A 55967-nucleotide genomic window follows, 5' to 3' on the forward strand; every position below is an offset into this window, starting at 1 on the left:
CCGGCGCTCGACCCCGGCAAGAACCTCGACCCGCATCGCCTTGATCCGATGACTTTAACGCCAGCATTAAGGTCAGACGTCGGGCACGAGGCCCCGTCTCACAAGGCGGCTCTCACCGGAGGCGTACCAATCGGGTCGATCCCGAGGCGTTCAGCGCCTTGGCACGAGCATACGCCGCGTACGATGCCGACGACGACCTTCGTGCGGCGGTGCTGTTCGGACATGGAGAGAACTTCACGCGCGGCATCGATGTCGATGCTTTCGCCGCCGCCCTGAGGACGGGCACGGCGCGCGCGCCCGATGCCGACGGCATCGATCCGTTGGGCCGACGTGCCTTACTGAGCAAGCCGCTCGTTGCGGTCGTGCATGGCGACACCTGGAACATGGGCCACGAACTCTTCCTCGTGGCCGACATCCGGATCGCGTCCACCGAGACGCGCTTCGCCCAGGACGAGAACACCCATGGACGCTTTCCAGGAGGAGGCTCGACGGTGAGGTTTCCGAGGGAGGCCGGTTGGGGCAACGCGATGCGCTACATGCTTACTGGCGACCATTGGGGAGCCGTGGAGGCGCGCCGCATGGGGCTGGTACAGGAAATTGCCCCGAACCCTCGCGCCGCCTTGGAACTGGGGTTGGGCATCGCGGCAAGGATAGCTCAATGCGGTCCACTGGGAATCAAGGCCACCCTGGCATCTGCCCGCAATGCGGTCGACCAGTGGGAGGGAAGGGCCTTCTCCAACCTCGGGGAGCAGTATCGCGCCCTCTATGGCACCGAGGACTTTCTCGAAGGCCGAGAGGCCGAGGCCGAGGGGCGGCCGCCCGTCTACCATGGCCGATAAGCTCACTTGCACCGTGACCGAGACTGCTTGGCTCGTTTCCGCCGCGGTCATACTCTGGGGTAGATATTCCGATCACGGTAAGATCGTGCCGTAGGCTATGTGTCGTGTCTGCTTATCTGCGTGCGACACCGGAAAGCGGATATTCGGAAATCCACCCTGAGCGTTCCTTCCGATAGCGACCCAACCCGGTCGGAAAGTCGGATTTTCTTCGGCCTCGAAAGCAGACATCGGCATGCCGTAGGTCACCGTCGACCTGCGGCCTCCAAGCTCGTGCGGTCAACGATCTCAACTGCGCCTCGACGAAGTTCGATTAGACCCGCCTCAGCCCATTGCGCCAGGATGCGGCTCACGACCTCGCGTACGCTGCCAACGTCGTCTGCAAGCTTCTGGTGGGTCACCGCTGCAACGCCTTGTGGATTGGCCTCGGCCAGGAGCCGTTGGGCGAGGCGCTGCTTCAACGGTGCAAACGCGACCTCGTCGATCAGCGTGAATAAGCCGGCCATCAGCCGGGTGTAATCGTCCATGACGAAGCTGCGGAAGGCGGCGCTCTCGCCCAGTAGGTGCTGGAATGTGGTCACAGGTAGGGCGGCGAGTTCGGTCCGTTCCTCCGCCACGCTCTGCGCCGGGAAAGTGCCGCCGGACAGGAGGCACTGTGTGGTCAGGGCGCAGGTCCCGCCGGGGCCGACCTTGTAGATTAGCACCTCGCGCCCGCCGTCCGACATGCGAAAGACACGCGTGCGGCCCTCCAAGCACATCAGGTAGTTGGCGCACTCGCCATCGAGTTCATAGGCGGTGGCGCCCGCCTCCAGAACCGGGAAATGCACGGTTCCCCGAGCGATCTGGAGGTGTGCCGGGCTGAGAGCTTGGAGCAACGGAAACCGGTCGATCCAACGTTCGACGTTCTGGGCATCCATCATGGCTGGCATTGTTCCCCGGGCCTCGACGACGGGTTGATCGTCCGGCTCGCGTTGCGTTTTTCTCCCGCCGCGCCGGACTTGTGTGACTTGGGTCACCGACCGGGTTCAGCGGCTCAGCATAGCATTGAGCGATAACGAACACGACAAGGGCACCTGCCACGCGCGGTGCCCCCCGGGAGTGAACCGATGCGTCGCCTCGCCCTCAGCTTCATGCTCGCAGCCCTCGCCGCCGGCCCTGCCGTGGCCGAACAGGATCTGTTGCTTGGGGCCGACATGAGCACACCCGCCATGACAAAGGCCGAGATGAGCCGCGCCGACGTCGAGGCGATGATCAACGCCGCGGACGGCAAGCCCATCGACCTGCATGACAAGGCGCTGTCGGGCCTCGATCTCTCCGGGCTGAACCTTCGTGGCGCCAACCTGCGGACCGCCCGCCTGAACAAGACCAACCTGCGCGGCGCCGACCTCAGCGGCGCGAACCTCGAACAGGCGTGGTTCCTGAAGGCTGACCTGTCCGGCGCCAAGCTCGCGGACGCCAGAATGTTCGGCATCACGGCGCGGGACGCCAACCTCAGCGGGGCCGACCTCAGCCGGTCCATGCCTATCGGAGACTTCAAGGGCGCCAACATGGCCGGCGCCACGCTGGTTGACCTCAAGGGCGGCGCCGACATCAAGAACCAGTCCATGGGCCTGATGCGCGCCGTGTTCGTTTCGGTAAACCTCTCCGGTGCGAACCTGAAGGGGGCCAACCTCGGTCGCTCGCGCTTGGAATACGCCGACCTCACCAACGCCGACCTCACCGACGTCGTGCTGATGGGGTCCGACCTATCGGGCGCCAACCTTACCGGAGCGACCGTGTCCGGGGCCGACTTCAAGAACGTCGACGTCAGCGGCGCCCGCCTCGTGTCGCTCAAGGGCCAGGACAGCGCCAAGGACTGGTCGGCACGCGTGAACGTCGACCGCGCGATCACCCAGGCCGCCAACTAAGCCCCGCCTTCACCAATCGATCACGAGGATCGCATCCATGACCACCCGTCGCTTCCTGCTCGGCGCTCTGGCCGCCGCTACCCTGCTGTTCGGCTCGGGGGCGAATGCCGCCGAGGCGGTCTTCACCCCGGACGCCTTCGAGGCGGCTCAGAAGGCGGGCAAGCCGATCCTCGTCCATGTCACCGCACCCTGGTGCACCGTCTGCGCGGCGCAGAAGCCGATCCTCGCTAAGCTGGAAGCCCAGCCCCGGTTCAAGGATCTCCAGGTATTCGATGTCGACTTCGACAGCCGCAAGGGCGTGTTGAAGCGGTTCGGCGTGACGAGGCAGAGCACCCTGATTACCTTCAAGGGCGAGAAGGAGACGGGGCGCTCAGTCGGCGACACCCAGCCGGAGTGGATCGAGGGCGCCGTCGAGAAGGCGTTGTAGGTCGGTCATGGCCACGACGTTCGGCCTCGCGTTCCTGGCCGGGATCCTCTCGGTGCTGTCCCCCTGCGTGTTGCCCTTGCTGCCGCTGGTTCTGGGCGCGGCCGCATCGGAGCACAGGTTCGGCCCCGCCGCCCTGGCTGCCGGCCTCGCGCTGTCCTTCGTAGCCATCGGGCTGTTCGTGGCGACCGTAGGGTTCGCCCTCGGCCTCGACGCCGATGTCTTCCGCACCGTCGCGGCCATTATGCTGGTCCTGATCGGGCTCGTCCTGATGGTTCCGGCCGCCCAGACCCGGCTTGCCGTCGCCGCCGGCCCGGTGAGCAACTGGACCGAGAGCCGGTTCGGTGGCTTCTCGACCGCCGGGCTCCTGGGCCAGTTCGGCGTCGGGCTGCTGCTCGGCGCGGTCTGGAGCCCTTGCGTCGGACCGACCCTCGGGGCCGCGTCTCTCCTCGCGTCGCAGGGGCGAGATCTGGGTACGGTGGCGGCGACCATGATTCTGTTCGGCCTCGGCGCTGCCCTGCCGCTCCTGCTCCTCGGCACGCTGTCCCGCGAGGTGCTAGTGCGCTGGCGCGACCGGATGATGGGGCTCGGTAAGGGCCTGAAGGTCGCCCTGGGTGCCATCCTCGTAGCCACCGGCCTGATGATAGCCACGGGCTACGACAAGGCCGCGGAGACCGTCCTAGTCAACGCCTCGCCGGCTTGGCTCACGAAGCTGACTACTCGCCTCTGATCGTCCGGATCGTTGGGAGCATGTCCGCTCGGGTGCTCGTGCGGCGCAAAAGCAGACCAGCAAAAATCCACCCCGAGCGGTCCTCCCCTCGCGAACCACGCCGGCCATACGGCTCGTCGTAGAAGCTCTACCCTGAGCAGACTTCCCTCGACCAAGCAGCTTCCTGCACCGCATTGCCTTGGACGACTTTTGGCAACAGGGGTTCACCCCTCTACGATGAGCGTGGCCGCAACCAGATCCTCTAGGGATGCGCCAACGGACTTGAACACTGTAATCTCTTCGTCGCTAAAGCGGCCAGCCTCCGCCCCGCTGCAAAGATCATGCAGGTCGCCGACGAGACGGTCCGCGGACCACATGCCATCGGCGATAGGCTGGGTAAGGTCACCGGCCTCGCGCAGGGCCCCGGCACGGGTATCGACATAGATCCGGGCGATGCGCATGAGCGCGTCGTCGCTCTCCCGCATCGTGGGCGCGAAGGCATAAACGAGGTCGACATGGGTTCCGGGACGGACGTCGCGGCCGAGCACAAGCGGCTGCGTAGAGGTCGTGGCGCAGCTTACGATGTCGGCCGCCGAAACCGTTGTCGAAAGATCAGCCGCTGGTTCGGCAGGAAGCCCTTCGTTTTGCAGCCGCGCCGCCAAAGCCTCAGCCTTCGCCGCTGAGCGGCCCCAGACTAACACGCGCTGAAGCGACCAGACGGCGGCGTGCGCGTGGGCGAGCGCGGGCGAGAGGTTGCCGGTCCCGATTAGGGCGAGCACCGTGCTGTCGCGACGAGAGAGGTAGGTTGACGCGAGTGCCGAGGCGGCGGCGGTTCGCTGGTTCGTCAGCGCCTCACCATCGATCATCGCACGGGGTGCTCCCGTCCTGCCGTCGAACAGGACGTACACTGCATGCACGGCGCCAAGGCCGCGCTCGGCGTTACGGGGAAACACGTTCACCAGCTTGACGCCCAGCATGTCGCCCCGACGCCAAGCAGGCATGGCCAGCAGGCGGCCGGGCACTTCCTTCGTTCCGACTTCGTGAGCCGTCCGGATTGGGGCTTCGATGATGGAGGTGGCGAATGCGTCGCGCAGGGCTTCGATCAGGCGCGCATGGTGGAGGGCGGCATGGACCGCATCACGGTCGAAGAACGGGATCACAGGATCACCCTCGGATTCGCTTCGACCGCTGCGGCGCCGAGCGCAGCCGTTAGGGGACGTTCGGTGGATGATAGGTGAAGGTCGCCATCAGCACAGCCGTTCGGACCTCACGGCTTCAGATGTCGTCACTGCGTCGGCCTCCGTGCCGATCCCCGCCGGAACCAACCGTACCGCTCTCAACCCTGAACGGTCCTACGGCTTGCGACCCAACCCGGTCGCTCTGGCGAGAGCGCGAGCGCCTTAAAAGCAGACAGATCGCAATCCGCGTCTCGTGTCCGGTCGAATTTGGGGCCACCCCACAGGATCCTAGGCCGCCTGTAGCTTTGGCTCCGCGTTGAGTTGGTCAATTAGCGCCGCCCGCATCGCCATGAGCCCTGCCATCCGGATCAGCGCTGCCGGTATCGAGATAAACTCCGGAGGGGAGTAGTACCCCATGAACACCCGCCCCACGTCGTAGGCGAGCAGGCAAGTGAGGCCACCGAAAACCATCGTCGCTACGATGCTGACGACGGGGCGCTCCTTCCTCCACGCAAAGATCGAGGTTTGCGCGTTGTAGCGTCTGAGGCAGAACCACGTGATCGTCAGCGCCAAGGGCGCCAAAGCTACCGTGCCGATGATTCCTTGGAAGATCGGAATGGCTATGGCGTCACCATCGTGGGGGAGCGCTCCCGACTTCAGAACCGCGGTCCAGAAGAGGAAATCCGTGACCGGGCCGACCATGATCGCCAGCCATGTGAGCAGCCACAACGGCTTCGCGGTGGATGGCATCCGGTCCCTTCAGTCTCGCGACGTCCGCTCTTATGCCTCTCCCGCTTGGAAGCAGATAGGCAGAAACCCACCCCAAGCCGCCATTCGGCTTGCGACCCATGCCAGACGCCGATGAGGCGTTCAGTGCACCTTAAAAGCGGACGTTTTTGATTGGCGGCATCTATCTCAGTGCTATCTCCATAGATACCTCCGACGTTGAGACGACACGAGAATCTTGAGATGTTGCCTGCCAGGGCATTCCCAGCCATGAAGGCTCAGCCTCGTGCGTAAGACATATCCTTCATCGTGATAGACACCGACCTCACAGCGCGCCGGCAGGCTGCGCTGGCTCGCTACGCGATCCTCGACACCGAGGCAGAAGCCGAGTTCGACGCCATCGTCCAAGCGGCCTCCGCCGCCTGTGGGGTGCCTGTCGCACTGATCTCGCTCCTCGACGCCGGCCGGCAATGGTTCAAGGCGGAGACGGGCTTCGGAGCGCGCGAAACCCCCATCGCCTCCTCGATCTGCGCGTACACCGCCGAGCAGCGCGACGTGCTCGTAATCCCCGATACGACCCGCGATCCGCGCACCGCCTACAACCCGCTGGTGACCGGCTCGCCGCACGTGCGCTTCTATGCCGGCGCGCCGTTGGTGACCGCCGACGGCCTTGGGATCGGGGCGTTGTGCGTCCTCGACACCAAGCCCAATCAGTTGAACGCCACGCAGACGCTGATCCTACGCACGCTGGCGAGCCAAGCGATGGCGATGCTCGAACTGCGCCGTGCCTTGAAGGACCGGCGCGAGAGCGACCGCCGGAATACCGCGATCCTCGACAGCGCTATCGACTACGCCATCGTTTCGATGGATTTGAAGGGTCAGGTCACCAGCTGGAACACCGGTGCCGAGAGCATCCTTGGATGGTCCTCGGCCGAGATGTGCGGGCAGACCGCGCACGTGTTCTTCACCGAACTCGACGTGCAGGACGGCATCCCCGAGACCGAGATGGGCTCGGCGCTCGCGCATGGGCGCGGCACCGACGAACGCTGGCACCTGCGCAAGGACGGTAGCCAGTTCTGGGCCAACGGCGAGATGATGCCGCTGCTCGATGAGCACGGTACGCCCGAGGGCTTTCTGAAGATCCTGCGCGACCGCACGGTCCAGCGCCAAGCCGCCGAGCTACAACGGGCGAATGCCGAGTTCATGCGCGGCGTCCTCGCCTCCTCGGCCGATTGCATCAAGGTCCTCGACCTCGACGGCGGGCTCACCTTCATGAACGAAGGCGGTCTCCAAGTGATGGAGATCAGCGACTTCAACGCGGTCAAAGGATGCCCGTGGCCCGACTTCTGGCAAGGCCCAGGACAGGGGGATGCCCTCGCCGCGCTTGACGCCGCGCGAGCCGGCGGGATCGGTCACTTCCAAGGGCCGGCCGTGACCTATGCCGGCACGCCGAAGTGGTGGGACGTGCAAGTGACGGCGATCCCAGGCGCGGACGGCCGTCCGGAACGGTTGCTCTCCGTCTCACGCGACATCACCGCCCAGAAAGCGATCGAAGGAAATCTAGCCCGCAGCGAAGCGCGCTGGCGTGGCCTGTTCGAGGGCATGCAGGAGGGCTTCTTCCTCGGCGAATTGATCCGCGACGCGGACGGGCGCGTGATCGACTACCGGTTCTTGGAGATCAACCCGGCCTTCGCCCAGCAATCCGGCCTACCCGCCGACAGCATCGGTCGGACGATCAAGGGCCTCGTGCCCGATATCGATCAGTGGCTGCTTGATACCTATGCCGGCGTCGTCGAGACGGGCGAGCCGACCATGTTCGAGATCACCGTGCCGAGCTTGAAGCGCACCTTCGAAGTCCGCGCCAATCGTGAGCACGAGGAGCGGTTCAGTTGTCTGTTCCTCGACATTACGTCGCGCCGGAACGCCGATAGGCGCCGGGCGGCGATGGCCAAGCTCAGCGACCGGTTGCGCGATGAGACCGACAAGGCCGCCATCGCCCAGATCGCTGCCGACGTCATAGGCAAGACCCTCGGTCTCAGCCATGCCGGTTACGGTCACATCGACCTGGAGCGGGAAACCATCGATGTCACCCAGGAATGGTCGGCCGCCGGTCTACAGAGCATCGCCGGGCTGCACCATTTTCGCGATTACGGATCGTATATCGAGGAGCTCAAGGCCGGGTACGATGTGATCATCCCGGACACGACAGGGGATCTGCGCACGGTCGCTGACGCGGCCGCCCTCGCCGAGATCGACGTCGCTGCCATCCTCAATCTGCCAGTGATGGAGCGGGGTCGGTTCGTCTCGCTGTTCTACGCTCTGCACGCGACGCCCCACATCTGGCTCGACGAGGAGATTGCATTCGTGCGCAACGTCGCCGACCGCACGCGCGCGGCGATTGCTCGTATTGAGGCCGAGGAACAGCAACAGGTTCTCAACCAGGAACTCAGCCATCGGCTGAAAAACACCCTGACCCTGGTGCAGTCGATCGCCTCGCAGACCTTACGGAACGCCGAGAACGTCGACGAGGCCCGTGAGGCCCTGGCCGCGCGCCTGATCGCGCTCGGCAAGGCGCACGACATTCTGCTGAGCGGACGCAGCGACAGCGCGCCGATCTCAGCCGTGATCGAGGGGGCCTTGTCCCTGCATCAGGACCGGGCGGGCCGCTTCCGGCCCTCCGGTCCGGAACTCAGTATCGGTCCCTCGGCCGCCCTGTCACTCGGCCTGATGCTGCACGAACTGGCGACCAACGCGACCAAGTACGGCGCACTCGCCAAGCCGCAGGGACACGTCGATCTCGTCTGGACGGTGCACGGTGCGGAGGCCAACGCCGAGTTCAAGCTGATCTGGACCGAGCACGGCGGTCCGCCGGTGACGCCGCCACGCCGACGGGGGTTCGGCTCACGCCTGATCCAGCGTGGGCTTGCCGGCGGGGCCGTGGACGTCCGCTATCCCCCCGAGGGGGTGGTCTGCACGCTGACAACCTCGGTCGCCGATCTCATGGCGGGCGGCTGAACCCCGCGTCGATCCGACAGGACCTTTCGCACAGGCCGGACATTGAGGGGCATGACCCCAGATCTCTCAGATGCCCAGCCCTGTGCTCTCGTCGTCGATGACGACAGTATGATCCGCATGGATGCGGTCGACATCCTGGAAGATGCGGGGTTCATGACCTTTGAGGCCGCGTCCGGGGACAAGGCTCTGCTCGTGCTGGAGGAACATCACGCGTGCATGACGCTGCTGTTCACCGACGTGCAGATGCCGGGCACGCACGATGGTTTTGCACTCGCCCGCAAGGTCGCCAGCGCCTATCCGCACATCTCAATCGTCGTCGCATCGGGGCTGACCAAGCCGGGACCCGACGATCTCCCGGACGGCGCGCATTTCATCGCCAAACCGTTCAGCGCGAAGATCGTGCATCACCATCTGCACGAAGTTCTGCCGGATGAGCGGAAGCCGGATCCACTGCGCAAAAAGAACCCCGCTTGAGCGGTATGGGTATGTCTGCCCCAGCTCGGACGCGGGCACACGGGCGTCCGCTTCGGTGCATTTGCTCCCGATAGCGGACGGGCTGAAATCCAGCCGACCCCGCCGTTCAGAGGTGCCAGTTGGCGTGTCTGTGAATGGCCGAAAGTGGCCGGTCCGCTTCGGCGATGACCGGCTAGAAAAGCGGACGGCCTCCGATCGACCCAGCACAGCCATTCATACGCGGCCGTTCGGATCCCGAAAACGGATGTATCTTCCGCCGCGTTCGGGATCACAAAGTGACTGCTCCGGCGGATCGTCCCGGTTGGCCTCTACACCGGCTGGGTCGGCTGGGAGGGCATCCGCCACGGCCACCAGGACCAGGCTGCCAGCGCCGACGTGAACGTACGCGGTTGAGGGACTACCCGGGCCATTGACCTTCCAACGATGGGAAACCCCATCTCGTCGTGACGGTCATCCGAAGGAGAGTGTCATGATCCGCTTGAAGGTCGAGAAGATGGGGTGCGGCGGCTGCGCCAAGTCCGTGACCCGTGCCGTGCAGGCCATCGAGCCTGATGCCCGGGTCGAGGTCGATCTCGCATCGAAGGTCGTGACGGTATCGGGCACCGCGGTTCCGGCGGACCGGATCGTCCAGGCCATTACCACCGCAGGATATCCCACGGAGGCCATGCTCGCTGCGGCTTGAGCCCCCTCGACGGCAACCAAAATTGCATTCGGGCATTCCCGTCCCACCGGCGGACATGGTCCCGCCGCTTGAAAGGGTGTAAGCCAGGGCCATGAGCCTCGACCGGCAAATCGTGCGCCTGATGGCGGCGATGATCCTCGCGATCATCGCCTACGTCGCGCCGTCCGCCGTTCAGGCCCACGAGGGTCATGCGCACCACGGCCACCACATGGCCGCGACGCAGCCGAAGGTCGTCCTCGCGAAGACCGAGGCCGCGGCGGTGCCGGCGAGACCGGTGGTCCGCGCCGAAGCAGCTGCTTGGTCCAAGGTCTCGCTCGCCCCCGTCGAGGTGGCCCGCATCGAGCCCGCCGAGGACGGTTGCTGCCGGCCGGGCTGCAAGACTCGCTGCTGCGGGACGATGACCTGCTGCGTCACCGGCGTCCTCACCGGTCCTTATGCCCTGTCGCCGTCCCTGTTCCGGACCGTCACGCTGATCCCGCGCGACGTCGCCGGCCGCGCCGGCCCGGGTCCCGAGGCCCTGCCCAAGCCCCCACGAACCCTCGCGTGAGATGAGACGCGCCTGAGGCGCGCGACGCCCGGAGTGCGCCCGCGTTCGGCGCCGCTCGGACATCCCACCGCGAGGATACCGTTTCCATGTCGACCCGTCTTGCCGCCGCCCTCGGCGCGGTGGTGCTGTCCGCCGCCGTCCTGTCGGGGCCCGTGCTTGCCCACGAGGGGCACGACCACGGCGCCGCCCAGCCGCCCGTCTCGAAGACCATCGCCCCGCGCGGCGAGGCCGTTTCGGATGCCTTCGAGCTCGTCGCCATCCCGCGCGGCGGCACCCTCAACCTGTTCCTCGACCGGTTCCGCACGAACGAGCCGGTGACGGGCGCGACGGTCGAGATCGAGACCCCGGAAGGTCCGAGGACCGCGATTGCCACGCCCGAGGGCGGCTACGCGCTGCCGGCCCCGTGGCTGTCGAAGCCCGGGCGGCACGAGTTCGCCGCCACCGTCACGGCGGGGGAGGACGTCGACGTGCTCGCCGTCTCGGTCACCGTCCCGGACGGGAAGGCCACGACGGTCGCTCCGCCGCCGACGGCCCCGACACAGGCCGTGACGTCGCGCGTCTCGGAGGTCGCCCGCGGCATCCGCGAGCGCCTGGGCGAGGGTGACCCGACGCTGATCGGCGCGGTTGCCGTGGCTTTCCTGCTCGGCGTCCTCGTGGCCGGGCTCGCCCGGGGCCGCCGCAGCGGCCCCGCGGTGACCCTGCTCGCCGTCGGCATCACCATCGCGCTGGGCACCGCCGCCTTCGCGCACGGTGACGATGACCACGGTACACCCGTTCAGGGGGCCGCGCTGACCGAGCCGCGACCGGGCACGCCCGCCGCTTCGGACCTGGCGCAGCGTCTTCCCGACGGCTCCGTGTTCGTGCCGAAGCCGACCCAGCGTCTGCTGGTCCTTCGCACGACCCAGACCGAGAAGGGCAGCTTCCACCGCTCGGTCGAGCTTCCCGGACGCATCATCCCGGACCCGAACGCCAGCGGCGTCGTCCAGTCCTCGGTCGGCGGCCGCCTTTCGCCGCCGGCCTCCGGACTGTTCCCCCGCCTCGGGACGCGGGTGCGCAAGGCCGAGATCCTCGCAACCGTCACTCCGCCGATCCAGGCAGTCGACGCCTCGGACATGCGCCAGACCCAAGGGGATCTCGACCAGCAGATCTCCATCGTCGAGCGGCGGGTCGACCGCTACCGGCGGCTCGCCACGACCGCGGCCGTGCCCCAGAGCCAGCTTGAGGACGCGGTCGCCGAGCTCAAGGGCCTGCAGGACCGCCGCGCGGCTCTCGACAAGATCCGGCAACAGCCGGAACCGCTCGTCGCGCCCGTCGACGGCGTCGTCGCCCAGGCCGCGGCGGTCGCCGGCCAGATGGCCAGCCCCGGCCAGATGGTCTTCCAGATCGTCGACCCGAACCGCCTCTGGGTCGAGGCGCTGAGCTTCGACGCCCTGACGCCGGCTAAGGACGCCACCGCGCGGCTCGCCGATGGCCGGACCCTCAAGCTCGCCTACCAGGGCTCGGGCCTCGCCGACCGCAACCAGGCCATCCCCGTGCAGTTCGCCGTCCAGGGCGACGCCTCCGGCCTGCGGGTCGGTCAGTTCGTCACCGTGCTGGCCGGAACCGACACCGAGCAGTCTGGCCTAGCGCTGCCGCGCGCCGCGGTCGTGCGGGCCGGCAACGGGCAAGACGTCGTCTACGAGCACGTCACCGCCGAGCGCTTCGAGGCGCGGCCGGTCCGGATCGAGCCGCTGGACGGCGGCCGGGTGCTGGTGGCGGAGGGGATCGGACCCGGCAAGCGGGTCGTGACCCAGGGCGCCGAGCTCCTCGACCAGGTCCGCTGAGGAGGCCGCCGGTGTTCACCTTCCTCGTCGGCCAGTCGGTCCGCAACCGCCTTCTCGTCCTCGCGCTCGCCGCGGTGCTGGTGCTCTACGGCGCGCTCAGTGCGACAAAGCTGCCGGTCGACGTCTTCCCCGACCTCAACAGGCCCACGGTTACCATCATGACCGAGGCCGAGGGCTACGCGCCCCAGGAGGTCGAGCAACTCGTCACCTACCCCATCGAGACCAGGATGAACGGGTTGCCGGGCGTCTCCCGGGTGCGCTCGGTCTCGGGCGTGGGCCTGTCCATCACCTACGTCGAGTTCGACTGGGGGACCGACATCTACCGGAATCGGCAGCAGGTCGCCGAGCGGCTCTCGCTGGTGCAGGACCAGCTTCCCCGCAGCGTGACCCCGGTCATGGGCCCGATCTCCTCCATTATGGGCCAGATCCTGCTGGTGGCGGTGACAGGCGAGACCGCGACCCCCATGCAGGTGCGCGAGGTCGCGGACTTCACCATCCGGCCGCGGCTGCTGACCATCCCGGGCGTGGCGCAGGTCATCCCCATCGGCGGCGAGGTGCGACAGTTCCGGGTCGGCCCGAACCCGGCGGCGATGCGCGCGCTCGGCGTGACGAACGCCCAGCTTGAGGCGGCGCTCGCCCAGTTCGGCACGAACGCGGGCGGCGGCTTCACCGACCAGAACGCGCGGGAGTACCTGATCCGGAACATCGGCCGGACCATGAGCCTCGACGACCTGCGCAGCCTCGTCGTTGCGACCGTCAAGGACGCCCCCGTGTATCTGCGGCAGGTCGCGGAGGTCTCCTTCGCCGCCAAGGTGAAGCGCGGCGACGCCGGCTACATGGCCAGGCCCGCGGTCATCGTCTCGGTCGAGAAGCAGCCGGACGTCGACACGGTGCGGCTAACCCGAAGCATCGAGGCCGCCCTGAAGGAGCTCAACCCGACCCTGCCCGGGGGCATCAAGGCCGACCAGGTCCTGTTCCGGCAGGCCAACTTCATCGAGACCTCGATCCGCAACGTCGAGCGCGTCCTCGTCGAGGCCGTGCTGGTGGTGGCGGTGGTGCTGTTCGCCTTCCTCCTCAACGTGCGCACCACGGCCATCTCGCTGCTGGCCATCCCGGTCTCGGTGCTGACTACCGCGGTGGTGTTCCACCTGTTTGGGCTGTCGATCAACACGATGACCCTCGGCGGGCTGGCCATCGCCATCGGCGAGCTCGTCGACGACGCGGTGGTCGACGTCGAGAACATCTACCGCCGGCTCGGCGACAACCGGCGGGCGGGCAACCCGAAGGGCGTGTTCCAGGTGGTCGTGGAGGCCTCCAACGAGGTCCGCTCCGGCATCGTCTACGCGACGCTGATCATCATCCTGGTGTTCGTGCCGCTGTTCGCCCTGTCGGGCATCGAGGGACGCCTCTTCGCCCCTCTGGGTGAGGCGTACATCATCTCGATCCTGGCGAGCCTGCTCACCTCCATCACCCTGACGCCGGTGCTGGCGTCACTCCTGCTGCCGGGCCTGAGGAATCTGGAGGAGCACGACAGCCGCCTGCTGAAGCTGCTCAAGCGGGGCAACGCCGCCCTGCTGCGGGCCGCGTTCCGGCACCAGGGCCTGCTGGTCGGGACGGTCGCGGTCGCCGTGGCCGCGGCCAGCATCGCCGCCTGGAACCTGCCCCGGGCCTTCCTGCCGCCGTTCAACGAGGGTTCGTTTACGGTCAGCGTGACCTTCACCCCGGGCATCTCGCTCGCCGAGAGCAACCGGGTCGGGCTGATCGCGGAGAAGCTGCTGCTGGAGATCCCAGGCGTGAAGGCGGTGGGCCGCCGCACCGGGCGGGCCGAGCTCGACGAGCACGCCGAGGGCGTCCATTCCTCCGAGATCGACGTGGCCCTCGACGAGGCGACGAAGCGACCGAAGGAGGCGCTGGTCGCCGACATCCGCGGGCGCCTCGCGGCCCTGCCGGTGGCGGTGAACGTCGGCCAGCCGATCTCGCACCGGCTCGACCACATGCTCTCGGGCGTTCGCGCCGAGATCGCCCTCAAGGTCTATGGCGAGGACCTCGACGCCCTGCGGCGGATCGCGAACTCCCTGCGCGACCGGATGGCGGCGATTCCGGGCCTCACCGACCTGCAGGTCGAGCGGCAGGTGCGCATCCCGCAGTTGGAGGTGCGGGTCGACTACACCCGGGCTGCCCTCTACGGGGTCCAGCCCGCCGCGGTGGTTGAGCAGATCAGCCGCCTCTCGAACGGGCGGGTCGTCTCGACGGTGGTCGACGGCGTGCGCCGCTTCGACGTGGTCCTGCGCCTGTCCGAGGACCGCCGGACCACCGTGGGCCTGGGTGACCTCCTGCTGGAGACGCCCTCGGGCTGGGTGCCGGCGCGCCAGGTAGCCGACATCCGCGAGACCGACGGGCCGAACCAGATCCTGCGCGAGAACGCCCGCCGCCGCATCGTCGTCCAGGCCAACACCGACGGCGGCAGCGACATGGCGACGATCGTTGCCGCCATCCGCGAGGCGGTGGCGAAGGAGCCGCTGCCGCCGGGCTTCTTCACCAGCTTGGAGGGCACCTTCCAGGCACAGGAGGAGGCGAGCCGGACCATTGCGGCGCTCTCGGCGCTGTCATTGGCCCTCGTCTTCGCCATCCTGTTTAGCCGCTACCGCTCGGCCGCCCTGGCCCTGATCATCATGGGCAACGTGCCCCTGGCGCTGATCGGCTCGGTGGCGGCGCTGTGGCTCGTGGGCCAGCCGCTGTCGGTAGCGTCGATGATCGGGTTCATCACGCTGACCGGCATCGCCGCGCGCAACGGCATCCTGAAGGTCAGCCACTACCTGAACCTGTCGCTTCACGAGGGGGTGCCGTTTGGACAGGACCTTGTCGTGCGCGGCAGCCTGGAGCGGCTGACCCCGGTGCTGATGACAGCGCTCTCGGCGGGCGTCGCCCTGGTGCCGCTGCTCCACGACGCCGCAAGCCCGGGCAAGGAGATCCTGCACCCGGTGGCGGTGACGATCTTCGGCGGCCTCGTCAGCGCGACGCTGCTCGACACCTTCCTGACCCCCGTCCTGTTCCTGCGCTTCGGCCGCAAGCCGCTGGAGCGGCTGCGCGCGTTCCATGCCGAGACGCCGGCCCACCCATTCCCGGACGGCGCGCGCCCGCGCCCGGCCGAGGCCTACTGACCCGCACAACCCGGGAGACCGAGAATGATCCTACCCAGACTGGCCTTGATCGCCGCCCTGCTGACTGCGTCCGCCGTCTGCGCCCACGAGGCCGCGGGCCAGCACGGCGGGCGCGTGGCCGATGCGGGCGACTTCCACGTCGAGCTCGTGGCCAAGGGCGAGAGCGTCGACGTCTACGTCTCGGACGCCAAGCAGAAGCCGGTGCCCGCCACGGGCTTCAAGGGCACGGCCATCCTCGTCGTCGGCGGCAAGCCGGCCCGCGTCGCCTTGGAGCCCGCCGACGGCAACCGCCTGACCGGCAAGGCCGCTGCGGCGCTCGGCGACAGCCCGAAGGGCGCCGTGCAGCTCACCGCCCCGGACGGAGCCACCGCGAGCGGCAAGTTCAACTGATCACCACGCCGAAAGAGAGAGAAGACCCATGACGCAATTCCGCACCATCCTCGCCGCCGCCCTCATGTCGACCGGGCTGGCGGGCGCCGCCCTCGCGCAGGGCATGCACGACCACGGCTCTACGTCCGGCAAGGAGGCGCGCTCGATGGGTTTGATGAAGCCGGACCTCAAGGACAACGCCTCGACCAAGGAGTTCAAGGCCGCCGACATGGCGATGATGAGAGACATGGACGTCCCCTACTCGGGCGACGCCGACGTCGATTTCCGAACCCACATGATCCCGCACCACAAGGGTGCGGTCGCCATGGCCAAGGTCGCGCTGAAGCATGCCAAGGACCCCGCCACCGAGGCGATGGCCCAGAAGATCATCGACGACCAGACCACCGAGATCTCCGACATGGAGGCGTGGCTGAAGCGGCACGGCAAGTAGGTCTCGGGCCGGCCTCCCGGAATGCCGGGGTACTCAACGCTTGGGGCGGGCCTTCCCGCGCGGCGCCGGGGGTTCCGACACCGTCTGGGCGGGGGACGCGTGGCAGGCCGGGACATCCGCACCGGTCTTCAGGCTGGCGATGATGGGGCAGTCCGGTCGCCCGTCGCCGTCGCAGGCGTCGGCCAGGGTGCGCAGGGCGTCGGCCATCTCGTTGAGTTGGCGGGCGCGATCCTCAAGCTCACGGACGTGCGCCCTGGCGATGGCCTTCACGTCGGCGTTGCTCCGGCCGGGGTCGCTCCAGAGCCCGAGCAGCACCCTGATGCGCTCCAGGGAGAAGCCGAGGTCCCGGGCGTGCCGGATGAAGCCGAGCCGGTGCAGGTCGGCGGCGCCGTAGTCCCGGTATCCGCTGTCCCGCCGGTCGGCCGGGGGCACGAGGCCGATGCTTTCGTAGTGCCGGATCATCTTGGCCGAAACCCCGGAGGCCTGGGCAGCCTGACCGATGTTCATGACGGAACCAACCCCGTGTTGACCTTACTATGATGGGAAGGTTCACAACCCTCCGCAACACTTGACTACCGACCCTGCCCGCCGCCCCGCACCGAGGGCGCGCAGGGCGGGACCGTTCCATCGTCCCACCCGGAGCCTTCGATGCAAGCCACCGCCACCCGCAAGGCCGTCCTCTATCGGATGGCCACCCCCGAACACACCTGTCCCTACGGCCTGAAGGCCAAGGACCTTCTCGAACGCCAGGGCTTCGAGGTCGAGGACCACCTCCTGACCGACCGTGCGGAGACCGACCGGTTCAAGGCGGAGCACCAAGTCAAATCGACGCCCCAGACCTTCATCAAAGGCGAGCGCGTCGGCGGCTTCGACGACCTGCAGCGTCACTTCGGCAAGGCCGCCAACGACCCGAACGCCCCGACCTACACGCCTGTCATCGCGGTGTTCTCCATGACTGCGCTGATGGCGCTGGCGGCGAGCCACGCGGTCTACGGCACGCCGTTCACGATGCGCGCGGGCGAGTGGTTCATCGCCTTCAGCATGTGCGTGCTCGCCCTCCTGAAGCTGCAGGATGTCGAAAGCTTCTCCTCGATGTTCCTGGGCTACGACCTCCTCGGCCGGCGCTGGGTGCGCTACGCCTACGCCTACCCGTTCCTGGAGGGCATCGCCGGCGTCCTGATGGTGGCGGGCGCCCTGAACTGGATCTCGATCCCCGTCGCCCTGTTCATTGGCACGGTCGGCGCGATCTCGGTGTTCAAGGCGGTCTACGTCGACAAGCGGGACATCAAGTGCGCCTGCGTCGGCGGGTCGAGCAAGGTGCCGCTCGGCTTCGTCTCGCTGACCGAGAACGTGATGATGGTCGCCATGGCCCTCTGGATGCTGGCGGTGCACCATTGAGCGCCGCCTTCGCCGCCCCGGGCTGGCTCCACGCCCTCGCCGTCGCGTCCCTCCTGCTCGGGGCCGCCTGTTCGCTCCTGCTGTCGGTGCAGGTGATCCGGCACCCGCAGCACATGGCGGTGATGAACATCGTCTGGCCGGTCTGCGCCCTGTTCGGCACGCTGGCCGTGGTCTGGGCGTACTACCGCTACGGGCGGCTCTCCACGATGGAGGCGCACCACCGCGCCATGGAGCGGGGCGACAAGCCGCCGAACATGACGCAGACCCCGTTCCCGGTGATGGTCGGGACGGGGGCGCTCCACTGCGGTAGCGGCTGCATGCTCGGCGACGTCGCCGCCGAGTGGCTGGCCTTCCTCGTGCCGGCGGTGGCGGTCTGGTTCGGCTGGCACTCGCTGTTCGAGGAAAAGATGTACGCGGTCTGGGTGCTGGACTTCGTCTTCGCCTACGCGCTGGGCGTCGTGTTCCAGTATTATGCCATCGTGCCGATGCGGGGGCTTTCGCCCGGCAAGGGACTGGTCGCGGCCATCAAGGCCGACACCCTGTCGCTGATCTCGTGGCAGCTCGGCATGTACGGCCTCATGGCCCTCGTGCAGTTCCAGCTCTACCCGGTCCTCGCGGGGCGGGCGGCGCCGGTGAACTCAGTCGAGTTCTGGTTCGCCATGCAGCTCGCGATGGTGGCGGGCTTCCTCACGAGCTACCCGGTGAACTGGTGGCTCGTAAGCGTCGGTATCAAGGAGCGGATGTAATTCGGTCGTCTGTACTGTGTGTAACCCTCGAAAGCCGGCCGGCGGAACACAAACCAACTCAGCCGTTTCATAGCACCCGCTAACGAAGCCGGAGTTGGCCGAACTCGGTCCATCCGCTTCAATGAGCTGGTGGGAAAAATTGAACCTGACTTCACCAGCGCCTGCTCTGAGTTTGGTGGTGGTTCAGGCGACACACGCCCGTTTGAAACTAACTCGTTCGCGTCGGAAACCCCAGAACCGAGATCTGTCGGGCTCCCACGAACTCTGTATGACTGATTTCTACGGCGCCGCCTCCGATGAAGGAACGAGGTTTGCTGAACGCCAAAAAATCATCACAAAATTCGATCAAAACGTTCGATACGTTCCGTTGGAATGATCGGTTCGTTGCGGCCATGATTGGGGCAGATCAAGCCCACGATGTGTCCGCGCCATGCCCCAAGCAACCTTTCTGACATCGAAGTTAGCGCTTCGCCCTGTCCTGCCTGGCCTGTTTTTATGCCTCGCGGTGACAGCCGTCGCCCTCACCCTGGAAGAGGTCGAGGAGTATCTCTTCGGCCGAGCCTGGCTGGAAGCTCTCGTTCTTGCCATCGTGCTGGGCACGGCCGTCCGTACTGCCTGGAGCCCGGGGCCGCGCTACGTTCGCGGTATCGCATTCGGCGCCAAGACCGTCCTGGAGATCGCCGTCGTCCTGCTCGGAGCCTCGCTGAGCCTGGGTACACTGCTTGCGGCGGGGCCCGGACTGCTCATCGGCATCGCAGGGGTGGTGGCTCTCGCCATCGCCGGGAGCTACGGCATTGGCCGGTCTCTCGGGCTGGCCCCGCGCCTCGCCATCCTCGTCGCCTGCGGCAACTCGATCTGCGGGAACTCGGCGATCGCAGCGGCGGCCCCGGTGATCGGCGCGGACGGCGAGGACGTCGCCTCGTCCATCGCGTTCACCGCCGTGCTCGGGGTCCTCGTCGTGCTCGGCCTGCCCCTGCTCGTGCCACTGCTCGGGCTCTCGCCGATGCAGTACGGCGTACTCGCGGGTCTCACGGTCTACGCCGTGCCGCAGGTGCTCGCCGCGACAGCCCCCGTGGCCGCCCTCAGCGTCCAGGTCGGGACCCTGGTCAAGCTGGTCCGCGTGCTGATGCTCGGGCCGGTGGTGCTGGCTCTCTCGCTGGGGGCGAGCCGGCTGCGGGGAGAGGCGGACACGGCCGCAACGTCCCTGACGGAAGGGGAGCGCCCCGCCCCGAGCCGGGTGCCGCTGCACCGGCTGGTGCCGTGGTTCATCCTCGCCTTCCTGACCCTGGCGGGGCTCCGCTCGGCGGGGCTCATTCCCGAGGCGGCCGTGCACCCCATGGCCGCGACGGCGAACGGGCTAACTATCGTGTCGATGGCGGCCCTCGGCCTCGGGGTCGATGTGCGCAGCGTCGTCAAGGCGGGACCCCGCGTCACCCTAGCGGTCGTCGCCTCTCTCGCCGCCCTGACCGTCCTGAGCCTCGGGCTGATCCGCCTGCTCGGCATCGCCTGACCGGGGCGCGCCACCCGGTGCGTCCGAATGCGTTGAACCCCGACCTCTCCCCGGAAGGAGCCACGATGCCGAGCTTAGCCGAGCGCATGGCGCGCCTGATCGTCCACAACGAGCGGCCCTACAACGCCGAGCCGCCGCTGGACCGCCTGCGGGCGCACTACCGGACCGCCGCGGACGATTTCTACGTCCGCTCCCACGGCGACCTGCCGGAGATCGACGCTGCCGAATGGCGCCTGTCCGTCGATGGCGAGGGTGTCGAGCCCCTCGATCTGTCACTGGCGGATCTGCGCGCGCGTTTTCCCGAGGCGACCGTCACGGCCACAATGCAGTGCGCCGGCAACCGCCGTGCCGATATGCGGGTCGTCGCTCCTGTCTCCGGCGATCCCTGGGACGGAGGTGCTATCGGGACGGCTGACTGGACCGGCGTCCGCCTCGGCGACGTCCTGCGGGCGGCAGGGGTAACGCCGGGAGCGGACCTCCATGTGGCCTTCGAGAGCTACGACCTGGTCGAGGGCCGGCCCTACGGCGTCTCGATCCCCCTCGCCAAGGCGCTCGCCGGCGAGACGCTGCTGGCCTTTGCGATGAACGGGGCACCGCTGCTACCCGAGCATGGCTTCCCGGCCCGCGCCGTCGTGCCGGGCTTTGCCGGAGTGCGCAGCCCAAAATGGCTGCGGCGCATTACGGTGCAGGACCATCCGTCGGCCAACCCGATGCAAGCCGACGATTACAAGCTGTTCCCACCGGACGTGACGGCCGAGACCGCCGATCCTTCCAAAGGCCACACCATCGAGACGATGCCGCTCAACGCGGCGATCTGCGAGCCCCCGCGCGGGGCCCGGCTCGGAGCGGGCGAGACCGCCGTCCGCGGGTACGCGATCGCGGGAGACCGGGCGGTCGTGCGGGTCGATGTCTCGGGCGACGGCGGGCGCTCCTGGCGTCAGGCCACGCTGGAACACGAGGCCGGCGCACCCTTCGCCTGGACGTTCTGGGAGATCGTGCTGGACCTTCCGCCCGGCGAACACGAACTCGCGGTGCGCGCCTGGGACTCGGCCGGGCAGACCCAGCCGGCGCAGCCGGACGACACATGGAACTTCAAGGGCTACCTCAGCGCCTCGTGGCACCGTGTACGGGTCGAGGTCGCCTGAGTTGCGCCAGCGATCAAGGGGCAGCTTGGATCATGGCGAGCAGTGTGTCGGCCGCGCGGCTGCGGTAACGCTCCTTGTGGCGCAGGACCTGAAAGGTCCGCGTCGGCAGGACGAAGGGCATGGCGACGAGCGCGCCGGTTCTCAACGAGGGTCCGACAACCGCTTCGGACAGAACGCTCGCGCCAGCCCCCGCCACGACCGCGGCGAGGACGGCCTCATTCGACGGCAGTTCCAGGGCGACGGCGAACGCATCTGGCGCGATACCCAAAGCAACGAGCGCCGCCTCGAAGGCGGAGCGCGTGCCCGATCCGGGCTCCCGCAGCACCCAGGAGGCCGAAGCGAGGTCGGCGGGTTCCGGCCGTGCGCATCCGGCCAACGGGTGGTCGGGCGAGACCACGAACACCAGCCGGTCCTCGGCGATCGGGGTGCTGCCCAGGCTGGCGTCGTCGATCGCGCCTTCCACGAAAGCGAGTTCCGCCGTGCCCACCCGCACCGCTTCGGCGGCCTCTGCCGTGTTGCCGATGCCGAGCCGAAGGACGATGTCCGGGTAGGCCGCCCGGAAGGCGACGAGGTGCCGGGGGAGCCAGTGGCTGGCGATGGTCTGACTCGCTTGAACGGCCAGCGTGCCGCGCCGCAGGCCGCTGAGGTCCGCCAGCACCTGTTCGGCCGCCCCGGCGCGGGCGAGCACGGCGCGAGCTTCACCGAGAAAGACGCGGCCGGCCTCGGTCAACTCGATGCCACGGCCGACGCGGTGGAACAGCTTGACGGCGTGCCGGCTTTCCAGCGCGTTGATGGCGGCGCTGACCGCCGACTGGACAAGATTCAGCGCCTCGGCCGCCCGGGTGACATGCTGCCGCTCGGCCACCGCCACGAAGATCCGCAACTGGTCGAGGGTCATGGCTTGGCGGGATCGGCGAGCGCTTTCGCGAAAAGGTCACCGATCACGCGGTAGCCTGCATCCGAGGGATGCAGATCGCGGGCCGGGGTGCAGTACAGCGTCAGGTCGCAGAGACGCGCGCGGGTATCCCCGGTGCGGTTGAAAGCTGGGAAGACATCGACGACGCCGGCACCCGCCTCAGTCGCCGCAGTGGCGATCGTCCGGTTCAAGGCCTCGACGAAACGGTCGGTGTCGGGATCGTCGACGGCGAGCCAGTTGTAATATGTGCCGACGAGGATGCGCGCCTCCGGTGCCGCCGCACGCAGCGCCGAGAGGCTCTGCTTCAGATTGGCCTCTGCACGCGCGAGCGCGGCGGGCAGGCCAGCGGCCACGCAATCATTGAATTCGGCTTTGTCTGGGCACCCGAGAAGGACGGCACGCAGGTCGTTGATGCCGACGTCGAGGGTGATGAGGCTAATCGTGCCGCGGTGCTGGGCCAAGTAGTCAATCGCCGCCGTGAGCTGGGCGGCTGAGTAAGGTACGTGAAGCGGCAGCGGCATCGTGCCGAATGGCTTGCCGGTCGTCGCGAAGCCGCAGGGTCCGTTGACGAACGAGGTCGTGGATTCGCCCGGGCAGCCCAAGTCGACCAGCATGAGTTGGGGCATCCGCGCACGAAGGTGCGCGGCGAGAACAAAGGCGTAGCCCGTGTTGAAGCTCTCTGCCCGGACGTCCCCCGCTGCGATCTGATCCTTCAGCTTGCCGATCTGAAGGCCGTAGGCGAGTGAGTCGCCCAAAGCGATGTAGGTCTGCCGACTTGGCTCTGCCCGCGCCGGCAATGCCAGGAGCAACGCGCAGCCGACCACTCCCAGGAGCTGCACGAATACTCCGCGCAGGCTACAGGCATGCCTCACTCGTAGTGTCATCGTAGTCCCCCGTTTCGCCTTCTGCCCTGCCATGCGGGTTGACGTCACTGCGCTTCGCCCCGTCGGCTCGCCACCTGCGCGTCGACCGCCTCGGCGACCCGAAGCAATCGCGCTTCGTCCGTGCGGGCGGTCACCACGTAGGACATACCCCCGTCGATCCACGAGAAGGCCGCCACGTCGTCCGCGCGAGCGTAGCGGAATACGCCGCGCCCACCGGACGGCCCGGCCCGGCTGTAGAGGGTCAGGCGGGTGCCCCGGTCGTCGTCGTACATCAGCATGGCTGCCAGCCCGTCCCCGGCGGGGAGCAGGCGGCCGCCCATCAGCCGAAAACCTTGTGCCCGCAGGTCCGGCACCGTGAGAGGCCGCCCCAGTCGCGCAGTGAGCCATTGCACGAGCTCGGACGAGCCGTCGGCGCGGACCTCGACCGGATGGGCGGCCTCGACCACGTAGGTGCGGAAGGCGGAGAAAGCCGCCTGGGTCATCGGTTCGGCGGGGGCGCCCGCGCCCGGCACGGCGCCGCGCCCGGCCCACCCGGCCGCGCCCCCGAGGGCGAGCAGGATTGCCGCCGCCGCCACGTTCGTCCACCAACGCGGGATAACCATTCGGCGCGGAGCCGCGAGGTTCGTGATGCGCAGGCGGGCGGGGATCGGCTCCTCCGCCACGGGCGCGAGCCGCACCCGCAGGCGGTCTCGCACCTCCCGATCGGCGGCGACGCGGGCGGCAGCCTCCGGGTGCGCGGCGAGCCACGCCTCGACGGCGGTGCGGCGGCCCGGATCGAGCCGTCCGTCCACGAAGGCGTGCAGGTCGTCCTCGCCGACGGGACGCGGGTCGGACGCCGTCATTTCACCCTCCGCAGATGCCCGGTGACGATCGTGGGGGCCAGATCGAGAATGGCGCGCATCCGCCCCCGTGCCCGGCTGAGGCGCGACATCACCGTGCCGACGGGGACCGCGAGCACGGCGGCGACCTCGGCATAGGACATGTCCTCGACCGCGACGAGGAGCAGGACGGATCGCTGCTCCTCGGGAAGCGCGGCGATCCCATCGAGCACGTCCCGCGCGCCCAAAGCCGCCTCGGGATCGGCCCCCAAATCGGCGATCGTGTCCAGCGCCTCCACGCCGACCTCGATGCCCCGGCGGCGGCGGACGCCTTCGAGGTAGCGGTTGCGCAGGATCGCGAACAGCCACGCGCGCAGATCGCCCTCGCGGCGCTGCGGCCACGCGCGGATCGCCCGTTCCAGCGTGTCCTGAACGAGGTCGTCGGCCGCTTCACGCTGGCGCAGCAGCGCGGTCGCGTAGCGGCGCAGGGCCGGTATCTGCGGTTCGATCAGGACGGCGAGATCGTCCAAGGCGGTCTCCGGATCGGGGCGCTGGCCATGCTCGCGCCGCCGCTCGGACAAGAGATGCCGGAAACGCCGGATCTATTCCGGAATAGCATGTCGAAATCCGATCACGCATCCGTGATCGGCGCGCTCGGTGCCGCGGGGAATATCCCGGCCCTACCGGCATCTCTCACCGCGTGACCTCGACACTGCGGGAGACACCATGCGCGGAGCACCGACGGCGATCCTCATCACCCTGCTCATGGCCGGGGGTGCCTTAGGTGGCGGCATGATGATGCGCGCCGGGCATGCGGAGTCCGCATACGGCGGCTTCGATGCGATGATGGGCCAATCGATGGCGCGAATGCACGCGGACATGGCGGTGGCGCCGTCCGGCGACCCCGACCGGGACTTCGCCGCGATGATGATCCCGCACCATCAGGGCGCGATCGAGATGGCGAAGGCCGAACTCGCCTATGGCCGCGATCCGGTCCTGCGCCGGCTCGCGCAGGGCATCATCGTCGAGCAGGCGCAGGAGATCGAGGTCATGCGCCGCGCCCTGGCCGAGCGGCCGGTCGCGCGTGCGACGCCGCAGCGGAGCCCGGCCCCTCACCATCACTGAGCGGATCGCCGCTCGCCATCCCACTCGTCAGCGCGAAGAGACCTTACGATGCGACACGTCATTCCGGCGACCCTGCTGCTCGCCCTCCTCGGTGGAACCGCCCTCGCGGGTCAGGCACCGGGGTCCGCCTCGGCGCCGGACGTGCCGGTCGGCCCCCGAGACCGGTTCTACACCTCGGACCAGTTCTCCAACACGGTCTCGGTGATCGATCCCGCCGCCAACAAACTCCTCGGCGTGATCCGCCTCGGCGACACGACGCCCGCGAACCTGAGCCCGCTCTATCGCGGTCAGCTCCTCGTCCATGGGATGGGCTTCTCGCCCGACCGCAAGACTCTGCTCGCCGTCTCGATCGGCTCGAACTCGGTCAGCTTCATCGACACCGCCACCAACACGGTGCGCCACACGACCTATGTCGGCCGCTCGCCGCACGAGGCGTTCTTCACGCCGAATGGACGCGAAGTCTGGGTGAGCGTGCGGGGCGAGGACTATATCGCGATCCTCGACGCCGGGACCGGCAAGGAGACCGGCCGGATCACCGTGCCGAACGGGCCCGGCATGACGATCTTCTCGCCCGACGGGCGTTACGGCTACGTTTGTTCCAGCTTCAGCCCCGAGACGGTTGCCATCGACGTGAAGAGCCGCGAGATCGTCGGGCGGATCAAGCAGGAGAGCCCGTTCTGCCCCGACATCGCGGCGACGCCGGACGGCCAGCAGGTGTGGTTCACCCTCAAGGACGTCGGCCGCGTCCAGGTGTTCGAGGCCACGCCGCCCTTCAAGGCGATCAAGACCATCGAGACGGGCCCGATCACCAACCACGTCAACATCGCGCGCACGAAGGCCGGGCAGTTCGCCTACGTGACGATCGGCGGCCTGAACCAAGTGAAGGTGTTCCGCACCGACGACTTCACGCAGGTCGCGACCATTCCCACCGGCGCGCTTCCCCACGGCCTCTGGCCCTCGGGCGACGGATCGCGGATCTATGTCGGCCTGGAGAATGCCGATGCGGTCGCGGTGATCGACACGGGCAGCAACGCCGTCATCGCCACGATCCCGATCGGCCAGGGGCCTCAGGGCGTCGCCTATGTCCCGGAGGCAGTGCCGGAGGGGGACGGCGCGCCGAACCTCCAGCCGCTGGGCGTGGCGGGCCAATCGAGCACGCTGACTCTGGCCGGGCCGGACGGCAAGGCGGCCACGCAGGTGACGCTGTTCGACCAGGGCGTCCTGCAAACCCTGCAGGCGGCGGTGACTGGCCTCACGCCGAAGAAGCCCTACGTCCTGGCCCTCGCGGCCGATCCGAAGGGGACCGGGCCCTTGGAGCCGCTTGCAGCGTTCATGACGAACCCGGCGGGCGCGGCCATCGTCAACGCCGTCGGCCCGATCCGGCAGGTGACGCAGAACGCCAACGAGGCCGCGCGGCGCAGCCTCGTCATCGTCGAGGGCAAGCCCGGCGAGACCGGCGCGACGGTTCAGACGCAGGCGCCGCGGTAACGAGAGGGAGGGGCGGTCGCCGGACCGCCCCCTTTGCAAACCGATGCTCAGTAGGTGTCCGTGAGGTAGGCGGCGATGGCCTTGGCCTGCGCCTCGTCGATCGGCGCGTGATAGACCTTGACCATCTTGTGCACCTCGGACTCCCAGAAGGCCGCGCCTTTGCCCGGCGGCTGCATCGCGATGTAGTCCACCGAATGGCAGACGAGGCAGTTCGCCTGGGCCGCCTCGAAGCCCTCCGCGTGCGTGCCGGCCTTCGGCGCGCGCAGGGTCGCGGTCGGTTCCGGCACCTCGTAGGATTTCGGCGCGGCCAGGGCTGTGCCGGTCGCGAGGGCGAGGGCCGCCGTCAGGGCGAGGGTGATGCGGGTCATTCTCGTCACTCCCTCAGGCCGCACGCACGCGGGTGGTCTCGACCACGTTGCGCAGGTAGCCGGCCGGGTTCCAGCGCGGCTCCATCGGCTGGCTCACCCCATCTTTGCCCGTGGCCCGGACCCGGATCGCGTGCGCGCCCGGCGACAGGTCGACAGCAAGGGTCCAGGGGCGGAAGGCGTAGGGGCCTAGATCCTGCCCGAGTTGCGCCTCCGTCCAGGTCTTGCCGTCGTCGGTGGAGACCGCCACCGACTTGATCCCGGAACCACCGTCGAAGGCGATGCCGCGCAAGGGCGTGCGCCCGGCCTTCACGTCCGCCCCGTCGGTCAGGTTGGTGAGGAAGGAGCGCACGGTGAAGCGGTTGATTGGCACGGTCTTGTCCGCCGCCTTGCCGGGTTCGGTGCAGGCGCAGTCGTTGTCGGGGATGCGATAGGCCTTCTGCATCCAGAAGCCGTCGAAGGATTTGTCGAGCACACTGATGCTCTCCAGGTGCTTGACCCAGTAGGTACCGTAGAAGCCCGGCACGACGAGGCGCAGGGGATACCCGTTGAGCCAGGGCAGGTCCTGCCCGTTCATGCCCCAGGCCAGCATCACCTGCCCGTCGCGGGCGTGGTCGAGCTTGAGCGACTTGGCGAAGTCCGGCGTCTCAGGGATCACGGGGCCGTCGAGGCCGGCGAAGGCGACCTCGACGGCACCAGCCTTCACCCCGGCCTTGTCGAGCACCGCCTTCAGCGGCACGCCGGTCCAGCGAGCACAGCCCATCGCCCCGTTGGCGAGCTGCCCCCCGGCCATGCGCGGTTCGAAGAAGCCGCGAGAGTTGCCCGAGCACTGGTTGACCGCGACGATCTCGGTCGTCGGCATCGCCTTCAAGTCGGCGAGCGAGAGCGAGACCTCCTTCTCGACATGCCCCTTGACCGCGACCCGGTAGGTCTCGGGATCGATCTCGGTCGGGATGTCGGCGAGATGGTAGCGGACGAAGAACGCATCGTTGGGCGTGATCGCGCCCTCGTCGAACACCGAGAACGGGGTCTCCAGCTGCGGCGGGCGCGCGGTCATCTGGAGCAGCGGGCGCTTGCCCGGATAGGCCACCAAGGGCCGTTCGCCATTGCCGAAGGGCAGTGTGGCCGTGTCTCCCGCGAGCGCCCGCAGCGGAGCGAGGCTGCCGCCGCCGAGGCCCGCCAGGGCCGTGAGGCCGGCGCGCCTGATGAGATCCCGTCTGTCGAGCATGCGAAAGTCCTCCCCCGTACGCGCGTGGCTCCGGCGTTCGGGCCCGCGCTGTGCGGAGGAGGAGACGCATGGCGCCCCCGGTCTATTCGCGGCGGATCGAAATAATTTCCATCCTCGCCCCTCACCCGGCGCAGGGGCGCTCCGGGAGGCCGGTGGCCCGGTCCAGGGCGATGCGCAGGCGGTCGGTCATGTCCGGCTTGGTGAGCAGCACGGCCGCCTCGGCCAGCAGGGCGAACCGCTCGGCCGGCACCGTCTCGGACAGGAGCACGTAGTGGCGACCCTCGCTGTCCCAGCGGGCCAGACGCAGGCCGCGGCTGCCTTCCGCGATCTTGAGACCGGCCTGGACAGGCGCCGGCCCGCTCCAGAGGGCCAGACGGCAACCATGACGTCCCTCGTACCCGGCGAGGCGACCGGCCGGACTGTCGTCCGGGGACAGGTAGACCAAGCGGAAGCCGGCCACCGCGAGATCGAGGGGGAAGCCACGGGCGCCGCTTGCGAGCCGCACATCGTTCACAGGCGAGCCCGCCGCGCTCCAGGCGGCGAAGGCGGCACGCGCGGAATCGGACGGGGGCCGGGACGCCATCACCAGCCAGCCTGTGCCGACGAGGACGGTCAAAGCCGCGGCGCAGGCCCATCCGAGGGAGGCGCGGGCGATGGGCGCGCGCCGGGGCTGCACGACCGCCGCCTTAAGGCCCTGCTTCAGCCGAGTCAGGGTCGCGACCCGCGCGGCCAGGACCGGGTCCCGGGCCAGCGACTCCGCGACCTCGTGCCGGCTCTGCGCATCGAGCTCCCCATCGACATAGGCATTGAGGGTCTCCCAGCGCATCACGGCACCCCGTTCCCATCGGATGATCCGGCGATCCGGTGCAGCATGATCTTTCTCGCCCTGTGCAGCCGGCTCATGACCGTGCCGATGGGAATACCGAGACGTTCGGCGGTCTCCCTGTAGCTCAAGCCTTCGACATCCACGCAGGTCACGACAGACCGGCAGGGTGCATCGAGGGCGGCGAAGGCTTGGCGCACGGCGATGGCCTCGATCAGGCGGTCGTCGAACCCCTCGTCGGGCCAATCGAGGAGATCGTCCTCGCGGTGGGTGCGGGTCCGGCGGATCCGGTCGGTCCAGGCGTGGCGAACGATCTGGAACAGGTAGGCGCGGGCCGCCCGAGGCTCACGGGGAGTCGTCCGCGTGGAGAGCGCCTTGAGAGCGCTTTGCTGCATCAGATCACGTGCGGCGTCAGGCTCGCGCGTCAGGGTCAACGCGTAGCGATACAGGCGCGGCCACGCGTCGACGAGGTGCTGACCGATAGACCGCATCCTGACGTGTCATCCTCCCCGCACTCCATAGCACAACGATACATGGCCACACAGACTCGCGACGGTCGTCGGTGACCATGGATATCCGGAGGCCTTACATCACAGCAGTGCTGATCGAAGCGTTGCTGCTGCTGAACAATCGATGCCAAGCTTGCATGTCTGCTTTCAGGCATCGTGAGGATGCGGTTGTATGACCGGGATGGGCGCAAAGCGGACCGGTGGCTATCGGGTGCCCCAGTTACGGCACCCAAACATTTGCAAAGCTTGCGATTTCGAGCACCTGAGATGTTGAATGCTAGCTGGACAAGGTTTCGAGGTGCAAGCAGACGAGGTTCTGCACGCCGCTTCCGACCACAGCCTCCTCGACAAGGTCGTAGAGCGGGAGCCGCAGCGGTTTAGTGAGCCTTGGGTAACAGTACGGTCAGCGCCACCATCTTGCGGCCGCGGTGCCGGATGAGGCCGACGTACTGCCCTTGATGGATCCGGACCCACACCTTGCCCAGTTGCTGAAGCATGCGCTTACGTAAACCCCGGGGCAGGTTGCCATTGGCGTTGCGGGCGGCATCCGGCCCGGGGATCAGGATGCCCGTCCTCGTCGCGCCGTAGTCGCCCGCGACCCTGACGCCCCCGAGGATCTGATAGCGGAGGTAGCGGGCCTGCTGAGGCAGAACGTCGACCTCTGCGTAGAGCTCGACCGCCTCGGCCTTCGACTTCACGGCCCCGATGCCGCGCAGCGTGTACGGCGTCGGCCGGTCTAGATAGGACGGCATCGCCTCGACGACATACAGCCGGGCCTGCTCCGCCAGGTCGTCGATGGCGTCCCCGAATACGCCGCGCAAGTCGACGGGCGTCAGCTCGTCCCTGGAGGGCTTCTCGTTCTTGACGGTGATCTGGAAGGGCATGCCAATCGGATGCCCCGTAGCTCTGCAACCGGCGAGCCGCGTCCGCTTTGAGGATGCCCCAGTTGTTCCGACGTCTCCCGTTACTTCTACAAAGAAGAACGAAAATCCAAGCGGACACGGGCGGCCTCTCCGAGGGGCTTTTCCACAAGCGCCCAGGATATCGGTAACCTCGATCGCGCGGCGTGCTGGACGAGGAGTCCGGCGTCTGAATCTATTGGGGGCGAGACACATGAGGCCGCCATGACGAACCACGCTCAAGTCCTCCACGATGGCGTCGGCGGTCTCCTCGGGGCAGCCCTGCTGGCCGCGTCCGATGGCGCCCGTGCCGCTCGCGAGCGCGCCGCGTGGGACCGGGCGGACGCCGCGGCCGAGGCATCCGTCCATGCCCTCGGCCAGCGTCTCCTTCAGGCGCAGGCTCGGGAGCGTGCGCTCCTCGCCGAGCTCGCTGCCGCACGGGCCGAGGCACAGGCGCAGCGGTCGCGCGCATGCCGCGCCGAGGGTCAGCTCCTCGGCCTGCAGCGTCGGGGCCGCACTGCGGCCTGACGGGGACGCAGGGCGACCGCAAAGAGGCGCACCGGGCAAGGGTCAAGCGCCATCGTCAAAGAGAAAGGCCCACCGGTCATCCCGGCGGGCCTACGTATTTTCAGGTTGCTGGCGGTCAGGCGGTGCGGCGGCGGTGCCGGACTTCGATCTGATCGAACAAGGCTCGCATCGCCTCGTCGGAGGGCTCATCGCCTTCCCAGACGTACGTGGGCTCCACATCGTCGGACACGTCCGCATGGGGGCCGGACACATCCGCAGATGGGGCGGACACGTCCGCTCTCAGCGGCGGCAGCCCCGGGACCGGCTCGCCCCGCGCCAGGGCCTCCGCCACGTGCGGGGGCGTCCGCGCGAGAAGTTGGAGCTCGTCTTCACCAAGCGAGGCGAGCCACACCTGCACCTCATCGCCCAGGCCCCCGAGATCGACCGCGGGGCCGCCGGCAACGGCGTGACGGGCGGCCAGGACGAGCGTCACGCCTGTCTCGCTACGCACGGGGACTCCGTCGACCGTCGCGAGCCGGGTCCCGGCCGCGGCGGTGTCGTCGAGATACTCCGCCGCGGCGGAGGTAGCGGGCAGGACGGGATCGGGCTGGCGGCCGGCGACCATGCGGAGCACCCACCGCCCGGCTTCGAGGACGAGGACAGGGGCGAGGATAACCGCGCGGAGGACGGCGGAGAGGACGGCGAGGAGGCGCATGAGACGATCCTTCTTGGCGAGGTTGCCGCCCTCGATCTTCACGCCGCCTTGGCAATCGACAATGGCAGCGGGAACAGGACCTGGCGAAGGTGCGGGGCGATCTGCCGGCGGTAAACGCGGAGGAGCCGGAGCGCATGGCTCGCTTGCTCCGGCGTCCACATCTCCAGGCCCGAGAGGATGTGGCCGTCGCACGTCATGCTCTTGCTCCACCCGATGCCGTTCTGGATCGATGCCCAATCCTGATCTTGCAGCGTGATCGCCTCGACGGCGCCTCTCGCGGCGAGAAGGATCACAATCCTCGATGGCTGGGCCGCCGGCCGGACCGGCACCGAGCTCGCCGGGGAGGTTGGGACGTCCCCCACTCGCGCGCGGCAGACCGTCTCGGCCGCCCGGCGCCGGGGCGATCCCCGAGCCGTGCGCCGCGCCTACGGCTCAGCGTGGCGGCCGGAGCCGGTCAGCTACCCATCGTCTCGCGCATTCCTCGACGCGGCCCTGCAGCGTGTGAAGGAGCGCAGCGAAGCGTGGGAGAGAAGCGAGATGGGGAGGAGGATGCGGGCCGTCGCCGTGCCGCCACCTGACGAGAGGTGAACGCGGATCGTCGGATTTGAGGGAGATCTCGGACCGACGATTCAAGCGGCCCTGCTAGGCATGAATGCCAGCCGGTGAGGTTTGACGTGCAGGAATTTCAGTTTTGGTATGACGTTCCGGTTGACCCGAATGTCACCATGCTTGGCCCTGTCTCTCACCTGGCAACCTCAAAGTGCCTCCTGGAGAGGATCCACGAGCCGTGGATCCATCCTCTCTACATCGACAGCACTTTGCCGGACGATATCGCGCACCCATTTGCTCCTGTCGTAGGCATGGAGATCTATAAGCTTGATGGGTCGTTTTGCGGGATAATGGTTAAGATAACGGGTGATCCCGAGAGGCAGATAGTCAGCGAATATAGGTGCTTAAGGCGCTTGAAGGCGCGATACTTCGAACCTCGCGCTGAATTTGTGGTGCCGAGCAGGCCGTGGATTGTCGTAACTACACTCTCTGAAGTCATGAGGGGCGAGACGACCAGGGCGCAGGCGTTGCGAAATGCATACGTCGATTTCGATGCCGTGATCCATCGTCACGACCCCGGCGCCCTGCCCGAGGGCGAGGATCTCGAAGCGCTAGCCGGCCTGGGCTGAGGCCCGTCAACCGGATCTTTACCCACCCCCGATACCGCTTAACCACCTCCAATTATCCCCGCTCCGGCGGGGGTTCCGGATAGTGGTGTCCGGCGGTTCATTGGAGGTGGGGCATGCGTTGTCCCTTGACCGTAGACTGGATCGACCCTGATCCGCGTCCCGTGGAAGTCGTACTTGCGAACCTGCAAAGGAACGCGGTGCGCCGTGCCCAGTACGCGGAGCAGGTGGCGGAGGAGTTCGAGCGCGAGCGGGAGGCTGCGGCCGCCCGGCGAGTGTTCGCACCGTCAGAGCCGTTCGAATTCAGTCAGCCATGACGAAGGCCCGTCGAGCCACCCGGCCCGGCGGGCCTTCTCATGCGTAGGTAAGCTCCTCGGGCCACCGGTCCGAGAGTGCCATCTGGTCGAGGATCTCGTCCATGCCGACGGGCCGGAAATCCCACACGTCGACGCCGACGTCGGCACTGCGCCGCGTGCCGGGCAGGCCCCCGTGCGTGTGCCCGTAGAGATGCAGGGCGCCGTGGTGGACACGGCTCCAGGCCCTCATGGGGTAGTGGCATAGGGTCAGATCGTAGCGGCGGTCGCCGGCGTCCACCGCGAGGCGGCGCAGGTCTGTGGGCTGTGACGACCACGCCAGACGCAGGGTCCGCTTGGGGTCGTGGTTTCCGACCACTAGGTGCTTGCGGCCGCGCAGGCGCCGGAACGCCCGTTCCAGGGCCTCAGCATCCAGCCCCAGGGCGAAATCCCCCAGCACGTAGACGTCGTCCGAGTTCGACGTGACCGTCTCGTTCCAGCGGGCGATGATCGCCTCGTCGTGCTCCTCGATGGAGGTGAACGGGCGGGTGCGGCCGACGTCGCCGGTGATCAAACTGGCGTGCCCGAGGTGCAAGTCGGCGGTAAAGAAAACGGCCATGGCAGACTCCTACGGGAGGCTGCGCGCGCGGCGTCACGCCTCCGGGAAACGGGGGATGGGTGGGGCGTGCGCGGGTTTTCGCATCGTGGTCTCCGGGACGAATCTCGGCCCTAGCAGGGTGGCCTTACCGAGCCCCTGGCCGGGGCCCAGGCATGCTCAGAACCAGTGCCGATTTTTCAGGATTTTTGCAGGGCGGCCACCTCGCGCTCGTAGGCGGCGATCACGGCCGTGACCCACAGCTCCATGCCACGCGCCTTCAACTCCAGCCTTTGGGCCTTCGCGTAGACCTTTCTAGTCACGTCTTCGAGGCGGGCGTGCTCGTCGTCGCGCTTGCCCGTCTTATGAGCGAGTATCGCCGACGCCGCGCCGCCGAGGTCCTCGTCGTCGAGGAACGTCCCGAGCGCGCGGCGGGCATCGTGCGGCACCCACGGCCTGATCCGATGCTTCCTGAACAGATCGGTGCGCGGCGTCAGCGCCCGTGCCGGCTTGCCTGGCTTCGGCGCCCGGCTGGGCTTCGACTTGCCCTGCAGGCGGTCGAGGAGGCCGGCGATGCCCTCGCTGGTGACGTGCCGCCCGTCCATGCGTGACGGGAACACGTACGGGCTGTCGACGTCCGGATCCTCGAACCGGGCGAGGACCTCGATGGCCGCCGGCGGGATAGGGAGCGCATGGGGGCGGCCGCCGCTCTTGCCACCCTTCATCGTGTCCCCGCTCCACGTCCACACCTGCCAGTCGGGCCGATCCGGCATGGGGATGATGCGGTCGAGGCGCGTGCCCCCGAGGGCGCCGGTCCGCTGAGCCGTCAGGACCGTGGCCCATAGCGCCGCGAGCGTCCCGGGCGTCGTCTCCTGACCGGTCGATCCGAGTGCGCGGTGACGCTCCGCCAGGGCAAGGGTGCGACCGAGCTCGGCCAGCGTGGGGACGTGGTCCCGCGTGCCGGAAGCGTACTCGATGTCGAACGACTCCCACCACGCCACGGCCCCGAGCCGGCTTTGGCGGCGCTTGTACCGCCACGCCCAATCGAGCGCCGCCTTGGTCTCGTTCACCGCCCTGGCCACGGAGGAGATCGCCACCTCGTCCGTGATGGCATCACGCACCTTCTCCAGGGCTTCGACGTCGAGCTCGCACAGTGGCGTGAACCGTATCGCCTCGAACCCCTGGTAGCGAAGGTGTCGCTCGAATTGGGTGGCCCAGCTCGCCTTCTTCTTCGGGAGCTGGACCGCAAGGAACTCCTCGACGAGATCCTCCCATGTCCATGGTCCGTGCCGGCGCCGGTGCGCGTCCGTCGGCGTGTGGACCTCGTCGGGGAAGGCAGCTTCGGCCGCCAGCGCGACGTCGTCGGTGCGCTGCAGGGCCTGCCCGAACATGCGGAGGTCTTCGCCGGGATGGCGCCCATCCTTCATCGCGAGGCGCGACCGCGTCGCTGCTTCCCGGGCGGCCGCCACCGGAAGGGCATCCATGTCGCCAAGGCGGACGGTCGTGCGCTCCGTCTTGAGGAGCCAGGCGCCCGAGAGCGGCGTGACACGCAGGACGAGTCCCGGGCAGCCGACGTCGGCGTATTCGAGGCCGCGGCCCTCGACCTTGCCGGCGGCGATGAGCGAGGCGGCCTTTCGCGTGTGGTCGGCGGTGATCCGGACGCGCTCCCGGACGTATGTACCCCTCGACTTTCGCGCCGTCGCCATGCCCTGCCTCAGCGGTGGATGCCAGCCTGGATACCAGCTGTCCCCGGAACCGCTGGCAAGGGGCATTTGTGCCGAGAAGGGCGCTAAGTCACCGTGAAAGCTATGCCAGGGTAAATGGAGTGGCGGCCTGGCATCCGCGAATACCGTGTTCGGTCAGCTTCCCAAGCTGAATGTCGTCGGTTCGATCCCGATCGCCCGCTCCAGCTAACCTTCCGGGCACTTCGCGCGCATTACCGCCCTGAACGGCCGCCGTGTTCCGCGCCGTGACCCGGACCTCTCGAAAACCGACCGCGCTCGCTCGATCGACCCTGCACGAACGCTGAACTCGCACCGCCTCGTGGGGGCCGATCACTGGGCAGGCGATCCGCGACGTGACCGCAGCGGCTCCATCCCGACTTGTCTCATCGCGGCTTCGGCCTTGTCGGACTGTAGGAACCCGATCAGCCGTTCCGCCAGATCCGGGGTCTTGGCCGCCGCCACCGTGGCTGCGCTGAACGTCTGGACGAGTTGGACCGCGTCGGGAAGAACACCGACCGGCTCGATGCCAGGAATGTTGACGAGTTCGCTGATGGGCCCCAACGCGAGATCGGCCTCGCCGGCCGCTAGCGCGGCGGCCGAGTCGGTTCCTCGTGGGTAGACCTTCAAGCGAACGTTGTCGGCGACGCCGAGCGCGGGAAGGATCTCCCTCTGGATGAAGAGGCCACTGGTGCTGCCCGGCATCACGACGAGGCGGGCATCCAGCAAGGTCCGGGTGAGAGCCGCGACTGAATTGACATCGAACTTCGGCGCGCCCGTCTGAACGGCAGCCGCGAGGGGCGCGGTCGCAAGCTCGGCAATCGAGCCCTCGGCGATCAGCCTCGCGTCGACGAGTTCATGCAGCCCTTCGTTGGACAGGATGACCACGTCGACCTCGGCACCGTGGTCAAGCTGGTAGCGGATCGTCTTCGGGCCACGTCCTTGCGACGCGCCCGACCGGGTCTCGATCTTGATGCCTGTTTCCTGCTCGAAGCTCGGGATCGCCATGCGATAGGCGAGCTCGAAGCCTCCGGAGATCAGAACGGTGACCGTCGGTCCGCTATCACGTGTCGATGTCATGGCCCGGGCGTCGTGAAGCACGAGGCGGTACGACCGCCATCTGCATCCTCCGTAGCGGTCAACGGATCTGCTCGCCACCCCGACCAGGACCGATGCGCAGCCGCTGCGGGGCCGATCTCGATGACGGGGACAGGTGGTCTGCGCGGCCCGGTTCGGCTCGCGAGTCGCGCGGCGCTCCGGTGGAACGGCGACCCGGACCGACGTTCGCGATGCCACAACCTCCGAAGGTCGAGGGGACCGATCACGAGACCGCTCACCGCCGCGCTTCCCGTCCAGACGCGTCACGCGCCTGTGGCGTCCGAGAAGGCGCGCGGATCGACGCCTGGAGGCCTGGGCCCCACCGGCGGCGCCCGCGGCCCATCCGAGAGAACGTCTTGACATAAAACCAATTGGTTTTTCATAATACCGTATGGTTTACTTATCCGACGCGACGCTGGACGCCCTGTTCCACGCCCTCGCCGATCCGACGCGTCGGGCGATCGTGCGGATGCTGGCCGACAAACCGCTCAAGCTCGCCGAGCTCGCGCCGGCCTTTCCGATGTCGAGCGTCGCCGTCTCGAAGCATGTGAAGACCCTGGAGGCCGCCGGGCTCGTGACGCGGCAGGTGCGCGGGCGCTCGCATCTCTGCCGCCTCGAGCCGATGGCCCTGATGGAGGCTCACCGGTGGCTCCAGGCCTACGAAGTCTTCTGGACCGCGCGTCTCGATGCCCTGGAGGACCTGCTCGTGGAGATGAAGCGGGAGGCGGGACCGCCCTGAGCCCGCATCCCGCCCGCCGACGACTCGAAGATTTGGGGAGGACCATCATGGCTCAGGACATCGCCGTCCCTCGTCCCTCCGCGCGCGCCGGACAGGCGCCCCGCGCGATCGCGCCGGGGCGCGTCCCGGAGGAGCGGACCCGCATCCGGCGGGTGATCCTGGCCTCGTCGCTCGGTGCGGTGTTCGAGGCCTACGATCTCGTCCTGTTCGGGCCGATGGCCGCCATCATCGCCCGGCAGTTCTTCTCGGGCCTCGACGAGGCCTACGCCTATATCTTCACCCTGCTCTCCGCGGCCGTGACCTTCCTCGCCCGGCCCTTCGGCGGTTTGATCTTCGGCCCCTTGGGGGACCGCGTCGGCCGAAAATACGCCTTCCTCCTGACCATCGTGATCATGGGCGGCGCGACGGTGGCCATCGGGCTGCTGCCGACCTACGCGGCCATCGGCGTCGCCTCGCCGGCGCTGCTCGTGAGCCTGCGCATCGTGCAGGGCCTCGCCTTCGGGGGCGAGTTCGGCGGTGCCGTGACCTACATCGCCGAGCACGCCTCCGCGGACCGGCGCGGCTTGGCGACGAGCGCGGTGGGCATCACCATGGCCTGCGGCCTCGTTCTGGCGATCCTCGTCGTGATCGCCTGCGAGTCCGTGCTGGGCAAGGCCGCCTTCGAGGCTTGGGGCTGGCGGATCCCCTTCCTGCTCTCGGCCGTGCTGATGCTGGTCTCGGTCTACATGCGGCTGAAGCTGCAGGAATCCCCGGTCTTCCTGCGGATGCGCCGGGGCGGGGGCGGCTCGCGCCGGCCGGTCCGCGAGGCCCTCGGGCGATGGGCGAACCTGCGGATCCTGCTCCTCGTCCTGTTCGGTCTCGTCGCCGGGCAATCGGTGGCCAGCGCGACGGGGTCCTACCCGATCTACCTGCTGATGCTGAACCTGAAGATCGATCCGTTCCTGCTGCACTACACGATCCTCGGCTCCAGCCTCGCCCTCGTCGCCTGCATGGTCGCGGCGGGCTGGCTCTCGGACCGGATCGGCCGCAAGCCGGTCATGCTCGCGGGCTTCCTCGGCACGGCGCTGCTGGCATGGCCGGTCTACGCCGGCGTGACGCGCTTCGCCCATCCCGACCTCGCGGCGGCCGTCGCGGCCAAGCCCGTCGTGGTCGCCGCCGATCCGGCCGGGTGCAGCCGCCAGTTCGACCCGTTCGGCATCGCCCGGTTCGAGAGCCCCTGCGACCTCGCCCGGCGGGCGGTGGCCAAGCTCGGCATCCCCTATGCGACGCGTGATCTGCCGGTCGGCAGCCCGGTGCGGATCGAGATCGGCGAGGCGAGTCTCGCCTCCTTCGACGGGACCGGGCTCGACAAGGCGACGCTCGGGGCACGGACAGCCGATTTCGGCAAGGCCCTGTCGAGCGCGGTCGCGGCCTCGGGCTATCCGGCCAGGGCCGATCCGGCCAAGACGAACCTGCCGGCGCTGATCGCCCTCCTCAGCCTCCTCAACGTGTTCGTGGCCCTGGCCTCGGCCCCCCTCGCCGCCTGGATGATCGAGCTGTTTCCGACGCGCATCCGAACCACGGCGCTGTCCGTGCCGTACGCCGTCGGCGGCTGGTTCGGCGGGTTCCTGCCGGCCATCGCCTTCTCGGCCTTCACGGCGACAGGGAACATCTATGCCGGCCTCTGGTACGCGCTGACCGTGCTCGCCGTCGCCTTCCTCGTCGCGGCGCTGTGCCTGCAAGAGACGCGGGGCCGTGCCCTCGACGCCATCGCCTGACGGATCGCCCACGCCATGTCCGACACCGCGCCCGACGCCGCGTCCCTCCCCCAGCGGATCGCCATCGCCCTGGTCCGGCAGCTCGATGCCGCCGCGGCCCTGGTGTTCGAGGCCTGCACCGACCCGCGCCGCCTCGCCCGCTGGCTCACGCCGGGGGCCGGCGAGGTCCGCGACGCGAGCTGCGACCTGCGGGTCGGCGGCCGCTTCAGCCTCGAAGGCTGCAATCCGGACGGGCGTGCCTACGCGGTGTCCGGCGAGTACCTGGAGATCGTGCCGCCGCGGCGCCTCGCGATGACGTGGCACTACGCCGGCGACGGACCGCTCGCCGGACCGCCGTCGCGCGTCGAGATCGACCTGCGCCCCCTCGGGGTCGACGTCACCGAGCTGACGCTCTCTCATACGCGGCTCGACCGCCAGGACACCGCCGACCGGTACAGGGCGGCCTGGGCGATCTGCCTGGAACGCCTGCGCTGGAGCATCGCGCCGAAACCCGACGCGGCCGTGTTCGCGCCGCCCTCGGGCGCGATCAGCAACCTCTACGGTCCCCGTCACCGGGTCTTCCAAGAGGCGTTCGAGACGGGCGACCTCGCGAACCGGCTGCGCAGCCTGTCGGTCACGAGCGAACTCACGGCGACCCAGCAGGCCTTCATCGCGCGGCAGGACCTGGTCTTCATCACGTCCGTCGACCATCGGGGATTTCCGACCTGCTCGTACAAGGGCGGTGCGCGGGGCTTCGTGCGCTTGGCGGGCCCGCGCGTCATCGAGCTGCCGAGCTACGACGGCAACGGCATGTACCTCACGGCCGGGAATCTCGCGGCCAACCCGAAGCTCGGCCTGCTGTTCATCGACTTCGAGACGCCGCACCGCCTGCGCCTCCACGGCACGGCGCGGATCGCCCGCGACGCGAGGGACCTGGAACGTCATCCTGGCGCCGAGCTGGTGCTCAAGATCGATATCGCCGAGGTGTTCGTGAACTGCCCGCGCTACATTCACCGGTACCGTCGGGAGAGTACGTCAGGCTTCGTGCCGGGGCGGGCACGAGCGGGCGAGGTCCCGGCCTGGAAGAGGATCGATCTGTTCGCGGATGTTCTGCCCGACCGCGATCGGCGAGCGATCGACCCGCGCGACACCGGGACAATGACCCTAGCCGATTACCGCCTGCTGTTGGAGCGTGGGGAAACCTGACCCTGCACGACCGCGGCTCGGTTACAGGCCGAAACGTCTCGACCGTCTGCGACGGGTCGCCAGCCCATCCTCTCGATCGGTTCCCTCCGGAGCCGGCTCGTCAGCCCTGGACCATCGATGACCCCATCGACCCGCAGGATGCGCGATCTGCTGGATCGGCCTCCGATAAGGCGTGATGCTCCCACGGCCTTACCAAGTTTACGGCTCGCGGCCTCGTCACTGGCGGCGCTCCGAGAGAGCCACCGCCCGTCACGCCACGACCCGGGTCTCAACTGCACGGCAGCGGCGACGGGCGAAAGATCCGAGCCTCACCACGCCTGCTCGAGGACGAAGCGTCCGTGATCCTGCTCGCGCCGGGATGGCCCCTGATCGTTCCGACGATCATCGATGCTGACGATCACGGTCCCCCGGCGATCCTTGCCAATCCAGAGCTTCCCCGAGGGGCCTCGGAAGCCCGCATAACCGTTCGCACAAGAGACGGTCCCTGCACTCTCCGTACACAGCTGGGCTACGGCGGCCGGTCCCGCCGAGAACAGCGCGGGGGCGAAGGCGACGGCGGACCCCGCTGAGAGCAACACGGTGGCGAGGCCAATGGCGGATGTGACGCGCATAGCCGCAGATTATGCAGCCTGTGGTTGAGTCTCAAGACAACTACGCAACCTGACCCCGGAGCTTCCCAGGACATCGAACGGCTTGGTAAATATCGGTCGGCTGTCGAGTCGATCGAGGGACCGGCACCCGGCGGCCGCGATCGCTGTACCACGCCAGATTTCCCAAGACAGTTTGGTTCAGGTTGCGAGCCGCGACACGGCTCCGTGCGGCCTGGACGTCGGCCCGATCGAGCCAGGCAGATGGCGACCGCGGCCATCCCCGAGATTACGGAAGATCGGGGCGCCTGCGGAACGAAGTCGTCCGCTCCGATGCCCCTGCAGCTCGGAAACGGAACGGCAGAGATTCACCCGTCGGAGACGCTCGTGCAGGCGGTCTGCGGCGGCCGATGCTGGCGGACGCCGGGTGATCGGCTCGGAAGGCCGGCTGCCGGAAGAGAGGACGGACGCCTCGCGACCCAACACGGCCATTCCGGCCTGTTCAGCGGCATCCCCGAACCGGACATTCGGATGCAAGCAGCCGTGTCACCGTCTCATATGCCCAGTCCGGTGCACGACGAGAAATGCGGACCTGAGCGCGGTGGAGACGGATCGTCGCCGGGCACACTTGACCGGGCAAACAATTCGTCGCGAACGTCAAATGTTACAAACTGCAACTGATCGTTGAATGTGTACTTGTCATAGTATATCACCGCAAATGATCAGAATTTTATCACTATGCGCTAGAATTGGCGATGGCATCGATCAAGACAGAACGCTGTCGATGAACCACCCGGAGAAAGACGGCATCGTCCTTTAAGGCTCGCGCCAGCACGATCGCGCCCTGTATCCCGGAAACCGCCTCCTCAGCGAGTTGCGAGGCTTGCGGTTCGTGAACGCCGCCGGCTCTCAGGCACCGGGCCAGAGCCGATATCCAGCGCGCGAAGTAGCTCCTTATCCGCTTCGCGAAAACGGCTCCGGAGGCATTCAGGCCAATGCAGCCGACGAGACAGACTCTCCTGCCGGATCGGAAGTATTCCGTCACATCCTCGATCATGGACGTGACGGCCGCTGTCGGATCGCGCGCATGCTCCAGCGTCGAGAAGATGACCTTCTCGAACCAAGCGTCTATGTCGGCGAGAACCGCCTCCATCATCTCTTCCTTCCCGCCGGGAAAGAAGTTGTAGAGGCTGCCCTTGCCGAGGCCGGTCGCCTTCGACAGCACCGACAGGCTCGCGCCCTCGAACCCGTGCTCGCGGAACGCTTCCGCGAGTGCCGGCACGGCACCGGCCCGTTCGGTGAGGACGCGCTTCGTGCTCAAAGGCCCAGGTCACTCAGCGAGGGGTGATCGTCGGGTCTGCGCCCGAGCGGCCAACGGAACTTCCGTTCCGCCTCGGTGATCGGCATCTCGTTGATGCTGGCATGACGGTGCGCCATCAATCCGTCTTCGGCGAACTCCCAGTTCTCATTGCCGTAGGCGCGGAACCAGTGCCCGCCGTCGTCGCGATACTCGTAGGCATAGCGCACCGCGATACGGTTGCCGGTGAAGGCCCACAACTGCTTGATCAGTCTGTATTCGTGCTCCTTGTTCCACTTCCGAGTGAGGAAAGCTTGCGCCTCCTCGCGGTTGGTCGCGAACTCGACGCGGTTCCGCCAGCGCGTGTCGGGCGTATAGGCCTGCGCGACCTTGGCAGCGTCGCGCGTGTTCCAGCCATCCTCGGCGAGACGCACCTTCTGGATCGCGGATTCCTCGGTGAACGGGGGAAGCGGGGGTCGGGACATCGGGATCACCTCTCAGAGCCATGTTGTACCGTTCGGTACAACATGGGCGCCGATAGATCAAGCGCCCTGAAAGCCCTCCGGCTCTCGGTCGGGAAATCTGCAAGCGGCGAAGGGCATCTTTTCCGGAGTGCCGTTCCCGAAGCGGACCCGCGGAAACCCACCCGACCCCGTCGTTCTCCTGCGGCTGCGCGGCTCGCGTCAGCGGAGGGATGTCCCGCCGCGCCCCTGGCAAGGATGAGCACCCTCAGGGCACCGGGATGCCGCGCCGGACGGGACTGGCCTCCGGCTGGCCGGCCGCCGCGGAACCGAAGACCCGCGCGATCAGGACGTAGAAGAGCGGCGTGACGAAGACGGCGAGCACCGTCGCGGTGACCATGCCGCCGAGAACGCCCGTGCCGATGGCCCGCTGGCTGTTCATGCTGGCCCCCGTCGCGACGGCGAGCGGCACGACGCCGAGGATGAAGGCGAACGAGGTCATGACGATGGGCCGGAAGCGCAGCTCGCATGCCTCCAGCGCCGCCTCCCGGACGGGCACGCCCCTGGCCACGAAGTCCTTGGCCACCTCGATGATCAGGATGGCGTTCTTCGCGGTCAGGCCGATCACCGTGATCAGGCCGACCTTAAAGTAGACGTCGTTCGGCATGTCCCGCATCAGCATCGCGAAGACCGCGCCGACCACGCCGGTCGGCACCACGAGCAGCACGGCGAGCGGGATCGACCAGCTCTCGTAGAGCGCGGCCAGGCAGAGGAAGACGCAGAACAGCGCCAGCGCCAGCAGATAGACTGCCTGGGAGCCCGACAGCTTCTCCTGCAGCGATTGCCCGGTCCAGGCGAAGTCGAAGCCCGGCGGCAACTGCCCCGCCAGCCGCTCCATCTCGGCCATGGCGTCGCCGCTGGCGTAGCCGGGGGCGGCGCTGCCGGAGATCTTGATGCTCGGGTAGCCGTTGAAGCCCACGACCTGCGACGGGCCCATCGTCCATTGCACCCGGGCGAAGGACTGGAACGGCACCATCTGCCCCTTGGCGTTGCGGACGTTGAGGTCGAGCAGATCCTCCGCCTTCATGCGCCGGGCCGCCTCGGCCTGGACGATCACCCGCTGCATCCGCGCCTGGTTCGGGAAGTCGTTGACGTAGGCCGAGCCGAGGCTCGTAGAGAGGGCGTCGTTGATGTCGGCGAAGGTGACACCCAGCGCGCTGGCCTTCTGCCGGTCGAGGACGAGCTCGATCTGCGGCGCGGTCGGCAGGCCCTCGACGTAGACGCCCTGCAGGATCGGGCTCTGGGACGCCGCCTTGATGAGCTGGTCGCGCGCGGCCGCCAGCGCCGCGTGGCCCTGCTGCGCCTTGTCCTGGAGGCGGAAGGCGAAGCCGCTCGAATTGCCGAGCGAGTCGATGGCCGGCGGCGAGAGCGACATGGCGATGGCGTCGGGCAGGCCGCCGAGGGCGGCGTTGGCGCGGGCCGTGATGGCGTCGGCACTGTCCTGCGGCCCGCGCTCGCCCCAGGGCTTCAGCCCGACGAAGTTGATGGCCGCGTTCTGCCCCTGGCCCGAGAAGCCGAACCCGAGGAGCAGCGTCTGGCTGTCGATGCCGGGCTCCTTGGCGAAGTGCTCCTCGATGCGCTTGGCCACGTCGAGCGTGCGGCCGGTGGCAGATTCCGGCGGGGTCTGCGCGTCGACGATGACGTAGCCCTGGTCCTCGATGGGCAGGAAGCTCGACGGCATGCGCCAGTAGCCCCAGCCGAGCGCGGCCACGAGGAGGCCGTACACCAGGAGCGCCCGAACGGGCCGGCGCAGCAGGCCCGCCACGCCGGACCGGTAGGACCCCGTGCCGGCGTGGAAGCGGCGGTTGAACCAGCCGAAGAAGCCGACCTTGGCATGATGGTGGCCCTTCTCGACCGGCTTCAGCAGCGTGGCGCAGAGCGCGGGCGTCAGCGAGAGGGCCAGGAAGGCCGAGAAGGCGATCGAGGTCGCCATGCTGACGGCGAACTGCCGGTAGATCACCCCGACCGAGCCGGGGAAGAAGGCGAGCGGCACGAACACCGCGACCAGCACCGAGGTGATGCCGACGATGGCGCCGGTGATCTGGCCCATCGCCTTGGCGGTGGCCTCCCTCGGCGGGAGCCCCTCCTCGCCCATGATGCGCTCGACGTTCTCGACCACCACGATGGCGTCGTCGACCAGGATGCCGATGGCCAGCACCATGCCGAACATGGTCAGCACGTTGATCGAGAAGCCGGCGAGCAGCAGCGCGCCGCAGGTGCCGAGCAGCGCCACCGGCACCACGATGGTCGGGATGAGGGTGTAGCGGACGTTCTGCAGGAACAGGAACATCACCGCGAAGACGAGGGCCATCGCCTCGGCGAGCGTCATCAGCACCTTCCGGATCGACACCTCGACGAAGGGCGTGGTGTCGTAGGGCACCGTCACCCGGATGTTGGCGGGCAGCGTGCGCTGGAGCTGGGCGAGCTTCGCCTTGACGCCGCCGGCGGCCGCGAGCGCGTTCGCGCCCGGGGCGAGCTGGATGCCGATGCCGGCGGCCGGGCGCCCGTCGAGGCGGGTCTGCATCGTGTAGGACTGGCCGCCGAGCTCGACCTCGGCCACGTCGCGCAGGCGCACGAGCGACCCGTCGGGGTTGGCGCGCAGCACGATCTCCGCGAACTCGGCGGGCGTGGTCAGCTGCCCTTTCACAAGCACGTTCGCGGCGATGCGCTGGCCCTCGGCCGCGGGCTGCGCGCCGACGGTCCCTGAAGCGACCTGCGCGTTCTGCGCACCCACCGCGGCCGTGACGTCGCCCGGCGTCATCCCGAACCCGACGAGCTTGACCGGGTCGATCCAGATGCGCAGCGCCTTCTCGGACGAGAACAGGGTGGCCCGGCCGACGCCCGGCACCCGTCGCAACTCGCCGAGGAGGCGGCGGGCGGCGATGTCGCCGAGGTCGGTCTCGCTCAAGGAGCCGTCCTTCGAGGAGACGGTGACGAACTGCAGGAAGCTGGTGCTGGCCTCCTCGACGATGACGCCCTGCTGCGTGACCGCCCGGGGCAGGCGCGCCTCGATGCGCTTGATCCGGTTCTGCACCGCCACCGTCGCCTTCGACGGGTCCGAGCCCGGCGCGAAGGACGCCATGATCTGCGCCATGCCGGACGTGTCGCTGGTGCTCTCGAAGTACATCAGCCCGGGGATGCCGTTCAGCTCCTCCTCGATGATGCGCGTGACCCCGTCGTAGAGCCGCTCGGGCGGAGAACCGGGATAGGTCGCGCTCACCTGGATCGTGACGGGCGCCACGTCCGGGTATTGCGAGACCGGCAGGAACGCGAGGGAGATCGCCCCCACCAGCACGATGAAGATGGAGATCGCCCAGGCGAAGATCGGGCGCGCGATGAAGAAGCGGGTCATGGTGCGGTCCCGGCGCGGTCAGGGCTTCGCGGAGGCGGAGGACGTCCGGGGGCCCTGCCAGGGCGCCGGGTTCACCGCCATGCCGGGCTGTATCCGCTGGAAACCCTCGACCACGACGGTCTCGCCGGCCTTGAGCCCGTCCTCGACGATCCAGCCCGCATCCGTGAGCGCCCCCGCCCGCACGGGGCGCAGCGCGACAATCCTGTCCTCCCCGACCACGAAGACCTGCGCGACGCCGGCGCTCGACCGCTGGATGGCCTGGGCCGGGACGACGACCGCGCCCGGCACCGTCCCCTGCGCGAGGCGGATACGGACATAGGTGCCCGGCAGCAGGACGACCTTCGGGTTCGGGAACGTGGCCCTGAGCGACACCTGCCCGGTGCCGGGGTCGACGCTCACATCCGTGAACAGCAGACGCCCGGCATCGGCGTGGAGCGCGCCGTCGGGCGAGACGAGGCGGACCGCCGTCTCCTCCTTGCCCGTGGCCCACTCCGCCAGCCGGCCCGGATCGGCCGCGGGGGCGTTGAAATCGGCGAAGATCGGATCGACCTGCTGGATCAGCGCGAGCTTGGTCGCCTCGCCCTGGCCCACGAGGGCGCCCTCCGTGACGAGGGCCCGGCCGATGCGGCCGGCGATGGGCGCCCGCACGGTCGCGTAGTCGAGGTCGATCCGGGCGCGGGCGAGCTGCGCCTTCGCGCTCGCGACGTCGGCCTCGGCTTGGCGCAGGGCGGCGATCGTGAGGTCGTGCTGGGCGGTGCTGGCTGCCTGACGCTCCAGAAGGGTCTCGGTGCGCTCGGATTGCTTCAGCGCCTGCACCCGCGTGGCCTCGGCCCGGTCGAGGGCCGCGGACTTGGCATCGACCTCGGCCCGGTAGACGGCGGGGTCGATGCGGAAGAGGACATCGCCCTTCCGGACGAGGCTGCCTTCCTCGAAAGCGCGCTCCTGGATGATGCCGGCGACCTGGGCCCTGACCTCGGCGACCCGCGTGGAGGTGAGGCGACCCGGCAGGTCGAGGGTGCGGGGCACCGTCCCGGGCTCGGCCCGAGCGGTCGAGACGTCGGGCGGCGAACCCGCCGATCCGGGACCGCCCGGTGCCTGACCGTCCGCCCCGGGCTTGCAGCCCTGCAGGGCGAGCGCCGCGACGAGGCCGAGGGCGGCGAGGGTCGGCGACCGCCGAGCCGGTGCGTGTGAAGGCATGGAGATCCGTCCTGGAATCGTAACCGTCAGGCCGCCTTGCGCACGAGGCGCGCGTAGGCGCCTCCGCAGGCGAGCAGGGCTTCGTGCGTGCCGCATTCGACCACGCGCCCCCGATCGAGCACGACGATCTGGTCGGCCCGGCGGACGGTCGAGAGGCGGTGGGCGACGGTGATGGTCGTGCGGGGCTTGCCCGGACGGGCAAGGGCCTCGACCATCGCCCGCTCCGTCGCCGTGTCGAGGGCGCTCGTCGCCTCGTCGAGCAGCAGCACGCGCGGGTCGCGCAGGATGGTCCGGGCCAGCGAGAGGCGCTGCCGCTCGCCGCCCGAGAAGCGGTGCCCGCGCTCACCCACCAGCGTGTCGTACCCGTCCGGCAGGGCGGCGACCATGTCGTGCAACTGGGCCGTCCGGGCCGCAGCGACCATCTCCGCGACCGTCGCATCCGGACGGGCGAAGAGCAGGTTCTCGGCCACGCTGGCATGGAGGAGGAACGGGTCCTGCGTCACGACCCCGAGCACCTCCGAGAGGGAGGCGAGACTCAGGTCGCGCACGTCGACGCCGTCGTAGAGCACGGCGCCGCCATCGACGTCGTAGAGCCGGGCCAGGAGATGGCCGAGGGTGGACTTGCCCGAGCCGGTCGCGCCGACGATGGCGGTGTGCGACCCGGCGGGGATATCGAGCGTGACGCCGGCGATCGTGGCGGGGCCGGCTCGGTCGTAGGAGAACGTCACGCCGTCGAGGCGCACGTGGCCGGCGACCTCGGCGGGGTCGAGGGTGACGGGGTCGGGCCGCTCGGTGATGCCGACCGGCTTGTCGAGGTACTCGAAGATGCGCGCGAACAGGGCCCGCGTCTTCCGGGCCTCGACGCCCGTGCGCAGGACCTCTTCCAGCGGGAACAGCATCTGCTCCTGCAGCGCGATCATCGCGACGAGGGTGCCGATGGTCATGGTCGTCCCGGCGCCCGCCATCCAGCCGCCGAGGAACAGGGTCAGAGCCGGCAGGGCTTGCAGCACGAGGTCGATGACCGACCACTGCCACTGGCCGGCCGTGTGGGACCGGACCTCCAGGTTCGCCACCGCGCGCGAGGCCCGCGCGAAGCGCTCCGCGAGATGCGGGACGCGGCCCATCGTGCGGGCGAGGACGATGCCGGAGACCGAGAGGGACTCCTGCACCGCGGACGTCATCTCGGCGATGCGTTCCTGCTGCGCGTAGGTTGTCTCCTCGCGCAGCCGGCCGACGCGGACACTGATCCAGGTCGCCGGCGGGAGGACCAGGAACGAGAACAGGGCGAGCCGCCATTCCAGCAGCAGCATGGCCGCGGCGGTCATCACCACCGCGCTGGCGTTGCGCGTGGCCTCACCCGCCGTGTGGGTGACCAGCGCCTGGAGGGCGCCGATGTCGCTCGCGATGCGGGACTGGATGTCGCCGGAGCGGGTCGCCGTGAAGAACCCGAGCGGAAGCGACTGCAGGTGCGCGTACACGCGGACCCGGAGGTCGTGCATGAGGGCCTGCCCGACCTTCGCGGTGACGAGGGCCTGCAGCACGCCGATGCCCGCCCCGAGCGCGGCGAGGCCGACCATGCCGGCGGCGAGCCGGCCGAGCAGTCCGAGGTCGGCGCGCGGCAGCGCGACGTCGACGATCTCGCGAAGCAGGAACGGGGCGGCGAGCCCCGCGGCGGAAGCGAGCGCGATCAGCCCGATGACGAGCGCGATCCGGCTCGCGTAGGGGCGGAACAGGGTGAGGATCCGGGCGACGGAGACGTGCCGCGCGGCCAGGTCGCCGTATTCCGCGGCATCGCCCGGCCCGTCCGCGCCGCGGGCGGGGGCGAACCCATCCATCGAGGTCGATCCCATGGCTCAGTCCCGGTCGCCGCCCGGGTGCGCGGACGGTTCAGCCAATGTCATCGCGACGAGGCGGTCGCGGAGCGCGTCGAGGGCGGGGACCGGGTCGCTCGGCTTCTCGCGCACGAGGTAGGCGAGCCACGCGCCGTCGGCGGCGAGCCGGACGAACTCGAGGTCGGCACTCCCGTCGGTGTCGCGGTGGCGGTGCAGGCGCTCCGCGAACCAGGCCGACACCATGCGGCGCAGGGGCGGCTCGGCGAGGATCGAGATGTGGAGAGCGGCCCACTGGCTGCCCTCGGTCATCATCGGGTCGTGCAGCGTGATGTCGACGTAGGCGCGGGTGTACCGGCCGTACGGCCGGGGATCCTTCGCCATCGCCGCGTCGATCTCCGCGTCGAGCTGCGCGATCAGGTCGGCGACGACGCCCTCGACCAGGGCCTGCTTGCTCGGGAAGTGGTGGAACAGGGCCCCTTTGGTCACCCCGGCGGCGTGGCAGACCGCCTGCACGGTGACGGCGGACAGGCCCTGTTCCAGGGCGAGCTTGGCTGCGCAATCGAGCAGCGCGCGCCGGACGAGCTCGGGCCGCTTCTTGCGATGATAGGCGGTCGCCATGGCCCCTTCCCAGGAGTGACGGGAATCGTCCCCGCCCCGAAGATACCTACCGTGCGGTATCTTTCAAGTGCCGCGATCGGATGACGTGTTCGAGACGCCGGAAAGCCGGTGCGCAGCTCCCCGCCGGCCACATCCGACCGGAGGGCGTCCGCCTGTTCCGGCCGGGCACGAGAGCAGGCCGGCGCAGATCCGAGCCGGCAACCACGGCGAAGGCGACCCGGGTCGGACGGCCGGACAAGGCCGAACGCACCGGACCGTCGTCCCGTGCAGCGACTACGGCGCGCGGAAGCTCGCCCGCGCGACCAGTCCCGATCCGCCTGCGCGGGAACCGAGCGTGACCGCCCCGCCGATCCGGTCCGCGAGGGCTCGGACGATCGCGAGCCCGAGGCCGCTGCCGTCAGGACCGTCTCGCGTCGCGACACGGTAGAATCGCTCGAAGACCTTCTCGCGCACCTCCGGCGGTATGCCCGGGCCCTCGTCCTCGACGTCCACGCAGGCGCCGATCTCCGTGCGCCGGACACGGACGACGGTGGCGCCTCCGGGACGGTTGTAGCGGATCGCGTTGTCCACGAGATTGGTGAGGATCTCGCCGACGATGAACGGATCGCCCACGACCGGTACCGCGCCGTCGGGGCGATCGAGCACGATCTCGCCCCCGCGCGCGAGGGCGTGGGGCACCTGCTCCGTGACCACGCGGGCCGCGATGTCGTTCAGGTCGGCGATCGCCGCGGCGGCGTCCGTGGCGGCCGCGCCCGCATCGGCGCGGGCGAGCGCGATCAGTTGCGCGAGGAGGCGTTCCAGGCGCCGCGCGGCTCCGTCGATATCGTCGATCGCCGCGGCGTGGGCCGGTTCCCCGGGCGTGATCCTGCGGAGCAGTTCCACGTGCATCCTGAGCACGGCGAGCGGCGTCCGCAGCTGGTGCGAGGCATCCGACGTGAAGGTGCGCTCCCCCGCGATCGCCTGCTCCAGGCGCTCGAGCAGCGTGTTGAGGGCGAGCACCGGGGCCAGCGCCTCGCGGGGCACCCCGGCCACGTCGAGCGGCTGCAGGTTGATCGCCCCCGGGACCGCCCGCCGGTCGATCGCGTCGCTCAGCCGGGTCAGCGGCCTCAGGCTGCTGTCGATGCTGTACCACGACAGGGCCCCGATCAGACCCATCAGCCCCAGCTCGGCCAGCGCGAGCCCGGCGAGCAGGCGTCGCTCCAGGCCCTGGCGGGCCTCGCGCGTCTCGGCGACCTGGACGAGGACCGGGTCCGGCTTCCCGTAGACCCGCCGGGCCTGGGCGGCGATCCGCACGGCCGCCCCGCGGACGATGCCGTCGCGATGGGTCGTCACCCCGAGCGGGAGCGTGTCGACGTCCAGGCCCGGGAGGTCGCGATAGCCGGTCACCAGCGCCCCGCCGTAAGTGACGCTGTAGTAGATCCGGTCCTGCGCCTGGCTCTCCAGCATCCCGAGGGCGACGCGGGGCAGGTCGACCGACACCTCGCCGTCCTCCACGGTCAGCCGCTCGGCGATCGCCAGGACGGACCCGTCGAGCAGGCGGTCGTGCGTCGTCTCCACGACGTTCCGGATCACGAGCGCGCCGGCGAAGCCGAGCAGCAGCGCGAGCGCCAGGGCCGGGAGCAGCATGCGGACGAGCAGGCGCCGCCGGATCGAGGGCGCGCGCGGCGGGGTCACACCGGCATCAGCAGGTAGCCGAGGCCGCGGATCGTGCGGATCTCGGGCCCGTCCGGCTGCAACTTCTTCCGCAGGCGGGCGACGTAGAGTTCGAGGGCGTTCGGGGCGACCGCCTCGTCGAAGCCGAAGATCTCGGCGCTGAGCCGTTCCTTCGGGACGGGTTTCCCGGCGCGCGTCATCAGGATGGTCAGGACGGCGAGTTCCCGGCGGCGCAGCGCGACGGGCGCCCCGCCGAGGGTCACGGTGCCCGCGGCCCGGTCGAGCTCCAGCGCGCCGCAGCGCAGGACCGGGTTCGGCACGGCCTGCCCGCGGCGGACGAGCGCCCGCACCCGCGCCTCGAACTCGGCGAGGTCGAACGGCTTGAGCAGGTAATCGTCCGCCCCGAGATCGAGCCCGCGGACGCGGTCGCTGATGGCGTCGCGCGCGGTCAGGATCATGACCGGAACGGTCGAGCCGGCCGCCCGGACGGCCTTGAGGACCTCGAAGCCCGGCAGGCCCGGCAGGCCGAGGTCCAGGACGATGAGGCTGTAGGGTTCGCTCAGCGCGAGCTGCACCGCGTCCGCTCCGTCCGCCTCGTGGTCGACGGCGTATCCGCCGTGCCGGAGGGCGGCGACGAGGCCGCGCGCCAGGGCGGCATCGTCCTCGACGACCAGAACGCGCATGCTCCTCCCGTCATCGATCGTGTTGGCCGAAGCGGTCCTCCGAGTCTAGCATTCCCGCCCGGTCTCTGCACGGCGAAGCTGCGGGGACTCCCGCGGCTCTCGAAGGGCAGACCCTGGTGCGCGCTCCCGCTGTCGTCGGCCTCGTCCTGCTGCTGATGGCCGGTCCGGGCCCGGCCTCGGCACAGGTCGAACCGTCTCCGGCGGCCGAGGGGACCGGGTCCGCCGCGGCCCGCGGCGAGACCGTCGTGGTCGTGCGGGCGACGACCGACGAGGCCGAGGTCGCCGACCTCCTCGCGGGCTTCCGCGAGGCCCATCCCGGCGTGGCGGTCTCCTACACCAAGATGAACTCCGCGACCCTGTACGACGGCTTCGTGGAGGAGGCCGCGGCCGGCGCGGTCGAGGCGGACATCGTGTGGAGTTCCGCCATGGATCGCCAGATCAAGCTGGTGAACGACGGATACGCCGCCCATTACGCGTCCCCCGAGGCGGCCTCCCTGCCGGCCTGGGCGGTGTGGCGCAACGAGGCGTTCGGCGTCACGGCCGAGCCGATCGCCATCGCCTACAACAGGTCGGTCCTCCCGCCGGAGCAGGTTCCCCAAACCCGCGCCGACCTGATCCGAGCCCTGACGGACCACCCCGAGACGTGGCAGGGGAAGGTCGCCGCCTACGATCCGGAGCGGAGCGGCGTCGGCTCGCTGATCCTCGCGCAGGACGCGGACGTGACGCCCCGGACATGGGACCTCGTCTCCGCCCTCGGGCAGGCCGGCGTGAAGCTCTACACCCGGACGGAGACCATGCTCGACCGCATCGCCGCGGGCGAGGCCGTCCTCGCCTACGGCGTGTTCGGCGCCTACGCCCTCGAGCGGGCCCGGCACGATCCGGCAATCGGCCTCGTGCTGCCCACGGACTACACGCTCCTCGTCTCGCGGATCGCCTTCATCGCGAAGGACGCGCCGCATCCCGCCGCAGCCCGCATGTTCCTCGACTACATGCTCTCCCGCGAGGGGCAGGCGCGGCTCGCCGCCCGGTCGCTCACGCCGGCCCGGACGGATGCCCGCCGGGCCGACGACCCTGTCGCGTCCGCCCCGGCCCTGCGGCCGGTCCCGGTCGGGCCGGAGCTGCTGGCCAATCTCGACCAAATCCGGCACGCCCGCATGCTGCGGCGCTGGCGGCGCGCCGTGGAAGGCCGCTGAGACCGGGTCCCGCGACAGCTTCGTGACAGGTTGACCGGCGTATAGCGGCGTCAAGCGCTGCGAAGTCGGCGCGAATACATGGGAGGATTGGTTTGCGGCTGCAGCCCGATCGCGAGGAGCGATCGTCAGCCGTTCAGAACCGACGCTTCCCTCGTGCGGTTGCGACCGCTCCGGCGCCTGAGGGAGACAGCAATGATACAGGCCCATCCGTCGAGTTCCAAAGTCGCCACGGTCCTGCGCGTGACCAGCGGCAACTTCCTGGAAATGTTCGACTTCTTCCTGTTCGGCTTCTACGCCACCTACATCTCCAAGACCTTCTTCCCGGTCGGCAACGAGTTCGCCTCGCTGATGCTGACCTTCGTGACGTTCGGCGCCGGCTTCCTGATGCGGCCCCTCGGCGCCATCTTCCTCGGCGCCTACGTGGACAGTATCGGCCGCCGGAAGGGGCTGATCGTCACGCTCGGCATCATGGCGGCCGGCACGATCCTGATCGCCTTCGTCCCCGGCTACGGCACGATCGGCCTGTTCGCGCCCTTCCTGGTCCTCGTCGGGCGCCTGCTGCAGGGCTTCTCGGCCGGCGTCGAGCTCGGCGGCGTCTCCGTCTACCTTTCGGAGATGGCCACCCCCGGCAACAAGGGCTTCTACGTGTCCTGGCAGTCCGGCAGCCAGCAGGTCGCGGTCATGTTCGCCGCCGTGATCGGCTACATCCTCAACCACGCCCTCTCGCTCGCCGACATGAACGACTGGGGCTGGCGGATCCCGTTCTTCATCGGCTGCGCGATCGTGCCGTTCCTGTTCTATATCCGGCGGTCGCTGGAGGAGACGGAGGAGTTCCTGAAGCGCAAGCACCGCCCCTCCATGAAGGAGGTGTTCGGCTCGCTCGCCAGCAACTGGCAGATCGTGCTGCTCGGCATGCTGCTCGTCGGCATGACCACGATCTCGTTCTACACGATCACCGTCTACACCCCGACCTTCGGCAAGGCCGTGCTCAAGCTGTCCGACACCGACAGCCTTCTCGTGACCTTCTGCACCGCCCTGTCGAACCTGTTCTGGCTGCCGGTCATGGGAGCCCTGTCCGACCGGATCGGGCGCAAGCCGCTCCTGCTGGTGTTCTCGGCGCTGACCCTGCTCACCGCCTACCCGGTGCTGGGCTGGCTCGTGGCCAACCCGAGCTTCGGGAACATGCTGATCGCCCTCCTGTGGCTGTCCTTCCTGTACGGCAGCTACAACGGCGCGATGGTGGTCGCGCTGACCGAGGTGATCCCGGCGAGCGTGCGCACGGCCGGCTTCTCCCTCGCCTACTCGCTGGCGACGGCGCTCCTCGGCGGCTTCACGCCCCTCGTCTCCACGTGGCTCATCGAGGCCACGGGCAACCGCGCGGCCCCCGGGCTGTGGATGGCCTTCGGCGGGGCGTGCGGCCTCGTCGCCACGCTCCTGATCTACCGCCGCGCGACCCAGCCGGTCGCTCTGGGAGCCCCCGCGTGACCGGCTCGCCGGGAGCACCCCGCCTCGGAGGCTCCGCGCGCGTCGCGTCGTAGGGGTCACGACAGAGGGGCGGCCGGGACCGGATCGCCGGCCGCCGCCCGCCCCTCCCCTGACTGACCGCCGCGCCGACCGCCCGACACGGGTCCCGTCGCGCGACCTCAGAGATCCAACGTCTTGCGGGCGAAGCTCTCGATGTAGTCGACGAGCCTGTCCGACGCGGCGCCGGCAGCCTCGACGTCGCGACGCGCGACCGCCTCGCAGACGTCCGCGTGGAGGTTGGCGGTCAGCGGCAGATCGGCCGCCTGCTTGTAGTGCTGGTACCAGAACCGCCGCGACAGGCCCGCCATGCTCTCCAGCGAGCGCACGGCGAACTCGTTGCGCGAGGCCGTCGCGATCAGCTCGTTGAACTGCCGGTCGAGGCGCATGAACGCCAGATCGTCCGACGCCGCGGCCGCGTCGCGCATGTCCTGCGCGAGCCCGGCGAAGACCTCGCGCTCCTCCAGGGTGGATCGCTCCGCGGCGAGGCGGGCGATCAGGCGCTCCAGGACGCGCCGCGTCTCCAGGAGCCGCAGCTGCGAGCGCACGTTGATGTCCGACACCAGGATACCGCGCCGCGGCATGACCACGACGAGCCCGTCGCGCGCGAGGCGCTGAAGGGCTTCCCGGATCGGGGTCCGCCCGATCCCGAGCCGTTGGACTAGGTTCTGCTCGCCGAGCACGAGGCCGGGCGGGAGCACCAGGGTCGTGATCATCTCTTCCAGCTGCTGGTAGGCCCGGTCGGTCAGCGTCAGGTCGGGCAGATCGTCGTTGCCGCCCGCGGCATGGGGTGCCTCCTGGGCGGCCTCCGGGGACACCTCCTGGGACGCCCCTTTCACGGCCTTTCGCGCCCGCTTGCGGCCCGGCTCGGCGGCGCGGACGGACGTCGTCTTCCCGGTCACGAAGTTCATGGACGACACCCCCGCCACGGCCGGGCCCGCACACCACGCCGCCATCAGCGTGCATGGGGCGGGCCCACGCACCGCGCAAGGGCATACGTCTGATATATCTTGCGCATCTTAGTAATATCCTGCATGACGACTCGCCGCATATAACTGCGAGGGAGGTTGAGCCATGGCAGGGCCTGTAGCGATTTCCGCCGGCGACGTGCTGCCGGACCGGGTGACCGCGGACGCCACCGCCCGCGCCGCGGTCGGGTCGGGCGCGCTGATCGCGGCGCGCCTCGAGCGGCTGCCGATGACCGCCTTCCAGCGCAACATCTTCCTCATCATCGCCACGGCGTGGTTCTTCGATTCGATCGATCTCGGCTCGCTCACCTTCCTCCTCGGATCGATCAAGACCGAGTTTGGCCTGACGACCGCCCAGGCGGGACTGCTCTCGAGCATGAGCTTCATCGGCATGTTCGCGGGCGCGGCCCTGTCGGGCATGCTCGCCGACCGGTTCGGGCGGAAGGTGGTCTTCCAGATCAGCATGGTGTTCTGGGGGCTCGGCAGCCTCTGGTGCGCCTACGCCCCGGACGCGACGATGCTGGGCTATGCCCGCCTGCTGCTCGGCTTCGGCATGGGCATGGAGTTCCCGGTGGCGCTCGCCATCGTCTCGGAGTTCCTGCCG

General features: G+C 68.9%; 54 protein-coding genes (1 of these 54 running past the window's edge). 27 read left to right on the top strand and 27 right to left on the bottom strand.

Annotated elements, in window-relative coordinates; genetic code table 11:
• Positions 1-65 precede the first annotated feature (65 nt).
• Positions 66-839, top strand: a complete 774-nt coding sequence (locus ACLBX8_RS25755) for an enoyl-CoA hydratase-related protein (protein WP_447716017.1) — start codon at positions 66-68, stop codon at positions 837-839.
• A 242-nt stretch (positions 840-1081) separates the two neighbouring features.
• Here ACLBX8_RS25755 and ACLBX8_RS25760 read toward each other — a convergent pair whose 3' ends face one another.
• Complete coding sequence (locus tag ACLBX8_RS25760) at positions 1082-1756, bottom strand: Crp/Fnr family transcriptional regulator (protein WP_447715968.1); 675 nt, start codon at positions 1754-1756, stop codon at positions 1082-1084.
• A 186-nt stretch (positions 1757-1942) separates the two neighbouring features.
• Here ACLBX8_RS25760 and ACLBX8_RS25765 point away from each other — a divergent pair, with 186 nt between their 5' ends.
• From ACLBX8_RS25765 to ACLBX8_RS25775, 3 genes are read left to right on the top strand one after another with little or no spacing between them, the layout of a single operon-like run.
• Positions 1943-2743 (top strand): pentapeptide repeat-containing protein, encoded by an 801-nt coding sequence (locus ACLBX8_RS25765; RefSeq protein WP_447715969.1) that lies wholly within the window; start codon positions 1943-1945, stop codon positions 2741-2743.
• A 37-nt stretch (positions 2744-2780) separates the two neighbouring features.
• The gene (locus ACLBX8_RS25770) at positions 2781-3170 is read left to right on the top strand and encodes a thioredoxin family protein (RefSeq protein ID WP_447715970.1); all 390 of its coding nucleotides are present in this window, start codon (positions 2781-2783) and stop codon (positions 3168-3170) included.
• Positions 3171-3177: 7 nt separating this feature from the next.
• A complete protein-coding gene (locus ACLBX8_RS25775) occupies positions 3178-3897 on the top strand; it encodes a cytochrome c biogenesis CcdA family protein (RefSeq protein ID WP_447715971.1) in 720 nt (239 codons plus the stop codon).
• A 203-nt stretch (positions 3898-4100) separates the two neighbouring features.
• Here ACLBX8_RS25775 and ACLBX8_RS25780 read toward each other — a convergent pair whose 3' ends face one another.
• Both ACLBX8_RS25780 and ACLBX8_RS25785 read right to left on the bottom strand, forming a co-directional pair.
• A complete protein-coding gene (locus tag ACLBX8_RS25780; protein ID WP_447715972.1) occupies positions 4101-5036 on the bottom strand; it encodes an ornithine cyclodeaminase family protein in 936 nt (311 codons plus the stop codon).
• A gap of 306 nt (positions 5037-5342) precedes the next feature.
• The gene (locus ACLBX8_RS25785; protein WP_447715973.1) at positions 5343-5804 is read right to left on the bottom strand and encodes a hypothetical protein; all 462 of its coding nucleotides are present in this window, start codon (positions 5802-5804) and stop codon (positions 5343-5345) included.
• Between the two features lie 285 nt (positions 5805-6089).
• Here ACLBX8_RS25785 and ACLBX8_RS25790 point away from each other — a divergent pair, with 285 nt between their 5' ends.
• From ACLBX8_RS25790 to ACLBX8_RS25825, 8 genes are all read left to right on the top strand, one after another.
• Entirely contained in the window at positions 6090-8795 is a 2706-nt protein-coding gene (locus ACLBX8_RS25790) for a PAS domain-containing protein (protein ID WP_447715974.1), read from the top strand.
• A 51-nt stretch (positions 8796-8846) separates the two neighbouring features.
• On the top strand, positions 8847-9269 hold the full coding sequence (locus tag ACLBX8_RS25795) for a response regulator (RefSeq protein ID WP_447715975.1): 423 nt from the start codon (positions 8847-8849) through the stop codon (positions 9267-9269).
• 469 nt (positions 9270-9738) lie between these two features.
• Positions 9739-9951: a heavy-metal-associated domain-containing protein gene (locus tag ACLBX8_RS25800; protein ID WP_447715976.1), complete on the top strand. Its 213-nt coding sequence runs from the start codon at positions 9739-9741 to the stop codon at positions 9949-9951.
• Positions 9952-10042: 91 nt separating this feature from the next.
• A complete protein-coding gene (locus tag ACLBX8_RS25805) occupies positions 10043-10498 on the top strand; it encodes a hypothetical protein (protein ID WP_447715977.1) in 456 nt (151 codons plus the stop codon).
• 86 nt (positions 10499-10584) lie between these two features.
• On the top strand, positions 10585-12321 hold the full coding sequence (locus ACLBX8_RS25810; RefSeq protein ID WP_447715978.1) for an efflux RND transporter periplasmic adaptor subunit: 1737 nt from the start codon (positions 10585-10587) through the stop codon (positions 12319-12321).
• 11 nt (positions 12322-12332) lie between these two features.
• On the top strand, positions 12333-15482 hold the full coding sequence (locus ACLBX8_RS25815; RefSeq protein ID WP_447715979.1) for an efflux RND transporter permease subunit: 3150 nt from the start codon (positions 12333-12335) through the stop codon (positions 15480-15482).
• Between the two features lie 24 nt (positions 15483-15506).
• Positions 15507-15872, top strand: coding sequence for a hypothetical protein (locus ACLBX8_RS25820; RefSeq protein ID WP_447715980.1), 366 nt, complete (start codon positions 15507-15509; stop codon positions 15870-15872).
• A gap of 28 nt (positions 15873-15900) precedes the next feature.
• Positions 15901-16302 carry a DUF305 domain-containing protein gene (locus ACLBX8_RS25825; protein ID WP_447715981.1) on the top strand — a complete coding sequence of 134 codons (402 nt, stop codon included), beginning with the start codon at positions 15901-15903 and terminating at the stop codon, positions 16300-16302.
• Positions 16303-16335: 33 nt separating this feature from the next.
• On the opposite strand, the gene cueR is transcribed toward ACLBX8_RS25825, so the two are convergent.
• Positions 16336-16809, bottom strand: a complete 474-nt coding sequence (cueR, locus tag ACLBX8_RS25830; protein WP_447715982.1) for a Cu(I)-responsive transcriptional regulator — start codon at positions 16807-16809, stop codon at positions 16336-16338.
• Between the two features lie 141 nt (positions 16810-16950).
• Between cueR and ACLBX8_RS25835 the strand changes: the two genes are divergently transcribed.
• The 5 genes from ACLBX8_RS25835 (at position 16951) to ACLBX8_RS25855 (ending at position 21101) form a co-directional block, all read left to right on the top strand.
• A complete protein-coding gene (locus ACLBX8_RS25835) occupies positions 16951-17700 on the top strand; it encodes a MauE/DoxX family redox-associated membrane protein (RefSeq protein WP_447715983.1) in 750 nt (249 codons plus the stop codon).
• On the top strand, positions 17697-18446 hold the full coding sequence (locus tag ACLBX8_RS25840; RefSeq protein ID WP_447715984.1) for a DUF4396 domain-containing protein: 750 nt from the start codon (positions 17697-17699) through the stop codon (positions 18444-18446). Before ACLBX8_RS25835 ends, ACLBX8_RS25840 begins: the two co-directional genes overlap by 4 nt.
• A gap of 94 nt (positions 18447-18540) precedes the next feature.
• Complete coding sequence (locus ACLBX8_RS25845) at positions 18541-18822, top strand: hypothetical protein (RefSeq protein ID WP_447715985.1); 282 nt, start codon at positions 18541-18543, stop codon at positions 18820-18822.
• Between the two features lie 54 nt (positions 18823-18876).
• The gene (locus tag ACLBX8_RS25850) at positions 18877-19956 is read left to right on the top strand and encodes a YeiH family protein (protein WP_447715986.1); all 1080 of its coding nucleotides are present in this window, start codon (positions 18877-18879) and stop codon (positions 19954-19956) included.
• 65 nt (positions 19957-20021) lie between these two features.
• Positions 20022-21101: a molybdopterin-dependent oxidoreductase gene (locus ACLBX8_RS25855; protein ID WP_447715987.1), complete on the top strand. Its 1080-nt coding sequence runs from the start codon at positions 20022-20024 to the stop codon at positions 21099-21101.
• A gap of 13 nt (positions 21102-21114) precedes the next feature.
• Here ACLBX8_RS25855 and ACLBX8_RS25860 read toward each other — a convergent pair whose 3' ends face one another.
• From ACLBX8_RS25860 to ACLBX8_RS25875, 4 genes are all read right to left on the bottom strand, one after another.
• Entirely contained in the window at positions 21115-21999 is an 885-nt protein-coding gene (locus ACLBX8_RS25860) for a LysR family transcriptional regulator (RefSeq protein ID WP_447715988.1), read from the bottom strand.
• Entirely contained in the window at positions 21996-22856 is an 861-nt protein-coding gene (locus ACLBX8_RS25865; RefSeq protein WP_447715989.1) for an SGNH/GDSL hydrolase family protein, read from the bottom strand. Before ACLBX8_RS25865 ends, ACLBX8_RS25860 begins: the two co-directional genes overlap by 4 nt.
• An 89-nt stretch (positions 22857-22945) precedes the next feature.
• Positions 22946-23743 carry an anti-sigma factor family protein gene (locus ACLBX8_RS25870; RefSeq protein ID WP_447715990.1) on the bottom strand — a complete coding sequence of 266 codons (798 nt, stop codon included), beginning with the start codon at positions 23741-23743 and terminating at the stop codon, positions 22946-22948.
• Positions 23740-24249, bottom strand: a complete 510-nt coding sequence (locus ACLBX8_RS25875; protein WP_447715991.1) for an RNA polymerase sigma factor — start codon at positions 24247-24249, stop codon at positions 23740-23742. The genes ACLBX8_RS25870 and ACLBX8_RS25875 overlap by 4 nt, the downstream gene beginning before the upstream one ends.
• 262 nt (positions 24250-24511) lie before the next feature.
• Between ACLBX8_RS25875 and copM the strand changes: the two genes are divergently transcribed.
• On the top strand, positions 24512-24844 hold the full coding sequence (copM, locus tag ACLBX8_RS25880; RefSeq protein WP_447715992.1) for a CopM family metallochaperone: 333 nt from the start codon (positions 24512-24514) through the stop codon (positions 24842-24844).
• A gap of 48 nt (positions 24845-24892) precedes the next feature.
• Positions 24893-26332 carry a YncE family protein gene (locus tag ACLBX8_RS25885; protein ID WP_447715993.1) on the top strand — a complete coding sequence of 480 codons (1440 nt, stop codon included), beginning with the start codon at positions 24893-24895 and terminating at the stop codon, positions 26330-26332.
• 47 nt (positions 26333-26379) lie between these two features.
• Here ACLBX8_RS25885 and sorB read toward each other — a convergent pair whose 3' ends face one another.
• From sorB to ACLBX8_RS25910, 5 genes are all read right to left on the bottom strand, one after another.
• The gene (gene sorB / locus ACLBX8_RS25890; protein WP_447692994.1) at positions 26380-26700 is read right to left on the bottom strand and encodes a SorB family sulfite dehydrogenase c-type cytochrome subunit; all 321 of its coding nucleotides are present in this window, start codon (positions 26698-26700) and stop codon (positions 26380-26382) included.
• A 13-nt stretch (positions 26701-26713) separates the two neighbouring features.
• Entirely contained in the window at positions 26714-27925 is a 1212-nt protein-coding gene (sorA, locus tag ACLBX8_RS25895; protein WP_447715994.1) for a SorA family sulfite dehydrogenase catalytic subunit, read from the bottom strand.
• 121 nt (positions 27926-28046) lie between these two features.
• Positions 28047-28751: an anti-sigma factor family protein gene (locus tag ACLBX8_RS25900; RefSeq protein ID WP_447715995.1), complete on the bottom strand. Its 705-nt coding sequence runs from the start codon at positions 28749-28751 to the stop codon at positions 28047-28049.
• On the bottom strand, positions 28751-29239 hold the full coding sequence (locus tag ACLBX8_RS25905) for an RNA polymerase sigma factor (RefSeq protein ID WP_447715996.1): 489 nt from the start codon (positions 29237-29239) through the stop codon (positions 28751-28753). Before ACLBX8_RS25905 ends, ACLBX8_RS25900 begins: the two co-directional genes overlap by 1 nt.
• Positions 29240-29634: 395 nt before the next feature.
• A complete protein-coding gene (locus ACLBX8_RS25910; RefSeq protein WP_447715997.1) occupies positions 29635-30141 on the bottom strand; it encodes a hypothetical protein in 507 nt (168 codons plus the stop codon).
• Between the two features lie 240 nt (positions 30142-30381).
• Between ACLBX8_RS25910 and ACLBX8_RS25915 the strand changes: the two genes are divergently transcribed.
• A complete protein-coding gene (locus ACLBX8_RS25915) occupies positions 30382-30684 on the top strand; it encodes a hypothetical protein (protein ID WP_447715998.1) in 303 nt (100 codons plus the stop codon).
• A 115-nt stretch (positions 30685-30799) separates the two neighbouring features.
• Here ACLBX8_RS25915 and ACLBX8_RS25920 read toward each other — a convergent pair whose 3' ends face one another.
• Together ACLBX8_RS25920 and ACLBX8_RS25925 are read right to left on the bottom strand one after the other, a co-directional pair.
• Positions 30800-31420, bottom strand: coding sequence for a hypothetical protein (locus tag ACLBX8_RS25920; RefSeq protein ID WP_447715999.1), 621 nt, complete (start codon positions 31418-31420; stop codon positions 30800-30802).
• Positions 31417-31671 (bottom strand): hypothetical protein, encoded by a 255-nt coding sequence (locus ACLBX8_RS25925; RefSeq protein ID WP_447716000.1) that lies wholly within the window; start codon positions 31669-31671, stop codon positions 31417-31419. Before ACLBX8_RS25925 ends, ACLBX8_RS25920 begins: the two co-directional genes overlap by 4 nt.
• A 381-nt stretch (positions 31672-32052) precedes the next feature.
• On the opposite strand from ACLBX8_RS25925, the gene ACLBX8_RS25930 reads away from it, so the two are divergent.
• Complete coding sequence (locus tag ACLBX8_RS25930; RefSeq protein WP_447716001.1) at positions 32053-32556, top strand: hypothetical protein; 504 nt, start codon at positions 32053-32055, stop codon at positions 32554-32556.
• Between the two features lie 351 nt (positions 32557-32907).
• Here the strand turns inward: ACLBX8_RS25930 and ACLBX8_RS25935 are convergent, their stop codons facing one another.
• The 3 genes from ACLBX8_RS25935 to ACLBX8_RS25945 all read right to left on the bottom strand — a co-directional run bounded on the left by ACLBX8_RS25935 (position 32908) and on the right by ACLBX8_RS25945 (position 36242).
• A complete protein-coding gene (locus ACLBX8_RS25935) occupies positions 32908-33465 on the bottom strand; it encodes a metallophosphoesterase (RefSeq protein ID WP_447716002.1) in 558 nt (185 codons plus the stop codon).
• A 176-nt stretch (positions 33466-33641) separates the two neighbouring features.
• Entirely contained in the window at positions 33642-35147 is a 1506-nt protein-coding gene (locus ACLBX8_RS25940) for an integrase arm-type DNA-binding domain-containing protein (RefSeq protein WP_447716003.1), read from the bottom strand.
• 348 nt (positions 35148-35495) lie between these two features.
• Positions 35496-36242, bottom strand: a complete 747-nt coding sequence (locus ACLBX8_RS25945) for a substrate-binding domain-containing protein (RefSeq protein ID WP_447698919.1) — start codon at positions 36240-36242, stop codon at positions 35496-35498.
• A gap of 409 nt (positions 36243-36651) precedes the next feature.
• On the opposite strand from ACLBX8_RS25945, the gene ACLBX8_RS25950 reads away from it, so the two are divergent.
• Genes ACLBX8_RS25950 through ACLBX8_RS25960 form a run of 3 tightly spaced genes read left to right on the top strand, consistent with a single transcriptional unit; the run spans position 36652 to position 39941 of the window.
• On the top strand, positions 36652-36999 hold the full coding sequence (locus ACLBX8_RS25950; protein ID WP_447698920.1) for an ArsR/SmtB family transcription factor: 348 nt from the start codon (positions 36652-36654) through the stop codon (positions 36997-36999).
• A 47-nt stretch (positions 37000-37046) separates the two neighbouring features.
• Complete coding sequence (locus tag ACLBX8_RS25955; protein ID WP_447716004.1) at positions 37047-38756, top strand: MFS transporter; 1710 nt, start codon at positions 37047-37049, stop codon at positions 38754-38756.
• A gap of 15 nt (positions 38757-38771) precedes the next feature.
• Positions 38772-39941 carry an SRPBCC domain-containing protein gene (locus ACLBX8_RS25960; protein ID WP_447716005.1) on the top strand — a complete coding sequence of 390 codons (1170 nt, stop codon included), beginning with the start codon at positions 38772-38774 and terminating at the stop codon, positions 39939-39941.
• 1323 nt (positions 39942-41264) lie between these two features.
• Here the strand turns inward: ACLBX8_RS25960 and ACLBX8_RS25965 are convergent.
• The 8 genes from ACLBX8_RS25965 to ACLBX8_RS26000 form a co-directional block, all read right to left on the bottom strand.
• Positions 41265-41849 (bottom strand): TetR/AcrR family transcriptional regulator, encoded by a 585-nt coding sequence (locus tag ACLBX8_RS25965; protein ID WP_447716006.1) that lies wholly within the window; start codon positions 41847-41849, stop codon positions 41265-41267.
• A complete protein-coding gene (locus tag ACLBX8_RS25970) occupies positions 41846-42310 on the bottom strand; it encodes a nuclear transport factor 2 family protein (RefSeq protein ID WP_020095776.1) in 465 nt (154 codons plus the stop codon). Before ACLBX8_RS25970 ends, ACLBX8_RS25965 begins: the two co-directional genes overlap by 4 nt.
• A gap of 244 nt (positions 42311-42554) precedes the next feature.
• Positions 42555-45698, bottom strand: a complete 3144-nt coding sequence (locus tag ACLBX8_RS25975) for a multidrug efflux RND transporter permease subunit (protein ID WP_447716007.1) — start codon at positions 45696-45698, stop codon at positions 42555-42557.
• 18 nt (positions 45699-45716) lie between these two features.
• Positions 45717-46895, bottom strand: a complete 1179-nt coding sequence (locus ACLBX8_RS25980) for an efflux RND transporter periplasmic adaptor subunit (protein ID WP_447698925.1) — start codon at positions 46893-46895, stop codon at positions 45717-45719.
• A 26-nt stretch (positions 46896-46921) separates the two neighbouring features.
• Entirely contained in the window at positions 46922-48730 is a 1809-nt protein-coding gene (locus ACLBX8_RS25985; RefSeq protein WP_447698926.1) for an ABC transporter ATP-binding protein, read from the bottom strand.
• 18 nt (positions 48731-48748) lie between these two features.
• A complete protein-coding gene (locus ACLBX8_RS25990) occupies positions 48749-49345 on the bottom strand; it encodes a TetR/AcrR family transcriptional regulator (RefSeq protein WP_020095780.1) in 597 nt (198 codons plus the stop codon).
• Between the two features lie 273 nt (positions 49346-49618).
• Positions 49619-51019, bottom strand: coding sequence for a sensor histidine kinase N-terminal domain-containing protein (locus ACLBX8_RS25995; RefSeq protein ID WP_447698927.1), 1401 nt, complete (start codon positions 51017-51019; stop codon positions 49619-49621).
• Positions 51016-51681 (bottom strand): response regulator, encoded by a 666-nt coding sequence (locus ACLBX8_RS26000; RefSeq protein WP_020095782.1) that lies wholly within the window; start codon positions 51679-51681, stop codon positions 51016-51018. The genes ACLBX8_RS25995 and ACLBX8_RS26000 overlap by 4 nt, the downstream gene beginning before the upstream one ends.
• Positions 51682-51797: 116 nt before the next feature.
• Here ACLBX8_RS26000 and ACLBX8_RS26005 point away from each other — a divergent pair, with 116 nt between their 5' ends.
• Both ACLBX8_RS26005 and tcuC read left to right on the top strand, forming a co-directional pair.
• Positions 51798-52874 carry an ABC transporter substrate-binding protein gene (locus ACLBX8_RS26005; RefSeq protein WP_447716008.1) on the top strand — a complete coding sequence of 359 codons (1077 nt, stop codon included), beginning with the start codon at positions 51798-51800 and terminating at the stop codon, positions 52872-52874.
• Between the two features lie 192 nt (positions 52875-53066).
• The gene (gene tcuC, locus ACLBX8_RS26010) at positions 53067-54359 is read left to right on the top strand and encodes an MFS transporter (protein ID WP_020095784.1); all 1293 of its coding nucleotides are present in this window, start codon (positions 53067-53069) and stop codon (positions 54357-54359) included.
• Between the two features lie 158 nt (positions 54360-54517).
• On the opposite strand, the gene ACLBX8_RS26015 is transcribed toward tcuC, so the two are convergent.
• Entirely contained in the window at positions 54518-55306 is a 789-nt protein-coding gene (locus ACLBX8_RS26015; protein WP_447683850.1) for a GntR family transcriptional regulator, read from the bottom strand.
• 163 nt (positions 55307-55469) lie between these two features.
• Between ACLBX8_RS26015 and ACLBX8_RS26020 the strand changes: the two genes are divergently transcribed.
• Positions 55470-55967 carry the start of an MFS transporter gene (locus ACLBX8_RS26020; protein ID WP_026605338.1) on the top strand. It continues 927 nt past the right edge of the window, so only the first 498 of its 1425 coding nucleotides appear in the window; it begins with the start codon at positions 55470-55472; its stop codon lies off the right edge, out of view.

The sequence above is a fragment of the Methylobacterium sp. D48H genome (assembly GCF_053345715.1).

Coding starts and splice junctions, on each gene's coding strand:
- ACLBX8_RS25785 (WP_447715973.1), bottom strand. CDS start 5,804: ATGCCATCCACCGCGAAGCCGTTGTGGCTGCTCACATGGCTGGCGATC.
- tcuC (WP_020095784.1), top strand. CDS start 53,067: ATGATACAGGCCCATCCGTCGAGTTCCAAAGTCGCCACGGTCCTGCGC.
- sorB (WP_447692994.1), bottom strand. CDS start 26,700: ATGACCCGCATCACCCTCGCCCTGACGGCGGCCCTCGCCCTCGCGACC.
- sorA (WP_447715994.1), bottom strand. CDS start 27,925: ATGCTCGACAGACGGGATCTCATCAGGCGCGCCGGCCTCACGGCCCTG.
- cueR (WP_447715982.1), bottom strand. CDS start 16,809: ATGAACATCGGTCAGGCTGCCCAGGCCTCCGGGGTTTCGGCCAAGATG.
- ACLBX8_RS26015 (WP_447683850.1), bottom strand. CDS start 55,306: ATGAACTTCGTGACCGGGAAGACGACGTCCGTCCGCGCCGCCGAGCCG.
- ACLBX8_RS25900 (WP_447715995.1), bottom strand. CDS start 28,751: ATGCGCTGGGAGACCCTCAATGCCTATGTCGATGGGGAGCTCGATGCG.
- ACLBX8_RS25960 (WP_447716005.1), top strand. CDS start 38,772: ATGTCCGACACCGCGCCCGACGCCGCGTCCCTCCCCCAGCGGATCGCC.
- ACLBX8_RS25805 (WP_447715977.1), top strand. CDS start 10,043: ATGAGCCTCGACCGGCAAATCGTGCGCCTGATGGCGGCGATGATCCTC.
- ACLBX8_RS25770 (WP_447715970.1), top strand. CDS start 2,781: ATGACCACCCGTCGCTTCCTGCTCGGCGCTCTGGCCGCCGCTACCCTG.
- ACLBX8_RS25860 (WP_447715988.1), bottom strand. CDS start 21,999: ATGACCCTCGACCAGTTGCGGATCTTCGTGGCGGTGGCCGAGCGGCAG.
- ACLBX8_RS25765 (WP_447715969.1), top strand. CDS start 1,943: ATGCGTCGCCTCGCCCTCAGCTTCATGCTCGCAGCCCTCGCCGCCGGC.
- ACLBX8_RS25935 (WP_447716002.1), bottom strand. CDS start 33,465: ATGGCCGTTTTCTTTACCGCCGACTTGCACCTCGGGCACGCCAGTTTG.
- ACLBX8_RS25970 (WP_020095776.1), bottom strand. CDS start 42,310: ATGTCCCGACCCCCGCTTCCCCCGTTCACCGAGGAATCCGCGATCCAG.
- ACLBX8_RS25850 (WP_447715986.1), top strand. CDS start 18,877: ATGCCCCAAGCAACCTTTCTGACATCGAAGTTAGCGCTTCGCCCTGTC.
- ACLBX8_RS25800 (WP_447715976.1), top strand. CDS start 9,739: ATGATCCGCTTGAAGGTCGAGAAGATGGGGTGCGGCGGCTGCGCCAAG.
- ACLBX8_RS25950 (WP_447698920.1), top strand. CDS start 36,652: ATGGTTTACTTATCCGACGCGACGCTGGACGCCCTGTTCCACGCCCTC.
- ACLBX8_RS25760 (WP_447715968.1), bottom strand. CDS start 1,756: ATGATGGATGCCCAGAACGTCGAACGTTGGATCGACCGGTTTCCGTTG.
- ACLBX8_RS25795 (WP_447715975.1), top strand. CDS start 8,847: ATGACCCCAGATCTCTCAGATGCCCAGCCCTGTGCTCTCGTCGTCGAT.
- ACLBX8_RS25885 (WP_447715993.1), top strand. CDS start 24,893: ATGCGACACGTCATTCCGGCGACCCTGCTGCTCGCCCTCCTCGGTGGA.
- ACLBX8_RS25980 (WP_447698925.1), bottom strand. CDS start 46,895: ATGCCTTCACACGCACCGGCTCGGCGGTCGCCGACCCTCGCCGCCCTC.
- ACLBX8_RS25975 (WP_447716007.1), bottom strand. CDS start 45,698: ATGACCCGCTTCTTCATCGCGCGCCCGATCTTCGCCTGGGCGATCTCC.
- ACLBX8_RS25945 (WP_447698919.1), bottom strand. CDS start 36,242: ATGACATCGACACGTGATAGCGGACCGACGGTCACCGTTCTGATCTCC.
- ACLBX8_RS25905 (WP_447715996.1), bottom strand. CDS start 29,239: ATGCGGTCTATCGGTCAGCACCTCGTCGACGCGTGGCCGCGCCTGTAT.
- ACLBX8_RS25940 (WP_447716003.1), bottom strand. CDS start 35,147: ATGGCGACGGCGCGAAAGTCGAGGGGTACATACGTCCGGGAGCGCGTC.
- copM (WP_447715992.1), top strand. CDS start 24,512: ATGATGATGCGCGCCGGGCATGCGGAGTCCGCATACGGCGGCTTCGAT.
- ACLBX8_RS25820 (WP_447715980.1), top strand. CDS start 15,507: ATGATCCTACCCAGACTGGCCTTGATCGCCGCCCTGCTGACTGCGTCC.
- ACLBX8_RS25835 (WP_447715983.1), top strand. CDS start 16,951: ATGCAAGCCACCGCCACCCGCAAGGCCGTCCTCTATCGGATGGCCACC.
- ACLBX8_RS25810 (WP_447715978.1), top strand. CDS start 10,585: ATGTCGACCCGTCTTGCCGCCGCCCTCGGCGCGGTGGTGCTGTCCGCC.
- ACLBX8_RS25990 (WP_020095780.1), bottom strand. CDS start 49,345: ATGGCGACCGCCTATCATCGCAAGAAGCGGCCCGAGCTCGTCCGGCGC.
- ACLBX8_RS25915 (WP_447715998.1), top strand. CDS start 30,382: ATGACGAACCACGCTCAAGTCCTCCACGATGGCGTCGGCGGTCTCCTC.
- ACLBX8_RS25985 (WP_447698926.1), bottom strand. CDS start 48,730: ATGGATGGGTTCGCCCCCGCCCGCGGCGCGGACGGGCCGGGCGATGCC.
- ACLBX8_RS25910 (WP_447715997.1), bottom strand. CDS start 30,141: ATGCCCTTCCAGATCACCGTCAAGAACGAGAAGCCCTCCAGGGACGAG.
- ACLBX8_RS25955 (WP_447716004.1), top strand. CDS start 37,047: ATGGCTCAGGACATCGCCGTCCCTCGTCCCTCCGCGCGCGCCGGACAG.
- ACLBX8_RS25855 (WP_447715987.1), top strand. CDS start 20,022: ATGCCGAGCTTAGCCGAGCGCATGGCGCGCCTGATCGTCCACAACGAG.
- ACLBX8_RS25775 (WP_447715971.1), top strand. CDS start 3,178: ATGGCCACGACGTTCGGCCTCGCGTTCCTGGCCGGGATCCTCTCGGTG.
- ACLBX8_RS25825 (WP_447715981.1), top strand. CDS start 15,901: ATGACGCAATTCCGCACCATCCTCGCCGCCGCCCTCATGTCGACCGGG.
- ACLBX8_RS25870 (WP_447715990.1), bottom strand. CDS start 23,743: ATGACGGCGTCCGACCCGCGTCCCGTCGGCGAGGACGACCTGCACGCC.
- ACLBX8_RS26000 (WP_020095782.1), bottom strand. CDS start 51,681: ATGCGCGTTCTGGTCGTCGAGGACGATGCCGCCCTGGCGCGCGGCCTC.